Consider the following 56,895-nt stretch of genomic DNA (forward strand, 5'->3'; position numbering starts at 1 on the left):
GGAACCATAAGCGGCCGTTACCTAAATAACGGATATGTACTCAAACAAGATCAAGCATTCCCCGCCAACCTCAACCGAGCCGCCTGAGTAAAATCCAACATCCGCTTCAGCGGTCTAACCGCCTGCGGAATCACCGAAGGCTCAACAAAAATCTCATTACTCCCCTCACGCAAGCACTGCAGCGTGCGCTCCAGGGTATTCATCGCCATCCACGGGCAATGCGCACAACTGCGACACGCCGCCCCATTCCCCGCCGTCGGCGCCTCGACAAACACCTTGTCCGGGCACAGCTGCTGCATCTTGTAGAAAATGCCGCGGTCGGTGGCCACGATAAACGTCTTGTTCGGCAACCGCTGCGCCGCCGCAATCAACTGGCTGGTAGACCCCACCGCATCCGCCAACTCGATCACCGACGTCGGCGACTCCGGGTGCACCAGAATCGCCGCGTCCGGGTACAACGCCTTCATGTCCTCCAACTGCTTGGACTTGAACTCCTCGTGCACGATGCACGCACCATCCCACAGCAACATGTCTGCACCCGTCTGACGCTGGATATAGGTGCCCAGGTGCTTGTCCGGCCCCCAGATAATCGTCTCGCCGTTATCCATCAGGCTTTCGACAATCTCCAGCGCACAACTGGAAGTCACCACCCAATCAGCACGGGCTTTCACCGCCGCCGACGTGTTGGCATAAACCACCACGGTGCGCTCAGGGTGCTGATCACAGAATGCCGAGAACTCATCCACCGGGCAGCCAAGGTCCAGAGAGCACGTGGCTTCCAGTGTCGGCATCAGGATGCGTTTTTCAGGCGTGAGGATCTTGGCCGTCTCCCCCATGAATCGCACGCCCGCCACCAATACGGTCTTGGCCGGGTGCGCCGCGCCGAAGCGGGCCATTTCCAGGGAGTCGGAGACACAGCCACCGGTTTCTTCGGCCAGGGCCTGAATCACCGGGTCGCAGTAGAAGTGTGCCACCAGCACCGCGTCCTGAGCCTTGAGCTCGGCGGCGATGGCGGCGCGGTAGCCCGCCTCTTCTTCGGCGCTCAGCACCTTGGGCTGCTTGGCGTCGAGGTGGGCTTGGACCAGAAGGCGTTCGGAAATTTGCGTCATGTTCGCAAGACCTGCAGGCGCAGTTGCGCGAAAGTCGAGTGTACCACCGGCTCTGGAGCCTTTCGGGCGCCGCCGGACGAAGTGATTGTGTTCATCAAGCACGGTGAAGCTGCGCAAGGCTACAGAATATCGAATGGTTTCAAAAGCCTAATCTGGGATTCGGCCAGGCATGAAAAAGGGAAACCCGGCCAGGGGTTTCCCTTTTTTACAACGACCGGTTTAACCGGGCAAAGCGGACGGATCGCCTTGCAGCAACGCCCACTGATGCATGTTCGCCAGGGCATCCTTCAGGATGGTTTCATCGGCGCCCTTGGCACTCTTGCCTTCCCGCGCCGCATATTCCAGCAGTACCAGGTAGTCGCGATGGCTGGTGGCCTCGTTCGGTACCACGCTGTCTTTAACCAGTCGAGCCATCTCGTATCGCTGGGTGCGGGTGTTCTGGCTGGCGCTTTGGTCCACGGAGGCGTTGGTCAGGAAGCCATCCTTGTAGGTGATGTTCGCCGCACTGCTGGCCTTGTCGTCGACCTGCACATAGAGGTAGTTCTGCGACTCGCGCCTGGTATCGAAAGCCGGCGGCTTCCCGCCATCCAGGCCCTGATGGAAACTGGCCTTGAGGCTTGATCGCTGGACCTGATCGATCGTGCGATTGGAGAGGTCATTGCCGCCGATGCGCGTTTTCTTGGAAATCCCATAGGCAAACGTATCGGTTTCTCCTGGGCGCGCCGGGTTGGGGGAGCTGGCCGCCTGGGTGATGGAGGCCTTGAAATCCGCCAGACCCGTCAGCAGACCTTGATCTGCCGCGCTGCGGGTCAGCGGCGCAGGCGCTTTGGCGCCCTGCGGGTAGTTGCTGTTCATGGCGGTAAACGCATCCTTGAACATCGCCATCAGGTCAGCATCGGCCTTGCCCCGCGCCTGGGCCTTGTCGAACTGGGCCAGGTAGCTTTTCAGCGCGATTGCCTGTTGCTTGGCGTTGCCGAGGATGCCGGCGTTCTTCAGATCGACCGAGAGATTCACTTCCCCCGACGGGCTACTCATGCGCGTGGTGCGGCCCTGGCTGTCCGCATGGAATGCAAGCGTGAGGTCGTCAGCATTGCTCACTTTCAATTTGCCGCTGAGGTCCACCGCAGCCAATACGCTGGAATCAAACTGCGTCAGCTTGCTCAGCTCGAGCTTCGGCGGCTGGGCGGCCAGGCCGTCGATCGCGTCCTGGAAGGCTTCGCCCAACTTGGCGACTTCCTTGAGTTCGGCGGCGCTGAGGGCGCCACCGTCCACCTTCGCCTGCGCGGCCAGGCCTGCGGACTGGCTGGCCAGGCTGAAGGTGACGGTCTTGCCGCTGGCCGTCTTGACGGTCAGGCTGACCAGGTTGTCGGCCTTGCTGTGCAGCAGCGCCTGTTGAACCTTGAGTTCGGCGGGGCTTTGGGTCCTGGAAGAGCTGGTGCTCAGCGCCGACTGGGAAATGTCGGTACCGCTCTTCGCAAATTGCTCGATCAGGGTAGCGCCCAGGCCGCTGAAGCCTGTGCCTCTGGGCAGTGCAGGGAAATTCGTGCTGATCGCTTTGGTGACCGCATCGTCGCTGTCACTTTCCCAGGCATTGATCGGCCCATGGCCGGGCAATTGGCCGTTGCGGGAATACGTCTCGGCTTGAACGTCTACCGTGACATTGCCAAGGCTGACCACCGAGGAAGGTCGCACGGCAGCGGCGTCCGTTTCTGGCGCCTGCGTAGCTGGCGGGTTAACGGCGGGTCGATTGGTAAGGGCGATGGCGGAGCTGATCGGCGAAAGCGTAGTCATGACGATCCCTGTCTTGAACTGGATTGCAGCCAATTTAACCAAGACAGGGAAGGTTTGGTAGCACGATTGATACAATTGCTAGCAAAGAGCCATGTCAGAAAACTGACTCTTTGCCCTCTTCCGGTGCATCAGAAGCGGTAAGTCACCGAACCGCCGAAACCGTTGGCGCTGTTTTCATACTTGGCGTCGTAGGTCAGCGCCAGTTGCGGATTATTGTCGCGGACCTTGATCGGCTCTTCTTTCAGGTAGGAATAAGCGACGTCGAAGGTCAGGTTATCCACTGGCGTCCAGCCGGCGCCCAGGCTGAACACCGTGCGATCGCCCGTAGGAATACGTACGGACCGGTCGGTGTTGTTGGTGGGCGTCTGGTCCACCGAAAAGCCGGTACGCAGCACCAGTTGCTTGTTCAACTGGTACGACAGGCCGATGGCGTGAGACCAGGTGTCATGCCAGTGCTGTTCTTCGGTGATGGAGTTCAGGCCGGCCAGTTCGGTGGCGAGGTCAGAGACGCCACTGTTGTTGATCGTAATCTTCTTCAACTGGCTCCAGCGGGTGTAGGTGCTGCCGACGTACAGGGTCCAGTCATCGTTGAGTTTATGGGTGACCGAGAAGTCCACGGACGACGGCGTGGTGACATCCAGCTTGGCGTCATACCGCTGCGGGCCGCCATCCACCAGGTCGGTGAGCACCCCCGAGGCGTTGGTTTTGCCCGACAGGTGATACACAACCTGCGAGTGGTAGGTCACACCAATGCGCGTGCTTTCAATCGGCTGCACCAGGATACCGGCGTTGAAACCGGTGGCGGTGTCGTCGCCCTTGACCTTCACGTTTTCCGTGCCGAGGCCAAATGCCGGGACCTTGGAGTCCAGTTCGCCACTGATACGGTTGAAGGTCGGACCGAAGCCCACCGAAACCTTGTCGTTGAAGGCATAGCTGACGGTTGGCTGCACGGTGATGACTTGAACCTTGCTTTTGTTGCCAAAGCCATTGCCCTGGAAGCTGTGTTCATAGTCGGTCACGAGGCCGAACGGCGCGTAGATTCCCAGGCCAAACGCCCAGTGTTCATCAATCGGCGTCACCAGGTAGCCCATCGGTACGGCGATGCCGGGGACCATATCGCCTTTGTTGGTGCCGGGGTTGTCCACGCCACCTTGGCTGGAACTGGCGTCCTTGATGTTCGACTTGGCATCCAGGTAGGTCGCCCCGATGCTCACTTCATTCTGCTTGAGGCGAGACATGCCCGCCGGGTTGCCGAACACCGTGCTGGCGTCATCCGCGGAGGAGGAACGCCCGGCGTAACCGGTCCCCATTGAACTGATGCTTTGTTCGTTGAGGGCGAAACCACCGGCAAACAAGGAAGTGGAGGCAAGGGAAATCGACAGCGCCAAAGCGCTCTTGAAGAGTTTTTTATTCATTATTAGAACTCGAATTATTGGGCAGCGAGAGGAAGCTACCAATCTTCGAGCGGGCAAATTATGAAGAGTTTTTCATGCGCAAAATTGTCCGACAATCCTATTTCTTTCAAAGACTTCGACGGTTTTTCCAGCACTTATTCAGACCCCGGAACCTGAATATGACTGACGGGTTTTAATCTCGCCGTCACGCTTGCAGCAGGCCGGATTGCCTGCCATCGAATAAGCGTGAAGGCGCTGGTGATATAAGTGTCGCAATGACATGATGACGGCCATTTAACACGCGTGGCAGCACTCAAATGAATAGCACTATCGGGACGGGTCCTGAGACAAACAGCCCACCTGAATCTGGCGAGAGTGATTTGTCCGCCGCGGGCCTCAACCACAGCGAAGCCTTCACCGAACGCGTGCTTGCCAGCATCAACGATTGCATCAAGGTGCTGGACCTCGACGCCCGCCTGACCTTCATGAGCGAAGGCGGCAAGCAGATCATGGAAGTCAGCGACTTCAATGCGATCCGCGGCTGCCCCTGGCCCGACTTCTGGCACGACCAGGGCAATCTCGATGCCAAGGCCGCCGTTGAGGCCGCCAAGGCCGGTCGCAATGCCAGCTTTGTCGGCGCTGCCCACACCCTGGCCGGCAACCTTAAATGGTGGCACGTGAACGTCAGCCCGATCATGGGCAGTGACGGCCTGCCGGAGAAAATCCTCTGCGTGTCCCGGGACATCACGCCCCTGCGCGAAGCCGAAGAGTCCCTGCGCAAACTCAACGAGTCCCTGGAACAGCGGGTGGTCGAACGCACTCGCGATCGCGACCGTATCTGGCGCCTGTCGCCGGACCTGATGCTGGTGGCACAACTCGACGGTGTGATCTCCGCCGTGAACCCGGCCTGGACACGCATGCTCGGCCACGCCGAAAACGACCTGGTGGGCAGCCAGTTGCTGGCCCTGGTTCACCCCGACGACCTGGCCGTCTCATCCTCGGCGGTCAGCCGTTTGGGCGATGGCAAGAACTTCCCCAATTTCAAGAACCGTTACCGCCACCAGGACGGCAGCTACCGCATGATCGCCTGGACGGCCGTGCCCGACAGCGACTACATCCACGCCGTGGGCCGCGACATCCAGGCTGAGGAAGAAGCCAAGGAAGCCCTGCGACTGTCGGAAGACGCCCTGCGTCAGTCACAGAAACTGGAAGCCATCGGCCAGCTCACTGGCGGTGTCGCACATGATTTCAATAACCTGCTGACGGTGATCAAGTCCTGTGCCGACTTGCTCAAGCCACCTGCCCTGAGCGAAGCACGCCGCGTGAAATACGTGGAAGCCATCGCCAGCACGGTCGATCGCGCGGCCCGCCTGACGGCCCAGTTGCTCACATTCGCCCGCCGCCAGGCTTTGCGACCCGAGGTGTTCAACGTCGGCGAAAGTGTAAAGCGGGTGGGCGAGATGATGGACAGCCTGACCGGCTCGCGGGTCAAGGTAAGCATCCAGGTGCCTGACGACGCCTGCTTTATCAACGCCGACGAAAGCCAGTTCGATACCGCGCTGGTCAACATGGTGGTGAACGCCAGGGATGCCATGGCCGGCAACGGGCATTTGACCATCACCGTTTCGACGGCAACCTGGCTACCCTCGGTTCGCGCTCACCCGGTACGTGTCGCCGATTACGTGACCATCGAACTGGCGGACACCGGCTCGGGTATCCCGCCGGAAAAACTCGACGCGATCTTTGAGCCCTTCTACACCACCAAGGGTATCGGCCAGGGCACCGGCCTGGGCTTGTCCCAGGTGTACGGCTTCGCCAAGCAATCAGGCGGGGAAATCCTGGTACAGAGCGAGTGCGGCAGGGGTAGCCAATTTACGCTGTACCTGCCCAAGGTCGAGCCAAGTGCCATGCCGGTACCTCAAGACACCAGCGCTTCGCCCATCATCTCAGGCTTGTGCGTGCTGATGGTCGAGGACAACGCCGATGTGGGCCTGTACACCTCGCAAACCCTGGAACAGATGGGCTTTCACGTGCTGTGGGTGCCGGATGCGAACAGCGCGCTGGAAGCCCTGGCCCCCAACCCGGAAAGCTTCCAGGTGGTGTTCTCCGATATCTCCATGCCCGGCATGAGTGGCCTGGAGTTGCTGGACGCAATCGAAGCCTTGTACCCATGGCTGCCGGTGGTGCTCACCACCGGCTACAACGACGAATACGCGCGTATCGCCCAGGAAGAAGCCAGCCGTTTTGTCTTGCTGCAAAAGCCGTATTCCACCGAGGTGCTGGCCCTGCTGCTGCAAAAAGTCGTCAAGAGCCGCCTGCCCCTGGTCGCACAAGGCTAGACCGCAGGCCGGGTCGTGTCCGGAACATTCCCCATCTCCAGGGCCAGATCCAGCCAGGCCCGCGCCGCCGGTGGCAAGTGCGCCTGTCGCCGCCAAGCCAGGGCGATGTGCCAATCAGTCTGGGGCTCGTCCAGCTGGATCAGGGCGATGCCGGCGTGCAGGTGTTTGTAAGCCAGCATGCTCGGTAGAAACGCGACACCCAGGCCTGCGGCAACCAGGTCGACGATAAAGTCGATCTGGGCACTGCGGGCGGTGATACGCGGGACTACGCCTCTGCGCTCGCAGGCTGTGAGAATGATCCGGTTAAGCGCAAACCCGGCCTCGAACAGAATAAAGGGCGAGTCAGCCAGGTCGGAAAAATCGACGCTTTTACGCCCGGCCAAAGGATGGTCGATCGGCATCACCACCATCAGTGGCTCGACGCGCACATCCTGATATTCAAATTCTCCCGCCACCGGTACCAGCAACGCGGCCAGGTCCACCTCCCCGGCCTCCAGGCATTCGCCCAACTTCTTGCTGCCATGCTCGATCAGCTCGATCTCGATTTCCGGATAACGCTGTCGATACAAGGCAAACATCGCCGCAAACAGCACCCCACTGCCCACCGGCGGCAAGCCGATGCGCAATACACCGCGCTTGAGCCCCAGCAAGTCGTTGATCTCGGCCACCAGGTCACTGCGCTCCGCCAGCAACACCAGCGCTCGGCGGTAGGCAATTTCGCCGGCGGCCGTGAGCTCGCTCTTGTGGCCGATGCGATTGAACAGCGGCGTGCCCAATTCATCTTCCAGAGTCTTGACCGCCTTGCTGACGGTAGACTGGGTGAGCGAAACCACCTCGGCTGCTTGTGAGAAGCTGCCCTGGCGAACTACTTCGACAAAGGCCAGCAACGTACGAAGGTTCATGAGTATTCCGTTTGCGACTTGATTCAAGTTGGAAAAGTTGTTTTTACCATGAAAGGCGTTTGTCTATCCTCACCCCACCGTTTTCTTCACTCGGGGCATCACTGTTCATGATCATTTCGTCTGCATCGGATTACCGCGAAGCCGCCCGCCGCAAACTGCCGCGTTTCCTGTTCGACTACATCGACGGCGGCGCCTACGCCGAACACACCCTCAGGGCCAACAGCTCCGACCTGTCGGATATCAGCCTGCGCCAGCGCATCCTGCGCAACGTCGAAAGCCTGAGCCTTGAAACCACGTTGTTCGACCAGCCATTGGCGATGCCGGTGGTCCTCAGCCCGGTGGGCCTGACCGGCATGTTTGCCCGGCGTGGTGAAGTCCAGGCGGCGAAGGCGGCAGCGAACAAGGGCATTCCGTTTTGCCTGTCGACCGTTTCCGTGTGCCCGATCGAGGAAGTGGCGTCCCAGAGCCCGCAATCGATCTGGTTTCAGCTGTATGTGCTGAAAGACCGCGGCTTCATGAAAAACGCCCTGGAGCGCGCCCAGGCCGCCGGGGTGAAAAACCTCGTGTTCACGGTCGACATGCCCACCCCCGGCGCGCGTTATCGCGACGCCCATTCGGGTATGTCCGGTGCCTACGGGCCGCAACGCCAAATCCTGCAGGCCATGACCAAACCGGCCTGGGCCTTCGATGTGGGCCTGCTGGGTCGCCCCCACGACCTGGGCAACATCTCCAAGTACCTGGGCAAGCCCACCCAACTGAAGGACTACATCGGCTGGCTGGCCAACAACTTCGACCCTTCCATCAGTTGGAAAGACCTGGAGTGGATCCGCGAATTCTGGAAAGGCCCGATGATCATCAAAGGCATCCTCGACCCACAAGATGCCAAGGACGCGGTGAGCTTTGGTGCCGACGGCATCGTCGTATCCAACCACGGCGGGCGCCAGTTGGATGGCGTGCTGTCCACAGCCAAGGCACTGGCGCCTATCGTACAAGCCGTGGGCAGCGATCTGACGGTGCTGGTGGACTCCGGCGTACGCTCGGGGCTGGACGTGGTGCGCATGCTCGCGCTGGGCGCCAAGGGCGTTCTGCTGGGCCGTGCACAGGCTTACGCACTGGCCGCCGACGGGCAGCGTGGCGTGGAGAACCTGCTGGATATCTTCGCCAAGGAAATGCGCGTGGCCATGACGTTGACCGGAGTCACGTCGATCGCCCAGATCGATGAGTCGATCCTGGTGCGCAGCCAGGGTTGATCAGTGCAGCGACCTCGGAGCATCCCTTCCGGGGTCGCCCACAGATATTTCTAAATGTTTCTTCATAAAGCCAAACCGTCATTAAACAGACACATTTCAGGAATTAAATCGTCACGTCCCAGGCAGGTGGAGTCCTCCACCTGCCCCCTTCCTTTGAGGTGTCGTCGTGATGTTGCTGACCAAAAAGAGTCTGTCAGTGTTGTTCACTGCCCTGTGCCTGAGTGGTGTCGCTCACGCCACTGACGTCACGGGCGCAGGCTCCAGTTTCGTCTACCCGGTGCTGTCCAAGTGGTCCCAGGAATACAGCAAAAGCTCCAGTGACCGGATCAACTACCAGTCCATCGGCTCCGGTGGTGGTATCGCCCAGATCAAGGCGGCTACCGTGGACTTCGGTGCGTCCGACGCGCCGCTGTCGGCGGATGAACTGAAGGCCGGCGGCCTCGGCCAATTCCCAAGCGTGATTGGCGGCATCGTGCCGGTGATGAACGTCGAGGGCGTTGCAGCTGGCCAGCTGAAACTCGATGGTGATGTGCTGGCGAAGATCTTCCTCGGTGACATCAAGGCCTGGAACGACCCGGCGATTGCCGCCCTCAACCCCGGCTTGAAACTGCCGGGCGCGAATATCACCGTGGTCCACCGCTCGGACGGCTCGGGCACCTCGTACAACTTCACCAACTACCTCTCCAAGGTCAGTGATGGCTGGAAAACCAAAATCGGTTTCGGCACCACCGTGCCGTGGCCGGTCGGTGTGGGCGGCAAGGGTAACGAAGGTGTTTCGGCCTACGTGAAGCAGATCAAGAACTCCATCGGCTTTGTTGAATACGCCTACGCCCTGCAAAACAAGATGACCTACGCCTCACTGAAGAACGCGTCCGGCAAATTCGTCGAGCCCAACGCCAAGGGCTTCCAGGCAGCGGCTGATACTGCCGATTGGGCCAACGCCCATGACTTCAACCTGATCATGACCAACGCACCGGGCGAGAACGCGTGGCCGATCACGGCGACCACCTGGATCATCATGTACAAGCAGGCAAAAAACGCCGAGCAAAGCCAGGCCGCTTTCAACTTCTTCAAATGGTCGTTGGAGAAAGGTCAGCAGCAGGCTGCGGCATTGGACTACGTAGCGTTGCCCGATTCCCTCGTGACCCGGATCGAAGGTTACTGGAAGTCTGACTTCGCCCACTGATCCGCCTCTATAGCCCCCTTCCTCAAGCATGTGCATGCTTGATGGAGGCGGGTGAGCACTTCTGATATGAACGACACCGTGCAATCCCTGGTTATGACTACTCACGCAAGCGACGTGTCGGGTGATAGCCGCGCCGCTCGCGATCAGCGCCACGATCTGTGGTTCAAACGCTCGATGTTCGGGGCCGCGATGCTGGTGCTGCTGCTCTTGGCAAGCATCGCCGCCTCCACCCTGTGGGGCGGTGGCCTGGCGTTCAAGACCTTCGGTTTCGGTTTCATCACCAGCACCGAGTGGGATGCGGTCAACAACCACTTTGGCGCCCTGGTACCGATCTACGGCACCTTGGTCACCTCGTTGCTGGCGTTGCTGATTGCGGTGCCGGTGAGTTTCGGCATCGCGATTTTCCTCACCGAAGTGGCGCCGCCCTGGCTCAGAATGCCGGTCGCCTCCGCCGTTGAATTGCTCGCGGGCATTCCCTCGATTATCTATGGCATGTGGGGCCTGTTTGTTTTCGGGCCCTTTATGGCTGAACACTTGTCACCCTGGATCAATGACTACCTGGGTGCGCTTCCGTTTATTGGATCGCTGTTCCAGGGGCCACCGCTGGGCATCGGGATGCTGACCGCCGGCATCGTGCTGGCGATCATGATCACGCCGTTCATCACGTCGGTGATGCATGAGGTTTTCCGCAGTGTGCCGACTCAATTGAAGGAGTCGGCCTACGCACTGGGCAGTACTACCTGGGAAGTGGTGTGGGACATCGTCCTGCCCTACACCCGTTCGGCAGTGATCGGCGGGATCTTTCTCGGCCTCGGTCGCGCCCTGGGTGAAACCATGGCCGTCACCTTCGTGCTGGGCAACGCGCAACAGTTCTCCGCCTCGTTGCTGATGCCCAGCAGTTCCATCGCGTCCGTCATCGCCAACGAGTTCAGCGAGGCGTACACCGACCTGCATCGTTCGGCGCTGATCGCCCTGGGCTTCCTGCTGTTTATCGTGACATTCGTGGTGCTGGCACTGGCGCGGCTGATGCTCATGCGCCTGTCCCGCAAGGAGGGCCTATGAGCAGCAACGAACGCCTGTACCGCAAGCGTGCCTTGAAGAACCGGGTGGCCATGCTGCTCAGTTGTGGCGCGACAGTCTTTGGCCTGCTGTGGCTGGCGTGGATTCTGCTGACCACCATCATCAACGGCTTTCAGGCGCTCAACCTGCGCCTGTTTACCGAGATGACGCCGCCACCCGGAACAGACGGCGGCCTGGCCAACGCGTTTTATGGCAGCGCCCTGATGTCCGGGATTGCGCTGCTGATTGGCACGCCCATCGGACTGATGGCCGGTATCTGGCTGGCGGAATTCGCACGGCACTCGCGCCTGGGTACCACGGTGCGTTTCATCAACGACATCCTGCTGTCCGCGCCGTCGATCGTGCTGGGCCTGTTCATCTACACCGGGGTGATCCTGCCGCTGAACCTGCTGACCAATCACCAGGTAGGTTTCTCCGCCATTGCCGGTGCCCTGGCGCTGGCCTTGCTGGTGATTCCGGTGGTGGTGCGCACGACCGACGAGATGCTCCAACTGCAACCTTCCACCATGCGCGAGGCGGCCCTGGCCCTGGGCGTACCCCAGTGGAAACTGACGTTGCAGATCGTGTTGAGAGCGGCCAAGGCCGGCGTGGTGACCGGCATCCTGCTGGCGCTGGCGCGGATTACCGGGGAAACCGCGCCGCTGCTGTTCACCGCCTTCGGCAACCAGTTCTGGAGCAGCAACCTGCTCAAGCCGATTGCCAGCGTGCCGGTGGTTATTTTCCAGTACGCCATGAGCCCCTTCGATGACTGGCACTCCCTCGCATGGGCAGGCGCCTTGGTACTGACGATGTTCGTGCTGGTGCTGAGCTTGCTGTCTCGCCTGATTCTTTTGCGCAATAGGTCCCACTGATGCAATCGACCCGCCTTGATCCTGAAAAAACCAAAATCCGTGTCCGTGGGTTGGAGTTTTTCTACAACAACCAACGTTCGCTGAAATCCATCGACATCGACATTCCGGAAAAACGCATCACCGCGATCATCGGCCCATCGGGCTGCGGCAAGTCGACCTTGCTGCGGGTGTTCAACCGTATCTACTCGATGTACCCGAAGCAGGAAGCCCGCGGTGAAGTGCTGCTCAATGGCGAAAACATCCTCGCCCCCGGCTATTCGATGAACCGCCTGCGCAGCCACGTCGGAATGGTCTTCCAGAAGCCGGTACCGTTCCCGATGTCGATCTACGACAACATCGCCTATGCCGTGCGTCACCACGAAAAGCTGTCGCGCCGGGAAATGGATGATCGAGTCGAGCAAGCCTTGCGCGGCGGCGCGCTGTGGGATGAGGTGAAGGACAAACTCAAACAAAGCGCCCAGAGTCTTTCCGGCGGACAACAGCAACGCCTGTGCATCGCCCGCACCATTGCGCTGCGCCCACAGGTATTGCTGCTGGATGAACCGACCTCGGCGCTCGACCCGATTTCCACCGGGCGCATCGAGCAGTTGATCACCGAGCTGAAAGAGCAATACACGGTGATCATCGTGACCCACAACATGCAGCAGGCCGCCCGGGTGTCGGACAGCACGGCGTTCATGTTCATGGGCGAACTGATTGAGCATGGCAATACGGATGAGATCTTCACCAAGCCGAAGATGAAACAGACCGAGGACTACATCACCGGGCGGTTTGGCTAGCTTTAACAAAAAAGCCGATCACTCTCTGTCGCGAGAGTGATCGGCTTTTTACTGGGCAAAAAAAAACCCGGAAATCCTCACTTGCGTGGGCCTTCCGGATTTTCTAAACCGCCAAAAATGGTGGGTCGTGTGGGATTCGAACCTACGACCAATTGGTTAAAAGCCAACTGCTCTACCAACTGAGCTAACGACCCGCTGTGTGGTGGCGCGTATAATACTGATTTCTAAGGATTATTCAACACCTTATTTAAAATAAATCAGAAATAACGCGTTGGGTCAGTAATTCCGGCCGCTTGAAAGCCCTCTGCACGCAGTCTGCAGCTGTCGCATTTCCCACAAGCGCGACCATCAGTGTCTGCCTGATAGCAGGAAACAGTCAGCGAGTAATCGACGCCAAGTCCTACGCCTGCCTTCACGATATCGGCCTTGCTACGGTTCTGCAGTGGCGCCAGGATGCGAAAGCCCTGCCCTTCTACACCGGCCTTGGTCGCCAGGTTGGCCATGCGCTCGAACGACTCGATGTACTCGGGGCGGCAGTCCGGGTATCCGGCGTAGTCCAGGGCGTTGACGCCGATGAAGATGTCGCGGGCATTGAGCACCTCGGCCCAGCCGAGGGCCAGGGACAGGAAGACCGTGTTGCGTGCCGGCACGTAGGTCACCGGAATGCCTTCGCTGGGGCCTTGCGGCACGTCTATGGAGCTGTCGGTCAGCGCCGAGCCACCCATGCCGTCGAGATTCAGGCCGATCACCTTGTGCTCAACCGCGCCCAGGTCTCGGGCGACACGGGCGGCAGCGTTCAGTTCGGCACGGTGACGCTGGCCGTAGTCGAAGCTCATGGTGTAGCAGCTGTAGCCTTCTGCACGGGCCATGGCGACCACGGTCGCGGAGTCGAGGCCGCCGGACAGCAGGATCACCGCACGTTTTTGATCAGTCATCTCAGCGCCCCGGCTCATCGTTCCACAGGTACTTGTGCAGCTGCAGTTGCAGACGCACCGGAAGGTTGTCTGCAACGACCCAGTCGGCCAGGTCGCGAGCATTCAGGTCATGATGGCTGGGGGAAAACAGCACTTCGCCGGCCCGGCGGTCCAGGCCATACTGGATCAGCTTGGAGGTCGCCCAGTCGTAGTCTTCACGGGAACAGATGACGAACTTGACCTGGTCGTTGGCCGTCAGCAGCTCAATGTTCTCGTAGCGGTTGCGGTGCACTTCCTTGGAGCCTGGGGTCTTGAGGTCGACGACTCGGCTGACCCGAGGGTCGACTGCAGAGATATCGAGGGCGCCGCTGGTTTCCAGGGACACCTCGTAACCGGCATCGCACAACTGCTTGAGCAAGGGAATGGCATTGGGCTGTGCCAGGGGCTCGCCCCCCGTGACGCAGACATAACGCGGCCGGTAACCGGCCACCTGCTCAAGGATGTCTTCAAGGGTGCGCACGGTGCCGCCGCTGAAGGCGTAGGCGCTGTCGCAGTACTGGCAACGCAGCGGGCAACCGGTGAGGCGCACAAATACAGTGGGCAGCCCGGCAGTGCGCGTTTCACCCTGCAACGAGTAAAAAACTTCGGTGATACGTAATGTGTCTTGCATAGTCGCCACGGGCGTAACAGCTAAACAGGCTGTCCGCCTCCGTCAGGCACTTCGAGGAATTCCGCCAACGCGTAAACCCCAGGAAGCGTGTTTCATAAAAGGGCGTGGATTCTAACGAAAAAACCCGCGCAGAGCGCGGGTTTCTTCTGAACGGGTTGCGACGCTTACATGCGTTGCAGATCCCGCTGAGCCAACTGGGCCGCAGAGGTACCGGGATATTGGGCCACCACCTGCTGCAGAATGCCTTTGACCTTGTCGGTATGACCCAGGCGGCGTTCTACGTCAGCCAGTTTGTACAGCGAATCCGGCACCTTGGCGTGCTTGGGGTACAGCTGGCTGACCTTGGCAAATGCCTGGCCTGCGCCCTGCAGATCACCCTTGGCCAGGTTCACCTCACCCAACCAGTACTGGGCGTTGCCCGCGTACTGGCTGTTCGGGTATTTGCGCAGGAATGCGGTAAAAGCCTGGCTGGCCTTATCGAAATCCTTGGCTTTGATCAGGTCGAAGGCTGCATCGTAATACAGCTTTTCCTTCGCCGGATCACCCGGTTCGCTGCTGGCGGCAGGGGCTTGGCTCGCAGCCGCGGCCCCTGCCGCTGCACCACCGGCGGCGCTTGCGGCGCCACCGGCAGAAGAATTATCAGGAGTGGCGGCTGGTGTAACGCCGGCTCCAATGCGTCGATCAAGATCCTGGTAACGCTCCAGGCCTTCTTGCTTCAGCTGGTTCACTTGATTCTGCAGAACCTCAATCGTGCCTTGTTGCTGCGACAATTGATCCTGCATGCGTTGCAGCTGGTTGAACAGTTCGCCCTGTGCCGAAGGCGCGGCAGTTGCCGCGCCCCCGGCATAGGCGCCGTTCGTGCCATAACCCGCTGGCGGATAACTGCTCCCGCTATTGTTATAGCCAGAGTTGCTATCTTCCACAGGAACCGCAGCCCACACCGCAAGCGGTGCCAGGCTGAGAGCCAATACAGTTAGAGCACGACGGCACGTTCGCATGACGAATTACTTACGCAGTTCGACGCGACGGTTTTGAGCCCAGGACTGCTCGTCGTGGCCAGTAGCAACTGGACGCTCTTTACCGTAGGAAACCAGTTCCAGTTGGCCTGGAGCAACACCTTGCAGAACCAGGTAGCGCTGAACGGCTTTCGCACGACGCTCGCCCAGTGCCATGTTGTACTCACGAGTACCACGTTCGTCGGTGTTACCTTCCAGAACAACGCGAGCGCCGTTAGCTTTCAGGTCCTTCGCGTGAACGTCCAGAGCGCGCATGGCTTCTGGTTTCAGGTCCGAACTGTCGTATTCGAAGTAGAAAGTGGTGATAGCGCGCAGAGCAGCTTCTTCGCTCAGGGAGCCGTCAACTGCACCAGTGTTAGCGCCGTAACCAGCGTTTGGATCAACAGCTGCGCCTTCACCGGCATTGTCGCCGCCTTTAGACGAGCAACCAACGGCTACGGACAGAGCCAGAGCCAGAGCAGCAAACTTACCAAACTTCAGCATTTCCATCGTGAAACTCCTAATGAACCCCAGTGTGTTAAGTACTTCTTTTTGTAGCGCCGCGTCAGTTCAGGTAAGGGGACCAGGACGGTTCTCTGACTTCGCCTTGAGCGGTAGGAAGCGGGAGCCTTACGCGTCCATTAATGGACACGAGCATCAAGACTCCCCGGCCCTGCTGGCGGGTGGCGTAGATTACCATGGTGCCGTTGGGCGCAACAGTAGCTGACTCATCAAGGTTGGTATCTGTAAGGATTTTTACGGTTCCACGCTGCAAATCCTGGGCCGCAACCCGGAAATTAGTGAAACCATCCTGACGGTGAATCATCACCAACGTCTTTTCATCAGCCGAAAGCTTAGGTGCAGCGTTGTAGTTACCAATAAAGGTCACTCGTTCGGCGCCGCCGCCGTTGACGCTGGTTTTGTAGACTTGCGGCTTGCCGCCACGGTCGGAGGTGAAGTAGATGGTCGAGCCATCCTTGCCCCAGAACGGTTCGGTGTTGATGCCCGGGCCGCTGGTAACACGGCTCAGTTGGCGCGAAGCCATGTTCATCACGTAGATGTCCGGGTTGCCATCTTTGGACAGCACGAATGCCAGGCGTGAACCATCCGGCGACCAGGCTGGCGCGCCATTCAGGCCTTCGAAGTTGGTGATCTGCTCACGGCGACCGGTATCGATGTGCTGGACGAAGATCCGTGGACGCTTCTGTTCAAAGGACACGTAGGCGATACGCTTGCCATCTGGCGCGAAACGCGGCGACAGGATCGGCTCACGGGATTGCAGCAGCGTCACTGCACGCGCGCCGTCATAGTCGGAACGCTGCAAAGTGTAACGAGTGTTGTCTACCGAAAAACGCTCGGCCGTTACATAGAGCAAGCGCGTGGAGAAGGCACCCTTGATCCCGGTCAGTTTTTCAAACGACTGGTCGGAGATGTAGTGCGCCATGTCCCGCAGCTGATCCGTGGTGCCCGACACGCTGCCGGTCAGCACTTGCTGCTCGGTCGCGACGTTGAACAGGGTGTACTGGATCTGCAGGCGACCGCCGGCGGGCGTGATGCTGCCCACCATCAGGTACTGGGCGTTCAGCGCTTTCCAGTCACGGAAGATGACTTCGCTGGCCTGGGTCGGCTGGCTGATCATGTTGCCTTTGTCGATCGGTGCGTAGTAGCCGGAGTTGCGCAGGTCATCGCTGATGATCTGCGACATGTCGTCCGGCAGCACGCTGCCGCCCTGCCAGCCAAACGGCACAACGGCGATCGGGGTGGCCCGATCGCTACCGCTGGTGACCAGGATGTTCTTTTCATCCGCCGCCGCTATCCCTGCCATGCAGCAAATAACGACAAGCATTCCTCGAAGAAGGTTTCTCACAAGGCTAGATCCTCAGGTGTGAATGTCATCTTGAATGAACGGTAGGGAGCGAAGTCGCTTGGTTTCATTCCCTGCATCTCGGTCAACCGGCCAATGTTCTTGACCGCTGCTACCGCCGAACTGTCGAACGAACCGTCGCCACTGGACTTGGCCACGCTGACCGAAGTCACCGTACCGTCCGGCAACATGCCGATCTGCAGCACTACTGTCATGCCTTTACGTGCCGAAGGAGGACGGGTCCACCCTTCCGCTGCCCGTGAACGAATCAGGTCGTCGAAACTGCCCGCGACTTCATCACCACGTTCATCGGCCAAGGCTTGCTGGCGCTGCGGCGTGTCGGAAAGCAAATCGGCCAAGGCCTGGGCCTTTTTGTCTTCGGTCGATTTACGCGCTGCTTCCTGGGCCTTTTTCTTGGAGGCATCGGCAGCAGCTTTCTTCTTCGCATCGTCGGCGATCTTCTTCTTCGCCTCGTCAGCTTCAGCTTTCTTCTTGGCGTCGTCCGCGGCTTTCTTCTTCGCGTCTTCGACTATCTTTTTCTTCGCGTCTTCAGCGGCCTTTTTCTTGGCCTCTTCTTCGGCAGCCTTCTTGGCTTCTTCTTCAGATTTCTTCTTGGCTATATCAGCCAATTGTTTCTCTTCAGCCTTCTTGGCTTCGGCAGCTTTATCGGCTTTCTTGGCTTCATCAGCCTTTTGCGCCTCTGCAGCTTTCTTCGCCTCGTCAGCCTTTTTCGATTCCTCGGCCTTTTGAGCCGCCTCTTCTTTCTTTTGTTCCGCAGCAGCCTTCACCGCTTCCTGCTCGACCTTCTTCTGTTCCATCTGCTCGACTTCAGTCTGGCGCGCAGCCGACTTCTGGGCCTCACCCGCAATCTTCTGATTGGTCTGGGTGGTGGCCTGGCTTTTCGATTTCAGCTGATACAGGGTCGCCTGCACGATCGGCTTGGCTGGCGGCAGGTCCGGGGTCATGGCAAAGCTGACGAACAGCATGCCAAACACCAGGACGTGCAGGGCAATTGCCCAGACGCTAGGCCAGAAGTAGCTTTCCGAGGCGGACGGCTCTCGCTGTTGGTGCATCAGGGCGCCTCGGTAATCAAGCCAACATTACCGACCCCGGCCTTCTGCAGCCCGCCCATGGCGCCCATGACGGAGCCGTAGTCGACGACCTTGTCGCCGCGAATGAACACCTGGGTGTGCTTGCCACCTTCGTTGCCGGCGCGAATGATCTTGGTCACGGCATCAGTCATCTGCGGCAAGGTCATGGCCTTGTCCTGCTGTTTCTGAGTGTCGACTTCGCTGCCAAGGTTCCAGTAATAGGTCTTGTCAGCCTTGATCGAAATGGTCAGGACCTGGGTGTTGTTGTCCTGCGGCAAGGCTTCGCTGGAAACCTTGGGCAGATCAACCTTCACGCCCTGATTGAGCATCGGCGCGGTCACCATGAAGATAACCAGCAGCACCAGCATCACGTCGATGTAAGGCACTACGTTCATCTCGGCGACCGGCTTGCGCTTTTTGCGAGCTCGAGCGATTAAAGCCATTGGGAATTACCTGCTTATTCTTCGCTGGTGTGCACTTTACGGTGCAGGATCGCCTGGAATTCATCGGCGAAGGTGTAGTAACGGCTGATCAAGGTTTCGCCACGAGCGGCAAAACGGTTGTAGGCGATTACTGCGGGAATAGCTGCGAACAGACCGATGGCGGTGGCGATCAGCGCTTCGGCGATACCCGGGGCCACGGTGGCCAGGGTCGCTTGCTGGGCCTGGGCCAGGCCGCGGAAGGAGTTCATGATCCCCCATACGGTACCGAACAGGCCGATATACGGGCTGACGGAACCTACGGTGGCGAGGAACGGCAGGCTTTGCTCAAGCTTTTCTTCTTCGCGGGAGATGGCGACGCGCATGGCACGGGCCACGCCTTCCATGACCGCTTCCGGGTCAACGCCTGGCTGCTGGCGCAGACGGGAGAATTCCTTGAAGCCGGCGCGGAAGATCTGCTCGACGCCCGAATCCGGGTCCGGGTTGCTGCCCGCCTGGCGGTACAGCTTGGACAGGTCGATACCCGACCAGAAGCGCTCTTCGAAGCTCTCCAGGGCACGTCGACCAGCACGCAGCAGGTTGCTGCGCTGAAAAATCATGACCCAAGAGGTAACCGATGCGGCTACCAGGACCAGCATCACCAGTTGAACCACGACACTGGCATTGCTGACCAGGCTCCACATGGAGGAATGGTCGACGACGGTAGGTTCCACGCTAAATCTCCTGCTCTGAATGTTTACCCGCGCCGCTCACGCCGGCAAAGGCCGCGCGTAGAGTTTCGGGAATGGCCCGGGGTTTCAAACTATTGGTGCGAACACAGGCCACCAGGAACTGCCCCTCACAGAGCAGCGTTGCATCCGTAGCCCGCCTGACCTGCTGTTTAAAGCGCAGGCTGGCACGGTTCAATTCGGTTATTTCTGCGCTAACCAGCAGTTCATCGTCCAGTCGCGCCGGCGCGTGGTAACGCGCCTCGCTGGAATGCACGACAAACAACAGGTCCTCCCCTGCCAGCTGGGATTGGGCAAAGCCCAGCTCCCGTAGCCGCTCGGTTCGAGCCCGCTCCATGAACTTTAGGTAATTGACGTAATAAACGATGCCGCCAGCATCGGTGTCCTCGTAATAAACGCGACAGCGATGTGCGAACGACTGATCCCCGTTTTGCGCGCGCATACTCTAGTGCTTACTCCTCAGGTTGCCAATCCGGCCAGGCAACTGTTTTTCATTCTGTGGCACATTTCTAACGAAAGAATGACGACGCCAGCCACTAGGACAGCACAAACTCCGAATAAATCGAATCGCCAAGCGTTTTTAATCGTCTACTGCATCGAGGAATTCGTCTACTACGGGCATCTCGCCCAATCGTGACGGAATGTTTAACCCAAAGTGCAGATACGCATGCCGGGTGACCACACGCCCCCTTGGCGTGCGCATGATGTAGCCCTGCTGAATCAGATACGGCTCCAGTACATCCTCAATCGTATGCCGCTCTTCGCTGATGGCGGCGGCGAGGCTGTCCACGCCCACCGGGCCGCCGTCGAACTTCTCGATCATGGTCAACAGCAGGCGCCGGTCCTGGTGATCAAAGCCATGCTCATCCACATCCAGCAGGTTCAGCGCCAGGTCTGCCACGGGCTTGGTGATATGCCCCTTGGCCCGTACTTCGGCAAAGTCGCGCACCCGGCGCAGCAGACGGTTGGCAATCCGCGGGGTACCACGGGCGCGGCGGGCGATTTCAAAGGCGCCTTCCGGGTCCAGGGGCAAGCCAAGGATGCTCGCCGAACGGCTGACGATGGTGGCCAGATCCGCCGTGCTATAGAACTCTAGACGTTGAACAATCCCGAAACGGTCTCGCAGCGGGTTGGTCAGCATGCCCGCACGGGTGGTCGCACCCACCAGCGTGAACGGTGGCAGGTCGAGCTTGATCGAGCGCGCCGCCGGGCCTTCACCGATCATGATGTCCAGCTGGAAGTCTTCCATGGCCGGGTACAGTACTTCCTCGACGATGGGCGAAAGCCGGTGGATCTCGTCGATAAACAGTACGTCGTGGGGCTCCAGGTTGGTCAGCAGCGCCGCCAGGTCGCCCGGGCGCTCCAGCACGGGGCCGGAGGTGGACTTGATCGACACGCCCATTTCCTGGGCGATGATGTTGGCCAGGGTGGTCTTGCCGAGCCCGGGCGGGCCGAAGATCAACGTGTGGTCCAGGGACTCGCTGCGCCCGCGCGCGGCCTGGATGAACAGCTCCATCTGCTCGCGCACGGTGGGCTGGCCGATGTATTCGGCAAGGCTCAGGGGGCGAATCGCCCGGTCCTGGATTTCTTCACGATCACGAGGCCCGGTGGCCGCGATCAGACGATCAGCTTCAATCACTTAAATCATTCCCTTCAGGGCGCGGCGGATCATGTCTTCGCTGCTCAGGTTCTTGTCCTTGATGGCTGACACGGCCTTGCTCGCCTCTTGCGGCTTGTAGCCCAGGGAGATCAGCGCGCTGACCGCATCGCTTTCAGCGCTGGCCACCGGCACACCCGGCGCATCAGGCTGGTTGGGCACCAGGGCAAACATGCTCGGCACAACCTCCCAGGCCTTGAAGCGGTCTTTGAGCTCCACCAGCAGGCGCTCGGCGGTTTTCTTGCCAACGCCCGGCACCTTGGTCAGCGCGGACGTGTCCTGGGCCGACACACAGCGCACCAATTCATCCACTTCCAGGCTCGACATCAGCGCCAGCGCCAGCTTCGGCCCCACGCCGTTGAGGCGGATCAGCTCACGGAAAAAATCCCGGTCACGCTTGCCAACGAACCCATAGAGCAATTGCGCGTCTTCGCGCACCACCAGGTGAGTGTGCAGGGTCAGCGGTTCACCGACCGACGGTAAGCGGTAGAGGGTGGTCATGGGCACTTCAAGCTCATAACCCAGCCCGTTTACATCCAGAATCAGGTGCGGTGACTGTTTCTCAGCCAGGGTGCCGCGCAAGCGTCCAATCACGTTCGAATCCTTAAGAATCGGCTCAAATCAAGGCCTGGCCGGTAATAACGCGGGCATGCCGGCCGACAGCACAGGCCGTTCATGCACCCCACGCAGAATGAATGCGCTGATGCTATCAGAGACGCAGCCGGCCGCCACGACTGCGTGCGGTCCCCAAGCCATGGGGCATCAGGCTGGAACGGGTATGGGCATGGCAAATGGCAATGGCCAGGGCGTCGGAGGCATCGATTTGCGGTTTGGCGGTGAGTTTGAGCATGTGCATGACCATCATCATCACCTGCTCTTTATTGGCAGCACCGGTACCGACCACGGCTTGCTTGACCTGGGTCGCGGTGTATTCAGCGATCTCCATGCCCTCCTCGGCTCCGGCCACAATGGCCGCACCGCGGGCCTGGCCGAGCTTCAGGGCGGAGTCGGCGTTTTTCGCCATGAACACTTTTTCGATGCCCATGGTCACCGGCCCATAGGTCTGGATCACTTCACGCACGCCGCGATACACGATCTGCAAGCGCTCGGCCAACTCGCCGGCGCCGGTACGGATACAGCCCGACGCCACGTACACGCAGCCTCGCGGGGTCTGTTGGACCACGCCAAAGCCGGTGATTCGCGAACCGGGGTCGATACCTAGGATTAGAGTCATAACGCCTGCAGTTGGATAAAAAATTCTTGATATAGCCAAGATCAAAATGTGGGAGCGGGCTTGCTCGCGAAGGCGGTGTATCAGTCACCGTATTGACTGACTGACACGCCGCCTTCGCGAGCAAGCCCGCTCCCACATTAGATCTGCATCATCCTTCAGCCTAGCTGTTCAGCCACCGATTCCGGAATATCGGCATTGGAATAGACGTTCTGCACGTCATCCAGGTCTTCAAGCATGTCGAGCATCTTGAGTACCTTCTGCGCCCCGTCCAGGTCCAGCTCGGCGCTGGTGGTCGGCAGCATCACGATTTCCGCGTCGGTGCCTTTGAAACCAGCCGCTTCCAGGGCGTTACGCACCGAATAGAAGCCCGCGAACGAGGTGAACACGTCGATGGAACCGTCTTCGTTGGTCACCACGTCGTCGGCATCGGCCTCCATTGCCGCCTCAATCAGCGCATCTTCATCCACGCCCGGCGCGAAGGAAATCTGCCCCTTGCGCTCAAACAGGTAGGCCACCGAACCGTCAGTGCCGAGGTTGCCGCCACATTTGCTGAACGCATGGCGCACGGCAGCCGCGGTACGGTTGCGGTTGTCGGTCATGCACTCGACCATCACCGCCACGCCACCCGGGCCGTAGCCTTCGTAGCTCAACTCGACCATGTCGTCGGTATCGGCCGCACCGGCACCACGGGCCACGGCGCGGTCGATGATGTCGCGGCTCATGTTGGCGCCGAGGGCTTTGTCCAGGGCCAGGCGCAGGCGCGGGTTGGAACCCGGGTCACCGCCACCCTGGCGCGCGGCAACGGTCAGCTCGCGAATCCACTTGGTGAAGATCTTGCCTTTCTTGGCATCCTGACGCTCTTTGCGGTGCTTGATGTTCGCCCACTTGGAATGGCCAGCCATAACACAACTCCGAAATTCTGTAGAAACCTGTCGATCCCGCCCCAGGCGGGACTTCCCTCTTTAACGTGCAGCCCTTGTAACGCAAAGGCGCATCCGAAGATGCGCCCTTAGCTGACAATGTAAAACCTTATCGCGCTTTCACGCTGCGGCCTTACTCAGCCTTTGGTGTCTCGCGCAGACGGATATGCAGCTCGCGCAGTGCCTTGGCATCCACCACACCCGGCGCTTGCGTCATGACGTCGGCAGCACTTTGGGTTTTCGGGAAGGCAATCACTTCACGGATCGACTGGGCACCGGTCATCAGCATCACCAGACGGTCCAGGCCGAAGGCCAGGCCGCCATGGGGTGGCGCGCCGTATTTCAGGGCGTCGAGCAGGAAGCCGAACTTCTCTTGCTGCTCATCTTCGTTGATGCCCAGCAGGCGGAAGACCGATTGCTGCATTTCCTTGCGGTGGATACGGATCGAACCGCCACCCAGCTCGGTGCCGTTGAGCACCATGTCGTAGGCACGGGACAGAGCGCCAGCCGGGTTGGCTTCCAGCTCTTGCGGCGTGCACTTCGGCGCGGTGAACGGGTGGTGCAGTGCGCTGAAGCTGCCGTCGTCGTTTTCTTCGAACATCGGGAAGTCGACAACCCACATCGGCGCCCACTGGCAGGTCAGCAGGTTCAGGTCGTTGCCGACCTTGATCCGCAGTGCACCCAGCGCTTCGCTGACGATCTTCGACTTGTCGGCACCGAAGAACACGATGTCGCCGTCAACTGCGCCAACACGATCCAGGATCACATTGAGGTTGGCTTCAGGGATGTTCTTGACGATTGGCGACTGCAGGCCTTCAACGCCCTTGGCGCGCTCGTTGACCTTGATGTACGCCAGGCCCTTGGCACCGTAGATGCCGACGAACTTGGTGTAGTCGTCGATCTGCTTGCGCGGCATGCTCGCAGCGCCAGGCACGCGCAGTGCGGCGATACGGCATTTCGGGTCGTTGGCCGGGCCGCTGAACACCTTGAAGTCGACATCTTTCAGTTGGTCTTCAACGTCAACCAGTTCCAGCGGGTTACGCAGGTCTGGCTTGTCGGAACCGTAACGACGCATGGCTTCTTCGAAGGTCATGTGCGGGAATTCGCCGAACTCCAGGTTCAGCACTTCCTTGAACAGGTTGCGGATCATCTGCTCGGTGATGCCCATGATCTCTTTTTCATCGAGGAAACTGGTCTCGATGTCGATCTGGGTGAATTCCGGCTGGCGGTCGGCCCGCAGGTCTTCGTCACGGAAGCACTTGGCGATCTGGTAGTAACGGTCGAAGCCGGCGACCATCAGCAGTTGCTTGAACAGCTGTGGCGATTGTGGCAAGGCGAAGAAGGAACCGGCGTGGGTACGGCTCGGCACCAGGTAGTCGCGGGCGCCTTCCGGGGTAGCACGGGTCAGGATCGGCGTCTCGACGTCGAGGAAGCCGTTCTCGTCGAGGAAGCGACGGATGCTGGTGGTCATGCGCGAACGCAGGCGCAGCTTCTCGGCCATTTCCGGGCGACGCAGGTCCAGGAAGCGATAACGCAGGCGGGTTTCTTCGCCAACGTCAGAGAACTCGTTCAGCGGGAACGGCGGAGTTTCCGACTCGTTCAGCACTTCCAGTTCGTAACCCAGCACTTCGATCATGCCCGACGCCATGTTGGCGTTGGTGGCACCGGCCGGACGCAGGCGAACCTTGCCGGTGATCTTCACGACGTACTCGCTGCGCACGCGATCGGCGGCGGCGAAGCTCTCGGCGCGGTCCGGATCGAACACCACCTGGGCCAGACCATCACGATCACGGATATCGAGGAAGATCACCCCGCCGTGGTCGCGGCGACGGTGAACCCATCCGCAAAGGGTGATTTCCTGACCTTCCAGGGTCTCGTTCAGTTGGCCGCAATAGTGGCTGCGCATCATGATAGTGGTTTCGCTTCTCGTAATTCGAAATTCGGTGGAGGCCCGCCTCATCACCGTACAGCTAAGTCAGGTGACGGATAATGCAGGAGCCTGCGCGTAGAGTTCAACTCAGTCTGCTTTGTCGCCGCCGGCCAGATTCTTCTTCGAACCGGTCTTGAAGTCGGTCTCGTACCAACCGTTGCCACTCAGGCGAAAGCCCGGCATGGACAACATCTTCTTGAGCTCCGGTGCCTGGCAGGCAGGGCAATCGACCAGCGGCGCTGCGCTGATCTTTTGAATGGCTTCCAACTGATGACCACAGGAAGCGCATTGATAGTCGTACATGGGCATGGAGATGTCTCGGCGATCAGATCATTACTGCGCCACGCCCTGCCCTGGCTCTATCCTGTGGGAAAGTCCCGGCATGCGCAGCAAAGCCCGGGATTATATCTGGTAAATCGAGGCTGTGCAGCCGTAGCGGCGCGCTGCTCTTTATATAGATGACTGCAGCAGGCTTCTGCCGGGCGCCCGAGCCGGGGCAATCCCGGGACGGGCGCCCGGCACAAGGTTCATGCAGGGTCCGGCTGGACACTGGGCGCGACAAGCCGCCCTTTCAATACATGCACCACGCAAACCACCCTGACCAGACCGCTGAAGTTCTTTACACCGCCATAACGCAAGTGCACTTCCCGGTCCACGTAAGACAGCAGCGCACTGACCGAACACGTATTGATCCTGGCGATCTCCGCGAGGATATTCCAATACACCTCTTCGAGCCGCAAACACGTCGAAAAACCATTAAGCCGAACCGATCGGGACAATGGCCTGGCCAAGTTCATATCGAACCCCTTGGCAAAGGGATCTACCTTTATCTTGTGCAATCCGCACGTTTCCATAACTCCATTACCTGCTCCGCGTGACATACACTTGACACTCCATTGCCTGACGGCCACTCATGTTCTCGTTGGCCGTTGAGCTATAAAACATCAAGACGACAAGTGCAGCCAGAAGACAGGGAGCCGATCACCGTAGGACAAGCCAACGCGCGTATCAGGAAGCTCGCGGAATCGCGGAAATCGCCGGAAAGCAGGCATGCGAGGGGCGTCAGCTCGACGCCCTCCCGCCACCGGTGTTATTTGTTTTCGAGCAGGGAACGCAACATCCATGCGGTCTTTTCATGCACTTGCATACGCTGGGTCAGCAAGTCCGCCGTCGGTTCATCACTGACTTTATCCAACAACGGGAAGATCCCCCGGGCTGTGCGAGTCACCGCTTCCTGGCCTTCGACCAGTTGCTTGATCATGTCTTCAGCGCTCGGCACACCCTCTTCTTCCTTGATCGAAGAAAGTCGCGCATACACCGAGTAGGCACCCGGTGCGGGAAAGCCCAGGGCACGAATACGCTCTGCGATTGAATCCACCGCCAGCGCCAGTTCGTTGTACTGCTCTTCAAACATCAAGTGCAGTGTACGAAACATGGGCCCCGTTACGTTCCAATGGAAGTTGTGGGTCTTCAGGTAAAGTACATAGGTATCGGAAAGCAGTCGCGAAAGTCCATCAACGATTGATTTACGGTCTTCTTCACTGATACCAATATCGATTGCCATGTGTTTCCCCTTCAATTGATAAAAATTCATTGATCAGGTGCAGGACCACTCTAGCAAGAGTGCCGGCCGTGCGCAGCCTGGCTGCCCCTTTCGAGGTGCGGCAAATCGCCCCTTGCAGAGCGGGCTTGCCCGACAGGCAAGGCTTCAACAGCTACCGGAAAAATTACCCAGCACCTACGAAAAAGCCTGCACCTGTCTAGGACAAGTGTTTGACGCAGAAATGCCGTGCCCCTTGTAACAGCCTGAAATGCTTGATTTGAGTAGGCACAGGCTTTGCTGTTAAATAGGCAGCGTGTCGCCGCCGATATTTTTCGCGGCAAGCGGCATAGGCTGATACCCGTGCACGTGCCCAACGCCTCCCATTGTTCAGAAGCGAACCGTGCCCGTCAGCTCTTCCTTGTGATCCGTCTTAACGTGAGTTAATCAAAATGTTGAAAATCGTCCACCTGCTAACGGGCGCTGCAGCTTTGCTGCTGTCCTTTATCCCCAGCCTGCGATCAGAGACCCTGCCTTACCTGCAGCAACCTGACGCTCTCTACCTGACCTTCTTTGGTCTTCTTAACCTGACACTGGCTCCAGTCATTCCATACTGGAACAAAGGCCCGCGTCATCAACTGCAAAACCTGGTCAGCGCCCTGCTGGTCCTGGCTGTTGTCGTGCAAACCCTCACCCTGCTGGCGCCTATGCCTGAAGTGGGTGGCCACCCGGCCGTCCTGCTCAGCCTGGCAATAGCACTGGTCGCCATCGTTCTTCATCTGGCCATCAGTTTTTACCGCTCCTCCCCGGCCGCTGCGTCGCAAAGCTACGACATGACCAACCGGGATACCGGGACCGTCAAGTGGTTCAACACCTCCAAGGGCTTCGGCTTTATTTCCCGGGATTCGGGCGACGATATCTTCGTCCACTTCCGGGCGATTCGCGGCGAAGGCCATCGCGTACTGGTGGAAGGCCAGCGCGTGGAGTTCTCCGTCATGAACCGTGACAAGGGCCTGCAAGCTGAAGATGTGATCGCCGCATTGCCGCGTCGCTGATTCCAGCACCCCGAAAAAAAGAAACCGCGATGCAGCCTGGCTGCATCGCGGTTTTTTTATGCCCGGGGGGTCAACCCCTGCCTTATTAATAATGAGGCGGCGGCGCCTCTTCCTCGGACGACTCGAACTGGCCGCCCATTTCTTCCTGGCGCTTGAGCAACGCAGTCATCTGCAACTGCAGGCGTTCCACGGCACGCTGCTGGGTGACCAGGATGTCATTCAGGGTCTCGATGGTGTCGTCCTGAAAGGCCAGGCGGCTTTCCAGGTCGGTCACGCGGGCTTGAAGATCCATGGCTCAAGCCTCCAGGAACGTGAAGTCGGCCGGCAGGATCTCGCGCAGGCGCGCACGAATTGCCACCACTTGCTCGTCACTGTAGGGCTTCGCCGGGTGCTTGCCCCAGACCGGCGCAGGCCAGGCCGCGTCGTCGCGCTTGCGTACGATCACATGCACGTGCAGTTGGCTGACCACATTACCCAAGGCACCGATATTCATTTTGTCGGCGCCGAACCCTTCGTTCAGCCACTGTGCCAATGCCGTGCTTTCCTGCCACACCCGCTGCTGGTCGGCGACATCCAGTTGAAACACTTCGCTGATACCGTCGATGCGCGGCACCAGGATGAACCAGGGGTAATTCGAGTCATTGGAAAGCAGCAGCCGACACAGGGGGAAATCCCCGATAGGCAAGGTGTCTTGTTGAAGGCGTGGATCTAAGGCGAACACAGCAGTCACTCCCGTTCGGCGGGTCAGGTTTCAGGCGCCCAGCATACCTGCGAATGCCGGTCGCTTCACGGCGAATGCGCGTGGCCGAATACGCGCCCAAACAGGACGCCACGAAAAAAAGCGCACCATTTCGAGACAGGCCAATATTTCAGCTACGCTAAATGACCAATGTATCCAATTCTGGTCAAAGTCGGGACGCAGAACATGCTTCAAGACCTTGAGCCAGACGGCTTTCAAAAGGCCAAGGGTGAACGGGAGCAGAAACGCAGTCAGTGAAGCACTGCACCAAAATGACCCATTTGTGCTTCAAAGGGATCCGCCAACTACCCACCGAACGGGGTGAACCGGTAACGTTTTGCTCTGGTACAGGTTTTATGCGCCACCAAACCGGAGTGCGGCAGGCGCGTCAAGGCCAAACCAAACGGCGTAAAAAGCCCGTGCTTATGCGGTTTTTACAGGCCGTTGACACTTTTCACGAAAAAATCACATTCGGTTACGGGTTTGTGCACGCTTGTTGCATTCACACCCATATCGTCGACAACGGCACCGGCGGGAAGCAGGTGTTTCGCGACGGAAAATAACAGCGGTTCAATGCCTGACAGGGATGAGTTGAAACTTTCAGGGGTGACTTTTCCACCCCGCTTCCAAGGTTTTAAAACAGCATTGAAGTTGTCAGTCCGGTTACAAGTGGACTGTGAATTTGCGACATGGAGCTAGCAATTTACGACAGGCCCGTAAAGAAGCTGAAAGGATAGATGTGCAAGTATCGTCAATAATGTCTGCGTGATATAACTTTGCGCCGACACAAAAAAGAAAGAGCCGCCCAGACAAAAATATAGGTGGGACGGCAGTACTCTTCCTAAAACCAAAGGAGCAAATCACGATGCGCGTGATGAAGTGGAGCATGATCGCCCTGGCTGTTTCAGCAGGCACCTCGCAGTTCGCAATGGCGTCCTCCCAGGACGATTCCAAGGGCTTTGTTGAAGACAGCACTTTCAGCATCAACACTCGCCTCCTGAACTTTAGCCGCGACTTCCGTAACAATGACACCGGCAAGAGCCGCGTCGACGAAACCGGTCTGGGCTTCAACGGCCTGTACCAGTCGGGCTTCACCCAAGGCACCATCGGTGTGGGTGTCGACGTCATCGGTCTGTTGGGCGTCAAACTGGACAGCGGCAAGGGTCGTTCCGGCACTGGCCTGTTTCCAACTGGCTCCGACGGTCGCGCTCAGGATGATTACTCCAAGGGCGGCGGCGCAGTTAAGTTCCGTATCTCCGATACGGTCCTGAAAATCGGCGACCAGTACACCACCGCGCCTGTATTCGCTTCCGATGACAGCCGTCTGCTTCCTGAATTGCCACAGGGTATCTCGCTGACCAGCAACGAGATCAAAGGCCTGAAACTTGAAGGCGGTCACTTCACTTCGAGCGTGGCACAAGCCCAGACCTACCGCGACAGCCTGGGCCTGACAAAAACCGACTTCATCGGTGGTGTCTACGCCCTGACTCCAGAAGTCAGCGCCAGCCTCTACTACGCGAAGACCGAAGACTACTGGAAAAAAACCTACGCCAACCTGAACTGGACCCATGCGCTCAGCAATGAGCAGTCCCTGGCGGTCGACTTCAACATCTACAGCACCAAAAGTGATGGCGCTGGCCTGCAACGGGCTGAGAAAGACGGCACCACCAAACTGGACAACCGTGCCTATAGCTTGCAAGGCGCGTACACCATCCAGGCTCACACCTTTACCCTGGCCTACCAGAAGGTCAGCGGTGACGGTGACTACGGCTACGGCGTAGACGGCGGCGGCACGATCTTCCTTGCCAACTCCATCGCTCGTTCCGACTTCAACGCTGAAGACGAGAAGTCGTTCCAGGCTCGCTACGACCTGAACATGGCGACTTTCGGCGTACCAGGCCTGAGCTTCATGACTCGCTACGTCAAAGGTACCGGCGCCAACACCGCCGACACCTCGAACGGCAAAGAGTGGGAACGTGACATCGAAGCCAAGTACGTGATCCAGAGCGGCCCGGCAAAAGACCTGAGCCTGCGCGTGCGTCAAGCCACTTATCGCTCCAGCGATGGTGTGTACTACGGTTCGGCGTCCATCGACGAACTGCGTCTGATCGCGCAATACCCGCTGAACATCTTGTAATTGGCAGTTTGATTACAACGATGACTTAGGGTTTCGGCCCTAACTAAAAAGCCGCTCACTTGTTCGCAAGTGAGCGGCTTTTTTATTGCAACTTAATCTCAACAACCGGATAACTAGCAAGCTAACTATCTAGTTTAATCCTGCGTAACAAACCTGACACATCGGCCAGGTTTAATCATCCAGTCACACTATTACTTCCCAGCACTTTCCTGCATGACGCGAATAACCCGTTGTGGAAACGGAATATCAATCCCCGCCGCTTTCAAACGGTCACGTGCCAGTTCATTGAACATGAACATCACATCCCAGTAATCCGAAGTCTTGGTCCAGACTCGCAGGGATACCGTGATCGAACTGTCGCCCAAGGTCGAAACTACCGCTGCCGGCGCAGGATCAGCCAATACACGTGGATCCTTGGCCAGTTCCAGCAGCACTTCACGTGCTTTCTGCAGGTCGGCTTCATAGTCGACCCCCACGTCAAACACCACCTTGCGGGTCGGCTGACGGTTGGTGTTGGTGATGAGGCCGTTGGACAGGCTGCCGTTCGGGATGATCACCGTCTTGTTGTCGCCGGTGCGCAACACGGTGTGGAAGATCTGGATGCTGTCGACGGTACCGGAAGTGCCCTGGGCTTCGATCCAGTCACCAATGCGGAACGGACGGAACAACAGAATCAGCACGCCGCCGGCGAAGTTCGCCAGGCTGCCTTGCAAGGCCAGGCCGATGGCCAGGGTGGCGGCGCCGATCGCGGCAACGAACGAGGTGGTTGCGACGCCGATCATCGAGGCCACGTTGACCACCAGCATGACCTTGAGCGCAATGTTCGCAAGGCTGGTAATGAAGTGTTGCAGCGCCAGGTCAGCATTACGCAATGCCAGCAAACGCCCTACCCGGTGGGTCAAGACGTTGATCAGCCACCAACCGATGGCCAGGGTGACCACTGCCAGCAAAAATCGGCTGCCGTATTCCATGATCATCGGTAACCACGACTCCGAGGTCTTGATCAAGTGATCCACTTCAGCGTTCAAGTCCATCTACATTCTCCTGTTTGCCGGATGTGCGGCCTTATCAATCCCCACATAACAAATGAGCCCCGAAGGGCTCAATCGTTTCTGCAGGTTCTGGGCGTGGGACGTCAAAAACGTCCACAGGTTCCCGAGGGGTCCACTCAGTCGCGGAAGTTATTGAACTGCAGCGGCATGTCGAAGGTCTTGGCGCGCAGGGCAGCAATGGCCTCCTGCAAATCGTCACGCTTCTTGCCGGTGATACGCACCTGCTCGCCCTGGATGGCGGCCTGGACCTTGAGCTTGGCGTCCTTGACGTGAGCGACGATTTTCTTCGCCAGCTCCTTGTCGATGCCTTCCTTGAGCACGGCTTCCTGCTTCATCAGCTTGCCGGACGCATAGGCATCCTTGATTTCAAGGCACTGTGCATCGATCTTGCGCTTGACCAGAGACAGCTTGAGGATCTCAATCATCGCTTCCAGCTGGAAGTCGGCTTCCGCGGTCAGGTTGACGGTCAGCTCCTTTTCCTTGAACTCGAAGCTGCCCTTGCCCTTCAAGTCATAGCGGCGATCCAGCTCCTTGACGGCGTTCTCGACGGCGTTGGTGACTTCATGTTTGTCCAGTTCGGATACCACGTCGAACGACGGCATGTAATTTCTCCAATAAAAAAGGGGCGCGGCTCAGTAGAGATGGAGCACGCCCGGGCTAAAATGCCCGGGCATTATAGCGGTTCTTTCGCCTCGTTCACTGCGGGCAGCCTTACGGAGTAAAAACTGATGTCGACCACCTGGCACGTCCTCGGCGCCGGCAGCCTCGGAACACTGTGGGCCGCCCGCCTGGCCCGCGCCGGGCTGCCCGTGCGCCTGATCCTGCGGGATCACAGGCGGTTGGCGAGTTATCAGACGGCCAATGGCCTGACCCTGGTCGAGCAAGGCGTGGCTCACACCTACCCGGTCGTCGGCGAAACCTCCGACAGCCCTGGGCCAATTCATCGCCTGCTGGTGGCATGCAAGGCTTACGACGCCCAGGAAGCCGTCGCACAGCTGGAACATCGACTGGTGCCAGACGCCGAACTGATCCTGCTGCAAAACGGCCTCGGCAGCCAGGACGCAGTCGCCGCCCAACTGCCCCAGGCACGCTGCATCTTCGCCTCCAGCACCGAAGGCGCGTTTCGCGAGAGTGACTGGCGAGTAGTGTTTGCCGGCCATGGCTACACCTGGCTGGGGGATGCTCGGCACCCTACTCCGCCGCTGTGGCTGGATGACCTGCAAGCCGCCGGCATTCCCCATGAGTGGAGCACCGACATCCTCACCCGCCTGTGGCGCAAACTGGCCCTGAACTGCGCCATCAACCCGCTGACCGTGCTTTACCAATGTCGCAATGGCGAGCTGCAAGCCCATCAGTGCGAAGTGGCCACCCTGTGCGCCGAACTCGCCGACCTGCTGGAATGCTGCGGCCAACCCGCTGCCGCAGAGGATTTGCACAGCGAAGTGGAACGGGTAATCCAGGCCACGGCGGCCAATTACTCCTCGATGTACCAGGACGTGGCCAGTGCCCGACGCACCGAAATCAGCTATTTGCTGGGCTATGCCTGCCAGGCGGCCGCCCGCCACCAACTGAGCTTGCCGCACCTGCAACAACTCCAGGCGCGCCTGGTACGGCAACTGTCTGCACGCGGATTGCCCAGCGACTGAAGCACGCGCTACCCTGCCTGCTTGTTCCTTTGCAGCGAAAACCTTGATGCCACTGCGCCAGCGTCTCGAAAATCTACCGGTTGGGCAGAAACTGCTGGCGGCCCTGCTGGTTTTGTTGACCACCGTCTTGCTAGTGGCCAACCTGACCTTTATCAGCGCCGCCTACTGGATCTCCCAGGAAAGCATGGCGCCCCAGGCCTTGCAGGCCATCGGTCGGCTGGTGTCCAACCCGTCGCTCGCCGCCGAGTCCCTGGACTCACCGCTCAAGGCGCAAACCCTGCTGGATGAACTGACCAGCTACTCGCCATTGCGGGCCGCGGCCTTATACGACGGAGACGGCACGCGCCTGGCCCAGCTGCAACATGCCAATCGCCTGCACCTGCCAGATAATTTCCGGGACATTGAAACCTGGCGTACCACCGAATTTCGCAGCAACCAGGTGATCACCCTGCCCCGTGCCGGCAAACCGTCCGGGCACTTGCTGCTGGTGGCCAGCAGCGAACTGCCGGTGGCTTTCTATACCGGGACCTTCACCGCCAGCCTGGGTATCCTGATCTTCAGCGTGCTGCTGTGGCTGGTGATCGCCCGGCAGATCAAGCGCCTGATTACCCGGCCGATCCACGAACTGGAAGAATTGTCGCGCCAGGTCACCCGGGAAGAGAACTACGCCCTGCGCGCCGGTCGCGGCAACCATGATGAAATCGGCAGCCTAGCCGAAGCTTTCAACACCATGCTTTCGCGCATTGAAGCCCGTGAGCAGCAACTCAAGCGCGCGCGGGACGATTCCCAGGCCGCCTACGATCAAGCCCAGGGCCTGGCGGAAGAAACCCGCCACACCAACCGCAAGCTGGAACTGGAAGTCCAGGTGCGCAGCAAGATCGAGAAAAAGCTCACCGGCTTCCAGAACTACCTCAACAGCATCATCGACTCGATGCCCTCGGCGCTGATCGCCCTCGACGAACAACTCTACGTCACCCAGTGGAACCAGGAAGCCAGCGCACTTTCCGGGACCCGCCTGGACGAGGCGCTGAACCAGCCGATTTTCCTCGCCTTCCAGCCGCTCAAGCCGTTCCTGCCGCAGATCAAGGCCACGGTAGAGCAACACACCGTGGAGCGGATCGAGCGCGTTACCTGGGTCAAGGATGACGAACCCAAGCACTACGCCCTGACCTTCTACCCGTTGATGGGCGGTGCCGGGCGCGGCGTGGTGATCCGGATCGACGACATCACCCAGCGCCTGTCCCTGGAAGAAATGATGGTGCAGTCAGAGAAAATGCTCTCGGTCGGTGGCCTGGCCGCCGGCATGGCGCACGAAATCAACAACCCGTTGGGAGCGATCCTGCATAACGTGCAGAACATTCGCCGCCGGTTGTCCAACGAACTGCCGAAAAACCTCGAGCACGCCGAACAGGCGGGCATCGACCTGGACTCGGTCAACCGCTACCTGCAAAGCCGCGAAGTGCCACAGTTGCTCGACGGCATCCAGCAGGCTGGCGCCCGGGCGGCGAAAATCGTCACCCACATGCTCAGCTTCAGCCGCCGCAGCAACCGGCAGATGGCGCCGTGCGACTTGCCGGCCTTGATCGACCAGGCCGTGGAAATTGCCGGCAACGACTTCGACCTCACCGTCGGCTTCGACTTCAAGGGCCAGGCGATCATCCGCCAGTTCGACCCGCAACTGGGCCCGGTACCCGGCACCGCCAACGAACTGGAGCAAGTACTGCTCAACCTGCTGAAAAACGCCGCCCAGGCCATTCATCAGCGCGAAGACGGCAGCGAGCCCGGCCGGATCATCCTGCGCACCCGGCTCAACCCGCCGTGGGCAGAAATCCAGGTGGAAGACAACGGCATCGGTATGAGCGAGAACGTGCGCAAACGCACGTTTGAGCCGTTCTTCACCACCAAGGAAATCGGCCAGGGCACCGGGCTTGGGTTGTCGGTTTCGTATTTCATCATCACCAACAATCACAAGGGGCAGATGGAAGTGCATTCGACCCTTGGCCAGGGTACCTGCTTCACCTTGCGCCTGCCCCTGGCGGGCAGCCAATTGCCACCCAACGAACTCACTCAACTGGAGCGCTAACCATGGGCTTTCGCCTGTCGAAAATTTACACCCGTACCGGCGACAAGGGCGAAACCGGCCTGGGCGACGGCCGCCGCGTGCCCAAGGACCATCCACGGGTGGAGGCGATTGGCGAGGTGGATGCGCTGAACAGCCAGTTGGGTTTGTTGCTGGCGGGATTGGAGGAACAAAGCGGGCAGCATCCAGCGTTGAAGGATGTGATCGAGGTGCTGACACCTTGCCAGCATCGTCTGTTTGACCTGGGCGGCGAATTGGCGATGCCGGTGTACAAGGCGCTGAACGCGGCGGAAGTCGACCGCCTTGAGGCGGCGATCGATCGCTGGAATGAAGAGGTCGGGCCGCTGGAGAACTTCATTCTGCCGGGTGGTTCGGCGTTGATTGCCCAGGCCCATGTATGCCGAAGCCTGGCTCGCAGTGCGGAGCGCCGGTGTCAGCACCTGAATGCAGAGGAACCGCTGGAAGGCGTCGGGTTGGCGTACATCAACCGGCTGTCGGACTTGCTCTTTGTGGCAGCCAGGGTGATTGCCAAGCGCCAGGGCGTTGCAGAGATCTTGTGGCAGGCGGCGGCAAAGCCGCACTGACGCTTACTGACCGATTGCAACCTGTGGCGAGGGAGCTTGCTCCCGCTGGGCTGCGTAGCAGACCCAAAATATTGGGAGCGCTGCGCACTCCAGCGGGAGCAAGCTCCCTCGCCACAACAGCTCCCCTGGCCACTCGCCAGGGTTATGCCTAAACCTCAGGCCAGAACGCCCGAATCCCCGCCACACCTTGAGCACCAGCCTCCCAGGCCTTTTCCCGCTCAGCAGGACCCACCCCACCGAGCAAGAACACCGGCTTGCTGAACCCACTGATCAACTGCTGTGCCTGCTCCCAGCCCAACGGCTCGGCATCAGGATGAGTCTGGGTCGGCTGCACCGGCGACAAGGTGACGAAATCCACGTCCATCAACTCCGCCAAGGCTAATTCCTCAGCATTGTGGCAAGACGCCGCCAACCAGCGATCCTTCGGCAAAGGACGTCCCTTGCTGGCGTACTTGCGCAGTTGCGCCGAGGTCATATGCCAGCCGGCCGCGGGAAAATCCCCCAGCCATTCAAACGGCCCCTTGAGCATCAGTTGCGCCTTGCCCGCACACAGGCCCACGGCGTCCACCGCCAGGTCACGGTACTTGGGGTCGTAACCGTTGGGGGCACGCAGCTGAACCAGTTTGATGCCACCAGCGATGGCTTTTTGAATACCGCGCAGCAGGACGGGTGTCTCCAGCTCGCCCGGAGTGATCAAGTAGTCAGCCGGTAAACGCGCCGCCGCAACGATCGGCGCATTGGCTGCCGGAAACTCATAGTTCGGCAGGTCCCGCTGGGCCACCCACTCAAGGGGTTGGCCTTCGGCACCGTGGGGCTCGCCGGTAAAGGCCGAGACTTCCCAGACATCCAGCAACACCTGTTTGTCCGGGTAATCATGCTGCACCTTGATCAACGGGCGAGCCGCCGTGACCTGGATGCCCAGCTCCTCCTGCAATTCACGGGACAGCGCGGTAGCGACCGACTCATCGGCCTCCACCTTGCCACCGGGAAACTCCCAGAGGCCGCCCTGATGCTGGGTATCGGCGCGGCGCGCCAGCAGAATCCTGCCGTCGACACCCCGGATGACCGCTGCTGCTACATGAACTCGTTTCACCGCACTATTTCCTCTGAATCGGTTTGAAGACCTGCCTGGTATCAGGTGCGGTATTCCGCGTTGATCTTCACGTACTCGTGGGACAGGTCAGTGGTCCAGATGGTTTCGCTGCACTCACCGCGACCCAATTCGATACGGATGGTGATTTCTTCCTGCTGCATCACCGCCGAACCCTGGGCTTCGGTGTACGTCTCGGCCCGGGCGCCACGGCTGGCGATGCACACTTCGCCGAGGAACACGTCGATCTTGCTCACGTCCAGGTTCGGCACGCCGGCACGGCCCACAGCGGCCAGGATACGGCCCCAGTTCGGGTCGGAGGCAAACAGCGCGGTCTTGATCAGCGGCGAGTGAGCCACGGTGTAACCGACATCCAGGCATTCCTGGTGGTTACCGCCGCCGTTGACTTCAACCGTCACAAACTTGGTGGCGCCTTCGCCGTCGCGCACGATGGCCTGGGCCACGTCCATGCACACTTCGAACACCGCCTGCTTCAACGCGGCGAAATACGCGCCGTTGGACGAGGTGATTTCCGGCAGGTCAGCCTGGCCGGTGGCGATCAACATGCAGCAATCGTTGGTCGAGGTGTCGCCGTCGATGGTGATGCGGTTGAAGGACTTGTTGGCGCCGTCGAGCATCAGGTTTTGCAGCACGTCACGGGAGACTTTGGCGTCGGTGGCGATATAGCCCAGCATGGTCGCCATGTTCGGGCGAATCATGCCGGCGCCTTTGCTGATGCCCGTGACGGTAACGGTCACGCCTTCGTGCACAAACTGACGGCTGGCGCCTTTTGGCAGAGTATCGGTGGTCATGATCCCGGTAGCCGCAGCCGCCCAGTTATCCACCGACAGGTCATCCAGCGCTGCTTGCAACGCGCCTTCGATTTTCTCTACCGGCAGCGGCTCACCGATCACACCGGTGGAGTACGGCAGCACCTGGCTGGCGTCTACGCCGGTCAGCTCCGCCAGCTTGGCGCAGGTGCGGGCAGCGGCGGCCAGGCCAGGCTCGCCGGTCCCGGCGTTGGCATTGCCGGTGTTGGTCAACAGGTAACGCACCGGGCCTTCGACACGCTGTTTGGCCAGAATCACGGGCGCGGCGCAAAACGCGTTCAGGGTGAACACACCCGCGACGGTCGAGCCTTCGGCACAGCGCATCACCACCACATCCTTGCGCCCCGGGCGCTTGATGCCCGCCGAAGCGATACCGAGTTCAAAACCGGCAACCGGGTGCAACGTGGGCAAAGGACCAAGACCAACAGCCATGAATGCGCTCCTAAAAATAGTGGGTGTGTACCCCGTCGCTATCGACGGTGACGAAATGGCAAAACGCCGCGACGGCTGATGCCGGTCGCGGCGCGGGGGTGTTGCAGCGTCAGGCGAAAATCTTAGTTGATTTCGCCGTGGCAGTGTTTGAACTTCTTGCCCGAACCGCACCAGCACAGTTCGTTGCGGCCCAGCTTCTGTTCGTTGCGCACCGGAGCCTGGGCCAGGGCCACATCGACCTCTTCGCCCAATACTTCCGGAGCCTCAAGACCAGGCGCTTCGTCGTGCTGGAACTGCATGCGCGCAGCCAGTGCCTCGGCTTCCTGACGCAGGCGGGCTTCTTCCTCGATCGGGTCTTCGCGACGCACCTGAACGTGGGACAGCACACGAATCGAATCGCGCTTGATCGAATCCAGCAGTTCGGAGAACAGCGTGAACGACTCGCGCTTGTACTCCTGCTTCGGGTTCTTCTGGGCGTAGCCACGCAAGTGGATGCCGTGACGCAGGTGGTCCATGGTCGACAGGTGGTCTTTCCACAGGTCGTCCAGCACACGCAGTACGATTTGCTTCTCGAAGGTGCGCAGTGCTTCGGCACTCGCCTGCTCTTCTTTCTCGTTGTACGCGGCCAGCAGCTCGGTCATGAGCTTCTCGCGCAGGGTTTCTTCGTACAGGTGGTCGTCTTCGTCGAGCCATTGCTGGACCGGCAAGTCGACACCGAAGTCGCTCTTCAACGCAGCTTCCAGGCCGGCAACATCCCACTGCTCAGGCAGGGACTGTGGCGGGATATGGGCGCTGACGGTGGCGTTGAGCACGTCCTGGCGGAAATCGGCAATGGTCTCGCCGATGTTGGTGGCGGCCAACAAACTGTTACGCATGTGATAAATCACTTTACGCTGTTCGTTGTTGACGTCATCGAACTCGAGCAGTTGCTTACGAATGTCGAAGTTACGGCCTTCTACCTTGCGCTGGGCCTTCTCGATGGCGTTGGTCACCATGCGGTGTTCAATCGCCTCACCGGACTGCATGCCCAGGGCTTTCATGAAGTTCTTCACCCGATCCGAGGCGAAGATGCGCATCAGGCTGTCTTCCAGGGACAGGTAGAAACGGCTGGAACCGGCGTCACCCTGACGACCGGCACGACCACGCAACTGGTTGTCGATACGGCGCGATTCGTGACGCTCGGACGCGATCACCTGCAAGCCGCCGGACTCCAGCACTTGCTGGTGGCGCTTCTGCCAGTCGGCCTTGATCTGCGCGATCTGCTCAGGGGTCGGGTTGTCCAGGGACGCAACTTCCACTTCCCAGTTACCGCCCAACAGGATGTCGGTACCACGACCGGCCATGTTGGTGGCGATGGTCAGTGCGCCCGGGCGACCGGCCTGGGCAATGATCTCGGCTTCTTTTTCGTGGAACTTGGCGTTGAGGACCTTGTGCTCGATGCCTTCCTTGGCCAGCAAGCTGGACATGTGCTCGGAAGTTTCGATGGTGGCAGTACCCACCAGCACTGGACGGCCCTGGGCCATGCATTCCTTGATGTCGGCGACGATTGCAGCGTATTTCTCGTCGGCGGTCAGGAACACCAGGTCGTTGAAGTCTTTACGCGCCAGCGGCTTGTTCGGCGGGATAACCATCACCGACAGACCGTAGATCTGGTGGAATTCGAACGCTTCGGTGTCGGCTGTACCGGTCATGCCGGACAGTTTGTTGTACAGACGGAAGTAGTTCTGGAAGGTGGTCGAGGCCAGGGTCTGGCTTTCAGCCTGGATGTTCAGGACTTCCTTGGCTTCGATCGCCTGGTGCAGGCCTTCCGACAAACGGCGACCCGGCATGGTACGACCGGTGTGTTCGTCGACCAGTACGACCTGGCCGTCCTGCACGATGTATTCAACGTTGCGATGGAACAGCTTGTGGGCGCGCAGGCCGGCATACACGTGGGTCAACAGGCCCAGGTTGTGCGCCGAGTACAGGCTCTCGCCTTCGGCCAACAGGCCGATCTGGGTCAGCATGTCTTCGACGAACTGGTGACCGGCTTCGTTGAGTTCGACCTGGCGGGTCTTCTCGTCGATGGTGAAGTGACCTTCTTTGGTCACCACGCCTTCCACTTCCTCGATGTGTTGCTCAAGGCGCGGGATCAGCTTGTTGATCTCGGTGTACAGGCGCGAGCTGTCCTCGGCCTGACCGGAGATGATCAGCGGGGTACGGGCTTCGTCGATCAGGATGGAGTCGACTTCGTCGATCACGGCAAAATTGAGTTCGCGCTGGAATTTTTCTTCCATGCTGAACGCCATGTTGTCGCGCAGGTAGTCGAAACCGAATTCGTTGTTGGTACCGTAGGTGATGTCGGCAGCGTAGGCGGCGCGCTTCTCTTCCGGCGGCTGGAACGGCGTGACAACGCCGACCGTCAGGCCGAGGAATTCGTACAGCGGACGCATCCAGTTGGCATCCCGGCGGGCGAGGTAGTCGTTCACCGTCACAACGTGCACGCCCTTGCCGGACAATGCGTTGAGGTAAACGCCCAGGGTAGCTACCAGGGTCTTGCCTTCACCGGTACGCATTTCGGCAATCATGCCTTCATGCAAGGTCATGCCGCCGATCAACTGGACGTCGAAGTGGCGCATGCCCATGACACGCTTACCGGCTTCGCGGGCGACCGCAAAGGCTTCGGGAAGCAGCTTGTCGAGGGTTTCACCTTTGGCTATGCGGGCCTTGAACTCTTCGGTCTTGGCGCGCAATTGCTCGTCCGAAAGGGCAACCATCTGCTCTTCGAAGGCATTGACCAGCTGCACCGTCTTGAGCATGCGTTTGACTTCGCGCTCATTCTTGCTTCCAAAAAGTTTCTTTAACAAAGGCGCAAACATATCGGCAGGTTCTTCCACACATAGGGATGGAGGGCGCCCCGTGAGTCGCCCGAGCAGCCCTCACGGCCGCATGCGAACGAGCATTCTACCCGGAAACGTGGGTGAGGAAAGTGGCGTTATTCCACGATGCTGGCACGGCGCTCTTGGAGGGCTTGTTTAAAATAAGGGCTTTTTGCTGAACTTCAACCCATTCGGGCAATAAGTTACTCGTTGATTTAATGGATAAACTGCCGGTAATGCAATGGCGGCGGTGTCGCAGACGCTTTCTGCTACCATGGCCTCTCTGTTACTTAAGGTGTCTAGTCATGGCATTTCGCCCTCTTACGGCCCGAGCTCCCGCCGTGTTGCTTCGCGAAGCCAAGCCTTTAAAAGCCATCTTCGGCCATGCGCAACGCCTTGGTCATCTGCAACGCCTGGTAGAAAGCCAACTGCAGCCCGCCGCTCGCGAACACTGCCATGTGGCCTCGTGGCGCGAGGGCAATCTGCTGCTGATCGTCACTGACGGCCATTGGGCGACGCGCCTGCGCTACCAGCAGAAACGTTTGCAGCGCCAATTGATGGCCTTCGACGAATTCGCCAGCCTGACGCGCATCCAGTTCAAGGTGCAACCGCCGACCGTGCCGCAAGGCGCGGTGGGGCATACGATGGATTTGTCGGAAATCGCCGCCGAAACCATTCAGGCCACGGCAGACGGGATTACCGATCCGAACTTACGCGCTGCGCTGGAACGGCTGGCCGCTCACGCCAAACCCAAAACCTGAGACCGGCGTAGAACCAAGTGTGGGAGCGAGCTTGCTCGCGAAGGTGGCGTGTCAGTCACTGGATATATTGACTGATCCACCGCTTTCGCGAGCAAGCCCGCTCCCACATTTGATCCCATCGTTATTTACGTTTGCTGCCGCCTAACAAAGACCCCAGTAACCCGCGCACCAACTGCCGGCCCATCTGATTGGCCGCCTGTTGCATCGCCGATTTCAGTGCCTTGCCTGCCGTAGTACCGAGGAACGCACCGGCCTTGTCGGTAAAGCTTGGCTCTTCAGCGGCGGGCGTCGAATCCTCTTGCGGGCCCAAGTCCTTGCGCGCCATCAACACTTCGTACGCCGACTCACGATCAATCGGCTTGTCATAGCGCCCCTGCAATGGCGAACTGGCAATCAGTGCTGCCCGCTCAGCTTCGCTCAGTGGCCCGATCCGCGATTGCGGCGGTGCTACCAGTACGCGTTGGACTACTTCAGGCGTCCCCTTTTCCTGCAAGGTTCCCACCAATGCCTCACCTGTACCCAACTCGGTCAGCACCGCCAGCGCATCAAATGCCGGATTGGGCCGGAAACCATCGGCCACCGCCCGCAGGGACTTCTGCTCCTTGGTGGTGAACGCCCGCAGCCCGTGCTGGATGCGCAAGCCGAGTTGCGCCAGCACGGTGTCCGGCAAGTCCCCGGGAGACTGGGTGACGAAATACACACCGACGCCTTTCGAGCGAATCAGCCGCACCACTTGCTCCAGGCGATCCTGCAGGGCCTTGGGGGTGTCGGCAAACAACAGATGCGCCTCGTCGAAAAACAGCGCCAGCAGCGGCTTGTCGGCATCGCCACGTTCCGGCAGTTGCTCGAACAGCTCGGCCAACAGCCAAAGCAGGAAGGTCGCGTAGACCTTCGGCGCCTCATGCACCAGCCGGCTGGCGTCCAATAGATGAATACGCCCGCGGCCGTCACTGGCCGGTTGCAGGATGTCTTCGAGTTGCAGCGCCGGCTCGCCGAACAACGCTTCGGCACCCTGCTGCTCCAGCACCGCCAGGCGCCGCAACAGCGCCTGGCTGGAACCGGTGGTCATCAAGGCCGCGTCTTCCCCGAGCAACTCCGGGTGATAGCGCAAATGGTTCAGCAGCGCCTTGAGGTCCTTGAGGTCCAGCAACAACAGGCCTTCACGATCGGCCACCTTGAAGGCTGCGTAGAGGGCCGATTGCTGGCTGTCGGTGAGCTCCAACAGGCTGCCGAGCAACAGCGGGCCCATTTCACTCATGGTGGTGCGCAACGGATGACCGGACTGGCCGTGGATATCCCACAACGTCACCGGATACGCCTTGGGCGTGTAATTAAGGAAAGGCATGCCGGCTATGCGCTCGGCGACCTTGCCCTGAGGGTTGGCCGCAGCGCCCAGGCCACACAGGTCACCCTTGATATCGGCGGCAAATACCGCGACGCCGGCGTCGCTGAAGGCTTCCGCCAGGCGCTGCAAGGTCACGGTCTTGCCGGTGCCGGTGGCGCCTGCGATCAGGCCGTGGCGGTTGGCCAGGCGCATCGACTGGGCAATCGGCTGGCCTTGAAGATCTGCACCAATAATGAGTTGCGAGGAGTCAGGCATTTTGTCACCCATGGTTAATCTTTGGCGCTGAATGGTCGATACAGATAAAGCGAGAGACCCAAAAAGTCTTGGAAAAACAGGCCGGATAATTCCTGCAGGAGCAGATGGAAATATCACACTTTTTTTGACGCAGCCATTCCGCGCGCCCCAGAAGGACGTGCATCGGATATTAAGACCATAGCGGACCCCACAAGCCATGAATAAAAATCTGCGTTTCAGCCATAAAATCCTGCTTGCCGCCGCTCTTGTCGTCATTGCCGCCTTTGCGTTGTTTACCCTCTACAACGACTACTTGCAGCGTAATGCGATTCGCGACGACCTGAACAACTACCTGCATGAAATGGGCGATGTCACTGCCAGCAACATCCAGACCTGGCTTACCGGGCGCATAGTGCTGATAGAAAGCGCCGCACAGAACATCGCCATCAACCCGGATTCAACCAGCGTCGCCAGCCTTCTGGAACAGAAGGCCCTGACGTCCTCGTTCATGGCCACATACCTTGGCGACAGCAAGGGCGGCTTCGTCATCCGCCCCGATACCAAGATGCCCGACGGCTTCGACCCACGGGTACGCCCCTGGTACAAGGGCGCGCAGGGCAGCAACGGCTCAACCCTGACCGAACCCTACATTGACGCGGCCACCGGCCAGTTGATCATCTCCATCGCAACCCCCAGCAGCAAGGCCGGCCAGAGTGTCGGCGTGGTGGGCGGCGACCTGAGCCTGCAAACCCTGGTAGACAACATCGGTGCCCTGAACTTCGGCGGCATGGGTTATGCCTTCCTGGTCAGTGCCGACGGCAAAGTGCTGGTACACCCGGACAAGAGCCTGGTGATGAAAACCCTGGCCGACGTGTATCCGAACAACACCCCCCGAATCAGCAGCGACTTCAGTGAGGTCGAGGTAAACGGCAAGACACGTATCGTCACCTTTACCCCGATCAAGGGCCTGCCCTCGGTGAACTGGTACCTCGGCCTGTCGGTGGATAAAGATAAATCCTTCGCCATGCTCAGCGAATTCCGCACCTCGGCGATCATCGCCACGATCATCGCCGTGGTCATCATCATCGCCCTGCTGGGCATGCTGATTCGCATCCTCCTGCAGCCACTGCACGTCATGACCCGCGCCATGGAAGACATCGCCGACGGTGAAGGCGACCTGACCCGCCGCCTGACCATCCAGAACCACGACGAATTCGGCGTGCTTGGCAGCGCTTTCAATCGCTTCGTGGAGCGGATTCACACCTCGATTCGCGAAGTTTCCTCGGCCACCGAGCAGGTCAATGAAGTGGCCCTGCGGGTGGTCAGCGCCTCCAATTCCTCAATGGTCAATTCCGACGAGCAGGCCAACCGGACCAACAGCGTCGCGGCCGCGATCAACGAGCTGGGGGCCGCCGCCCAGGAAATCGCCCGCAACGCCGCACAAGCCTCCAACCAGGCCAGCGACGCCCGGCACTTGGCCGAAGACGGTCAGCAGGTGGTGGAACGCAATATCAAGGCGATGAACCAGTTGTCGCAGATGATCAGCGCCTCCAGCACCAATATCGAAGCGCTTAACAGCAAGACAGTGAACATCGGGCAGATTCTGGAAGTGATCACCAGCATTTCCCAGCAAACCAACCTGCTGGCCCTCAACGCGGCGATTGAAGCCGCACGGGCCGGGGAAGCCGGGCGCGGCTTTGCGGTGGTGGCCGATGAAGTGCGCAACCTGGCGCACCGCACCCAGGAGTCGGCGCAGCAGGTGCAGAAGATGATCGAGGAGCTGCAAGTCGGCGCCCGGGATTCGGTCAGCACCATGAGCGAAAGCCAGCGGCACAGCCAGGACAGTGTGGAAATCGCCAACCTGGCGGGCGAGCGCCTGAACAGCGTGACCCAGCGTATCGGCGAAATTGACGGGATGAACCAGTCGGTAGCCACCGCTACCGAGGAACAGACCTCGGTGGTGGAGTCAATCAACATGGACATCACCGAGATCAACACCCTCAATCAGGAAGGTGTGGAAAACCTGCAATCAACCTTGCGGGCCTGTTCCGACCTGGAACAGCAAGCGGCGCGCTTGAAACAACTGGTGGGTAGTTTCCGGATTTGATCCCGCCGGGTCAGCGGCTGCCTTGCACAGCCGCTGACGCCTTTTCTTCAGGCAATTCGGATGTGTCCTGCAATTGTTCCCACAACTCGGCGGCGCCTGGAAACTCGGTGCCGTCCTCACTGCTCAGGTCATCCGGGTCATATCGACTCAAACAACCCTCTCCCAGCGTCGCGGGGGCTTTGGAAGTCGCCTTGTCCAGTGGATCGCTCATGCTCCAGTCCTCACCCGCGCTCAAAAAAAGGGCCTGTAGCGATTTAACGCCCAGGCCCTTCATTCTTCAATCAAAACACTTCAATCAGAACACGACAGTCTTGTTGCCGTGCACCAGTACCCGGTCTTCCAGGTGATAGCGCAGGCCGCGAGCCAGCACCATCTTCTCGACGTCACGGCCAAAACGGACCATGTCTTCGATGCTGTCGCTATGGCTGACACGCACCACGTCCTGCTCGATGATGGGACCGGCGTCCAACTCTTCGGTGACGTAGTGGCACGTTGCACCGATCAGCTTCACGCCACGCAGGGATGCCTGGTGATACGGCTTGGCACCCACAAACGATGGCAGGAAACTGTGGTGAATATTGATCACCTTGCCCGCGTATTCACTGCACAACTCCGGCGGCAGAATCTGCATGTAGCGCGCCAGTACCACGACGTCCGCATCGTGCTGCTTGACCAGGCGCGAGACCTCGGCAAAGGCCGGCTCCTTGTCCTGCGGGTTGACCGGGACGTGGTAGTACGGAATGCCATGCCACTCGACCATGCTGCGCAGGTCGTCATGGTTGGAAATCACGCAGGAGATTTCGCAGTCCAGTTCATCGCTGTGCCAGCGGTGCAGCAGGTCTGCCAGGCAGTGGGACTCACGACTGGCCATCAGGACCACGCGTTTTTTCTGTTCCGTGTCGGTGATGCGCCAGGTCATCGAGAACTCTTCAGCGATCGGCGCAAATGCCTCGCGAAATGCCTCTAGACCAAAGGGCAGCGTATCGGCACGAATTTCGTGACGCATGAAAAACCAGCCGCTGAGATTGTCCGAGTGATGGCTCGCTTCGGTGATCCAGCCGTTGTGGGAAGCCAGAAAGTTACTGACCTTGGCAACGATGCCAACCCGGTCCGGGCAAGCAATCACCAGCCGAAAAGTGCGCATTAGGGGGAAACTCCAGAACTTCGCAAAGGCCGCCATTCTAGCGATTGCGCAGAAAAACTGCAGTATTCCTCAACGCTTATTCTGATCGGCTGCGTCAACCCTGCCCCTTAATAGCGTAAGGTTTTTCCCCATTATGTGTGCAAACGCGTGGACTCCGGCAGTAAGCCAAGACTTAACCAGAGTATCTTTAGGCCATCCCCCTTACTAATTAACTCAATTCCACGCTTTTGCCACAAACAACCAAAGTAAATTACATAAATGCGGCCTTAAATGTTTACTTGGGCAAACTGTCTGACTATTATTGAGCCACTATCCCCTTTCACCCAGCGCCCTGCATAAGGTAGTCCCCATGTCCCTGATCAACGAATATCGCGCCACCGAAGAAGCTATCAAAGAGCTGCAAGCCCGTTTGAAGAACCTGTCCCAAGACGACAAACTGCAAACCGAGCTGGAATTCGAAGGCAAATTGCGCACCCTGATGGGCGAATACTCCAAATCCCTGCGTGACATCATCGCGCTGCTGGATCCGGATTCGAAAGTTAAGGCTCCACGTGGCGCCGTAAAAGCTACCGGCACCAAGCGTGCACGCAAGGTTAAACAATACAAAAACCCGCACAACGGCGAAGTGATTGAAACCAAAGGTGGCAACCACAAGACTCTGAAAGAGTGGAAAGCCAAGTGGGGCGGCGACGTGGTTGAAGGCTGGGCTACCCTGCTGGGCTAAGCCTCGCCAGGACGCTGCGTGATACGCAACGCAATAAAAAACGCCAGCTTGCTGGCGTTTTTTATTGTCCGTATTTTACCGGGAAGCTGATTACAGACTCATTCGAGTCGCTAAGGCATCAACATACTCCTGCCATTCATCAAGCACCTGGCGCTGAAACGGTGTGGCACTAACAGCCAACTCAAGACACGCCTGCTTAAAACCCTCAAGGGTGTTTGGCGCGCCCCATTGAGGGTCTGACAAACGTTGCTGACAGAAAACTCTCCAGCGTTGTTGCTCTTCACTATTCAAGGTGTCTGGAAAGTTGCGTGCACGATAGCGAAATAATAATTCAGGCAAACGTTCATCATCGAAAGGCCATTGCTGGCGCGCTAGTTGCGCCGGCTCGGCGACTCTCACTTGCTCACATAAACGTCGATCACGATCTCCGATAAAACCATCGTATAGCTGCTGCTCGGGATCGGCGCTTGGCGCAAAATCTTCCTCGGCGTAAATCGCCGCCAGTTTATCGCGCCATAGTTCCTGTGCGTCGCTTAGCCGCAGGGCCCGCGCATCACACTCATCCATATCCAGCTGCAAACGCTCGCGGTCTTGCGGCCGAAGCACGCTCAACGGTGCGACCACCGGGCAACGATTGATGTGCAGCAACTTGAGCGGTACCGGCAATTCACCTTCGGCCAGTTCGTCGCGGCGGGTATATAAGCGCCGGCGCAAGGTATCGGCGTCCTCGTCCAACAGCCCTTGCGGATCGAGCCCCAGGTCGCAGACGATCAATGCATTGCGATTGCGCGGGTGCCACGCCAGCGGCAGCACCACCCCCAGGTAATGACGCTCGGCAGAAAAACGACCGGAAATATGCACCATCGGCTGCAACAACCGCACCTGGTCCATGACCCGTTGTTTGCTGCGCAGTTGAAACAGCCAGTCATAGAGCTTGGGTTGCTTCTCGCGGATCAACCGGGCCAGGGCGATGGTGGCGCGCACATCGGACAAGGCGTCGTGGGCCTGGCCGTGGTCGATGCCGTTGGCGGCCGTCAACCGCTCAAGCTTGAGGGTGACGCGCCCGTCCTGTTCCGGCCAGACGATCCCGTCAGGGCGCAGGGCGTAGGCAGTGCGCACCACGTCGATCAGGTCCCAGCGGCTGTTGCCGCCCTGCCATTCCCGGGCATAGGGATCGAAGAAATTGCGGTACAAGCTGTAGCGCGTCATCTCATCGTCAAAACGCAAGGTGTTGTAGCCGGCCCCGCAAGTGCCCGGGGTGGCCAGCTCGGCGTGCACCCGGGTCATGAAGTCGGCTTCGGCCAGGCCTTTTTCCGCCAGCACGCCGGGAGTGATGCCAGTGATCGCGCACGCTGCCGGATGCGGCAGGATATCGTCGCTGGGGTGGCAGTAGAGATTGACCGGCGGCCCGACCTCGTTAAGCTCGAGGTCGGTGCGAATACCGGCTACCTGCAGCGGGCGGTCGGTACGCGGATTGATGCCGGTGGTTTCATAGTCGTACCAGAAAATGGTGGTCACGGGCTATTCCTGTGCTGAAGACCGGCAAAGTCTAGGCGCTTGCAGGCATCGGGGGCCAGCGCTGTGTTCCCTGTACAAACATTCAGTAAATCGTTGAGTGGTTGCTTCCACCGTCGACACTGCTAGCATCGGTCTTTCCAACCCCGCCGCTGCCGCTCAGGCGCCAGCGCCGCACTGCCAAGGACCGCGATGCCACCTGCGCCACTGGATACCCGCTACCAGATCGAAACCCCGGAGGGTATCGACCTGCCCCTGCGCCCGGCCGGCCTGCTGGTACGCTCACTGGCCTTTGCCTTCGACCTGGGTTTGCGCGGCCTGATTCTCGGCATCCTGTTTATCGCATTGGCCTTTCTCGGCAACCTGGGCATTGGCCTGGGTTCGCTGCTGCTGTTCCTCGTCAGTTGGTGGTACATGGTGCTTTTCGAAGTACTCAACCAGGGCTGCTCGCCCGGCAAACAGGTCATGGGCCTGCGGGTAGTACAGGACGATGGCACGCCCATCGGCTGGTCCGCCTCGCTGATCCGTAACCTGCTGCGCTTTGTCGACATGCTGCCCTTCGGCTATTTCCTCGGCGCCATCAGTTGCCTGCAACACCCCAACTTCAAGCGCCTAGGCGACCTGGCGGCCGGGACCCTGGTGATCTACCGCGAACAACCGCTTTCCCGCCCGCAAGTGCCCCAGGCCCCGGCGCTGCGCCTGCCGTTCGCCCTCGAGCTGAACGAACAACGGGCGATTCTCAGCTTCGCCGAACGCCAGGGCGAACTGTCGGCCGAGCGAGTCAACGAACTGGCCGCTATCCTGGCCACGCCCCTGCAGGTCTCCCCTGCCCGCGCCGTGGCAGAACTCAACGGTGTGGCCCGCGGATTGTTGGGGCCAACATGAAACAGAGTCTTTTCGAAAGCCGTCATCAGCCACAATGGCAAGCCTTTGCCGACCAGTTGACGCAGTTGGAGAAAGGCAAAGCCAAAGGCGCCGACTTCGCCGACTTCCCTCATCAATACCGGCAGTTGTGCCAGCACCTGGCCCTGGCCCAGGAGCGCGGCTACAGCAGCTACCTGGTGGACCCGTTGCAGCAGCTTGCCTTGCGCGGCCATCAACAGTTGTATCGTCATCGCAGCCGGATGGGGGCAAACGTGCTGAGCTTCCTGCTGGCCGATTTCCCCAGGCTGGTTCGCGCGCAATGGCCATTTGTGCTGGCTGCCGGCCTGCTGTTCTTTGGCAGCCTGCTCGGCATTGCCTTGCTGGTGTACCTGTTTCCGGACTTGATCTACAGCATCGTCAGCCCTCGGCAGGTGGCCGAGATGCAGGCCATGTACAACCCCGATGCCAGCCGCCTGGGCCGGGCAGCCGAACGCGCTTCCAGCGAAGACTGGATGATGTTCGGCTACTACGTGATGCACAACATCGGTATCGCCTTCCAGACCTTTGCCGCCGGGCTGCTGTTCGGCCTGGGCAGCGTATTTTTCCTGTTCTTCAATGGCCTGATCATTGGCGCCGTTGCCGGGCACCTGACGCAAATCGGCTACGGGCAAACGTTCTGGTCATTTGTCATCGGCCATGGCGCCTTCGAGCTCAGCGCAATTGCCCTGGCTGGCGCGGCTGGCCTGCAACTGGGCTGGGCGCTGATTGCACCGGGGCCCCTCACCAGAGGCGAATCCCTGCGCCTGGCCGCGCGCAAAAGTGTGCAAATGATTTGTGGTGTGATGGTGTTCCTGCTGATCGCCGCGTTTATCGAGGCGTACTGGTCGTCCACCAATGCCGTGGCGCCGTGGGTCAAGTACCTGGTCGGCACCGCCCTGTGGTTGCTGATGGCGGCCTACCTGCTGTTTGCCGGACGGAATCGCCATGCGCCTGAGTGATGCCAGCGTCGTGATCCGCCCGCGTACCTCCTGGGAGGCCATGGACCTCGGCATCCTGCTGGCCCGGGAACATCGGCTGCTGTTGATGAGCAGTTGGGCCATCGTGACCTTGCCGGTCTTCGCCCTGTTCAGCGTGCTGCTGTGGAATCACCCCACCACCGCGCTGTTGCTGTTCTGGTGGTTGAAACCGGCATTCGACCGCCTGCCACTGTATATCCTGTCCAAGGCCCTGTTCGGCGAAACACCCAGCCTGAAACAAGCGCTGCGCCAATCGCCGCGGCTGCTCAAGGGCCAACTGCTGGCCAGCCTGACCTGGCGGCGCTTCAGCCTCAGCCGTAGCTTCGAGATACCGGTGGTCCAGCTCGAAGGGCTGCAAGGCCAGGCGCGCCAACAACGTCTCGGGGTGTTGCAGCAGCGCAACGCAGGCGCCGCGCGCTGGCTGACCCTGATCGGGGTGCACCTGGAAATCGCCCTGTGGTTCGGGTTGATGGCCGTGTTCTATTTCTTCCTGCCGCAAGAGGTCGAACGCGACTGGGATTGGCAGCAACTGGTGCTCACCGCCGGCCACGACTGGCGTTGGCTGGAGCACCTGACCAACATGTTCTACGCCTTGATCCTAGTGTTCTGGGAGCCGATCTATGTCGCCTGTGGCTTCAGCCTTTACCTGAACCGCCGCACGGTGCTGGAAGCCTGGGACCTGGAACTGGTGTTCCGCCGAATGCGCCAGCGCCTGAGCGGTGTGGCGTCGCTGCTGTTGCTGGTGGCCGGGCTGACGCTGATTCCGCCGATCCCATCGGCATGGGCTGATGAACCGGTTCCCCAAACGCCGCTGACTACACAATCGGCCAGTCACTCGATCAAGACGCTGTTGGAGCAGCCACCGTTCAAGAACCCGGAAACGCTCACTCGCTACCGCTTCGGCGAGGATAAAGCAGCCGACAAAAACAAAGCGGCAGGTGATGCCAAGCTGCCAGCCTGGCTGGAATCATTGCTGAAAAACCTCAACAGTGATTCGTTCAAGCACATCGCCAAGGGCCTTGAAGTACTGCTCTGGGGATTGCTGGCAGGTGGCCTGGCACTGGTGATCTGGCGCTACCGCGACTGGCTGCATGCCTTTGTCAGCCGCCGCAGCCCGCGCAAACCCAAGGCTGCCAAACCCGTGCCTTCGCAGCTGTTCGGCCTTGAACTGGGGGCTGACACCTTGCCCGAAGACATCGCAGACGCCGCCGAACAGCTGTGGGCAACACAGCCCCGGGAAGCCCTAGGCCTGCTCTACCGTGGGTTGCTCAGCCGCTTGCTGCACGACTTCAACCTGCCGCTGAAAAGTGCCGACACGGAAGGTGAAGTCCTGGAACGTATCCGCCAACTGCAACAACCGCAGCTGCTGGCATTCAGCGGTGAGCTGACCCGTTACTGGCAAAACCTTGCCTATGGCCATCGCCTGCCGCCTGCCTTGGCGCAACAACAGCTATGCAGCGATTGGCGAACCCTGTTCGGTTCGGGAGCGGCGCAATGAACCGGCCGTTGCTGTGGGTCGGGCTGCTGGTCGCGGGCTTGCTGGCAGCCGGCGGTTTTTATGCCTGGCACAAGGCGATTCCTTATCAGGAAGTGGTCGATCGCGGCCCTTCACCCGAAGCCCTGGCCAACCCCTACCTGGCAGCTGAACACTTTCTGCGCCAGCAGGGCCTGGTGGTGGAACATGCCAACAGCCTCGAACGGCTGGCCAGCCTTTCGCCCAAGGGCAACAGCCTGCTGTTGCTGGGCGAGCGCAGCAACATGAGCCCGCCCCAGGTTGATCAATTGCTGCAGTGGACCCGGGCTGGCGGCCATCTGCTGCTGGTAGCCGAAGCGCTGTGGGATGAGGACACCGGTGAAAGTGGCGACCTGTTGCTGGATCGTGTGCAGATACACCAATCCTTCAGTGAAGAATTCGACGCTCCGGCACCCGCGCGTAAAAAGAAAACGCCGGACCTGACCAAACTCTATGTGGACAACGAAACAGCGCCGGCCTATTTCAGCTTCGACACCGACTTCAACCTCACCGACCCCAGGCACCTGGCACAATTCTCGGCCAACAGCGCCCGGTCGACGCACCTGATGCAGGTCAACCTCGGGCAAGGGCGTGTGACCGTGGTCACCGACAGCGACCTGTGGAAAAACCCCGGCATCGGCCTGCACGATAACGCGTGGCTGCTCTGGTACCTGAGCCAGGGCACCCAGGTCACACTGCTGTTCAACACTGATGTCGAGGACCTGTTCAGCCTGTTGTTGCGCTACTTCCCCCAGGCACTGGTGGCACTTGCCGCGCTGATCGCCCTGGGCCTCTGGCACGCCAGCCTGCGCCAGGGTCCGATCCGGCAACCGGCGCCCAAGGCACGCCGGCAATTGCAGGAACACTTGAACGCCAGTGCCGACTTCCTGTTGCGCCGCAGCGGGCAAGACAGCTTGCTGCAAGCCTTGCAGCGCGACATCCAGCGCACCGCTCGGCGCCGTCATCCCGGGTTCGAACACCTCGATACAGCCGAACAATTGCGGGTGCTTGAACGCCTGACCCGCCAACCCTCCCTTGTTATCAGCCAGGCCCTTGGCCCACCTGCGACGAAACGGCTCTCCAGCGCCGATTTCAGCCGCCAGGTGGCCTGCCTGCAAACCCTCAGGAATGCCCTATGAGCGAATTTCCCGCCACTGACCCGATTCAGCGCGCCAGCCAACTGGCCCAGGCCTTGCGCGTCGAACTGCGCAAGGCGGTTATCGGTCAGGACCCGGTGATCGATGACGTGCTCACGGCGTTGATCGCGGGCGGCCATGTGTTGCTTGAAGGGGTTCCCGGCCTGGGCAAGACCTTGCTGGTACGCGCGCTGGCACGCTGTTTTGGAGGCGAGTTCGCGCGCATCCAGTTCACCCCGGACCTGATGCCCAGCGACGTGACCGGCCATGCCGTATACGACCTGCATACCGAACAGTTCAAGCTGCGCAAGGGACCGTTGTTCACCAACCTGCTGTTGGCTGACGAGATCAACCGTGCCCCGGCGAAAACCCAGGCAGCGTTGCTGGAAGCCATGCAGGAACGCCAGGTAACCCTTGAAGGCGAGGCGCTGCCCATCGGCCAGCCGTTCATGGTACTGGCCACCCAGAACCCCATCGAGCAGGAAGGTACTTACCCGTTGCCCGAAGCCGAACTGGACCGTTTCATGCTCAAGGTGCGCATGGACTATCCCGAGGCACAGCAGGAACTGGACATGGTGCGCGAAGTCACCCGCTCGTCCCGAGCCGACATGCTCGACGTACAGCCGCTGCGCACGGTGCTGCAAGCCGAAGACGTGCTGCTGTTGCAACAGATTGCCAGCGAGTTGGCGCTGGATGAGCAGGTGCTCGACTACGCCGTGCGCCTGGCCCGCACTACGCGCAGTTGGCCGGGCCTGACCATCGGCGCCGGGCCCCGGGCCTCCATCGCCCTGGTTCGCGGTGCACGGGCGCGGGCCTTGCTGCGCGGGGGCGAGTTCGTGACCCCGGACGACATCAAGGGCTGCGCCCTGGCAGTGTTGCGCCATCGGGTGCGTATTGCCCCGGAGCTGGATATCGACGGGTTGGAAGTCGACCAGGTGCTCCGGCAATTGCTGGACCAAGTCCCGGCGCCACGCCAATGAGACGCCCATGAGACCAACCCGCCTGCTGTTGACCTGGCTCGGTGTACTGCTGGGCCTGAGTATCCTGCTCGGCGCACTGGTGGCGCTACAGGTCAAGGTGCCAGACGCCCTGCACTCAGTGACGTGGGGCCTGCTGCTGGCCCTGTTGCTGCTGGCCCTGCTGGATGCCAGCCGCCTGCGCCGCCGGCCGTCCCCGCGCGTGCGACGGCAGATGCCCGGCAGCCTGGCACTGGGGCGCTGGGGGGAAGTGCGGGTAACCCTGGAGCACGATTATCCCCAGCCGTTGGCGGTCCAGGTATTCGATCATGTGCCTGACGGCCTGGCGGTGGAGGACCTGCCGCAATCCATCGAACTGCGGCCCGGCGAGCACAGTGAACTGGGTTATCGGCTAAGGCCCCAAAGGCGCGGGCATTTCAGCTTTACCCGCTGTGAAGTGCATCTGCCCAGCGCCCTGGGGCTATGGTCGGCCCGGCGCCTGATCGACGTCAGCGACGCCACCCGGGTCTACCCGGACTTCGCACGCCTGTATGGCGCGCAGTTGCTGGCGGTGGACAACTGGCTCAACCAGCTGGGCGTACGCCAGCGGCAACGGCGTGGGCTGGGCCTGGAGTTTCACCAGCTGCGTGAGTTTCGCGAAGGTGACAGCCTGCGCCAGATCGACTGGAAAGCCACCGCCCGGCAACGCACGCCCATTGCCAGGGAGTACCAGGACGAGCGCGACCAGCAGATCATGTTCATGCTCGATTGTGGCCGCCGTATGCGCAGCCAGGACGCCGAACTGTCGCACTTCGACCACGCGCTCAACGCCTGCCTGCTGCTCAGTTATGTAGCCTTGCGCCAGGGCGATGCCGTAGGGCTGTGCACCTTTGCCTGCGACCAGCCGCGCTACCTGGCGCCGGTCAAGGGCAGTGGCCAGCTCAACCTGTTGCTGAATGCGGTGTATGACCTGGACACGTCCCGGCGTACGGCCGATTACCAGGCGGCCGCCAGCCAACTGCTGGCCCGGCAGAAACGTCGCTCGCTGGTGATCGTAGTGACCAATTTGCGGGAGGAGGAAGATGAAGAGTTACTCAGCGCCGTAAAGCGCATCAGCCGCCAGCACCGGGTAATGGTCGCAAGCCTGCGGGAGGAGGTCCTTGACCAGTTACGCCAGGCTCCCGTGCAAACCCTGCCCGAAGCCCTGGCCTACTGCGGCACGATCAACTATCTCAATACCCGGGACGAACTCCACGACCGCTTGAACGCCCACGGGCTGTCGGTACTGGACACACTGCCTTCGGACCTGGGTGCCGCCCTGGTGACCCGCTACCTGGGCTGGAAAAAAGCCGGCGCGCTATGAACGCCGGATGCAGCACCTAGGCAGAGGCCTGCAACGGATCAAAGCTGAAGTAATCCAGCAGCGCGCTGATCACCTCCCCATATTCGGCAGGGGCCTGGGATATGCTGAACCCGGAATCGTAATGCTGGGGGTTTATATCCTCATGACACCACAGGCAGGTGGCCGTGAGGTCTACCGCCTGCACCTCACCCTCAGGCCCGGGGATCTTCAAGCGCAGCTCGAACTCCACATCGACCATCATGGGTAACTGGCTGATCAACATCAGGCCCTGCTCGGAAACATTGCCCAGATAGCCGATTGGCTTGTCCGTCAGGCGGTTGAACACTTGAAGGAAGCAAGGTAACTGATGCCGCTCGATCCGTCGGTGAGTAAACATGATGAGGTCGCCATCCAATGGCCATATATGTGGCCGCTCCAGTGATTCGAAACGAGCCTGAAGGCCCGCTCTCCCCGGATATCGGTGCGACAACCGCAAACGGGTTGCCACTTTTACAGCTGCCAAATCCGGGAACGCCATCCGTTTGAATAGAAACTTATACAAACTGACATTCAAAGATTAGCCCAAGACTGGCAACGAGCCAGCTATGGCATGACAAATATCATCACAACGACGCCGGCCGCGGCTGGGCAACGCTCGCGCCGGGGTAATGCCCCAGTTGCTGCAGGGTATCCAAACGGGCACGGGCACGGAATGCGTACTCGCTCGCCGGGTACTGGCTGATGATGAACTGATAGGTTTGCGCCGCATCGACAAACAGCTTCTCGCGCTCCAGGCACTGCCCGCGCAACATCGAGACTTCCGGTTGCACGTAGCGCCGGGAACGGCTTTCACGGTCGACCTGGGACAACTCAAGGGTGACCCGCTGGCAATCGCCCACACCGTAGGCGCGGTACGCATTGTTCAAATGATGGTCCATCGACCAACGGGTGCAGCCGACAACACTGACGGCCAGGGCAGCAATGATCACGATTCGCATGGGGGTTCTCCTGTCTTGTGCAGTGTATCGACCCTTCATCGAAAATCTTCAAGGTTGTTCATCTGTTCATGCA

General features: G+C 59.8%; 54 protein-coding genes, 1 tRNA gene and 1 pseudogene. 21 read left to right on the plus strand and 35 right to left on the minus strand.

Translation table 11 applies throughout. From position 1 onward, the window contains the following. Positions 1-50: 50 nt before the first annotated feature. From nadA to HX807_RS24830, 3 genes are all read right to left on the minus strand, one after another. A complete protein-coding gene (nadA, locus tag HX807_RS24820; RefSeq protein WP_003209852.1) occupies positions 51-1,109 on the minus strand; it encodes a quinolinate synthase NadA in 1,059 nt (352 codons plus the stop codon). A gap of 219 nt (positions 1,110-1,328) precedes the next feature. Continuing rightward, complete coding sequence (locus HX807_RS24825; protein ID WP_218174107.1) at positions 1,329-2,900, minus strand: lactate dehydrogenase; 1,572 nt, start codon at positions 2,898-2,900, stop codon at positions 1,329-1,331. A 128-nt stretch (positions 2,901-3,028) separates the two neighbouring features. Further along, positions 3,029-4,315 (minus strand): OmpP1/FadL family transporter, encoded by a 1,287-nt coding sequence (locus HX807_RS24830; RefSeq protein WP_003209847.1) that lies wholly within the window; start codon positions 4,313-4,315, stop codon positions 3,029-3,031. 359 nt (positions 4,316-4,674) lie between these two features. Here HX807_RS24830 and HX807_RS24835 point away from each other — a divergent pair, with 359 nt between their 5' ends. After that, positions 4,675-6,633: a PAS domain-containing sensor histidine kinase gene (locus tag HX807_RS24835; protein ID WP_177051400.1), complete on the plus strand. Its 1,959-nt coding sequence runs from the start codon at positions 4,675-4,677 to the stop codon at positions 6,631-6,633. On the opposite strand, the gene HX807_RS24840 is transcribed toward HX807_RS24835, so the two are convergent. Then, positions 6,630-7,535: a LysR family transcriptional regulator gene (locus tag HX807_RS24840; RefSeq protein ID WP_003209844.1), complete on the minus strand. Its 906-nt coding sequence runs from the start codon at positions 7,533-7,535 to the stop codon at positions 6,630-6,632. The genes HX807_RS24835 and HX807_RS24840 overlap by 4 nt on opposite strands. 107 nt (positions 7,536-7,642) lie before the next feature. Here HX807_RS24840 and lldD point away from each other — a divergent pair, with 107 nt between their 5' ends. The 5 genes from lldD (at position 7,643) to pstB (ending at position 12,681) form a co-directional block, all read left to right on the plus strand. Then, positions 7,643-8,785, plus strand: a complete 1,143-nt coding sequence (gene lldD / locus HX807_RS24845; protein WP_003209842.1) for an FMN-dependent L-lactate dehydrogenase LldD — start codon at positions 7,643-7,645, stop codon at positions 8,783-8,785. A 169-nt stretch (positions 8,786-8,954) separates the two neighbouring features. Further along, positions 8,955-9,971, plus strand: a complete 1,017-nt coding sequence (pstS, locus tag HX807_RS24850; protein WP_087692900.1) for a phosphate ABC transporter substrate-binding protein PstS — start codon at positions 8,955-8,957, stop codon at positions 9,969-9,971. A gap of 66 nt (positions 9,972-10,037) precedes the next feature. Beyond that, positions 10,038-11,033, plus strand: coding sequence for a phosphate ABC transporter permease subunit PstC (pstC, locus tag HX807_RS24855; protein WP_177021878.1), 996 nt, complete (start codon positions 10,038-10,040; stop codon positions 11,031-11,033). Next, positions 11,030-11,902: a phosphate ABC transporter permease PstA gene (pstA, locus tag HX807_RS24860; RefSeq protein WP_003209837.1), complete on the plus strand. Its 873-nt coding sequence runs from the start codon at positions 11,030-11,032 to the stop codon at positions 11,900-11,902. Before pstC ends, pstA begins: the two co-directional genes overlap by 4 nt. Beyond that, positions 11,902-12,681: a phosphate ABC transporter ATP-binding protein PstB gene (gene pstB, locus HX807_RS24865; protein WP_003209835.1), complete on the plus strand. Its 780-nt coding sequence runs from the start codon at positions 11,902-11,904 to the stop codon at positions 12,679-12,681. The genes pstA and pstB overlap by 1 nt, the downstream gene beginning before the upstream one ends. A 118-nt stretch (positions 12,682-12,799) precedes the next feature. On the opposite strand, the gene HX807_RS24870 is transcribed toward pstB, so the two are convergent. The 18 genes from HX807_RS24870 to HX807_RS24955 form a co-directional block, all read right to left on the minus strand. Then, positions 12,800-12,875: transfer RNA gene (locus HX807_RS24870), tRNA-Lys, on the minus strand. Positions 12,876-12,938: 63 nt separating this feature from the next. Beyond that, positions 12,939-13,616, minus strand: coding sequence for a 7-cyano-7-deazaguanine synthase QueC (queC, locus tag HX807_RS24875; RefSeq protein ID WP_043225928.1), 678 nt, complete (start codon positions 13,614-13,616; stop codon positions 12,939-12,941). 1 nt (position 13,617) lies between these two features. After that, positions 13,618-14,265 (minus strand): 7-carboxy-7-deazaguanine synthase QueE, encoded by a 648-nt coding sequence (queE, locus tag HX807_RS24880; protein WP_003209831.1) that lies wholly within the window; start codon positions 14,263-14,265, stop codon positions 13,618-13,620. A 164-nt stretch (positions 14,266-14,429) separates the two neighbouring features. After that, entirely contained in the window at positions 14,430-15,263 is an 834-nt protein-coding gene (ybgF, locus tag HX807_RS24885; RefSeq protein WP_023659229.1) for a tol-pal system protein YbgF, read from the minus strand. 6 nt (positions 15,264-15,269) lie between these two features. After that, complete coding sequence (gene pal / locus HX807_RS24890) at positions 15,270-15,770, minus strand: peptidoglycan-associated lipoprotein Pal (RefSeq protein WP_003209827.1); 501 nt, start codon at positions 15,768-15,770, stop codon at positions 15,270-15,272. A gap of 55 nt (positions 15,771-15,825) precedes the next feature. Then, positions 15,826-17,106 carry a Tol-Pal system beta propeller repeat protein TolB gene (gene tolB, locus HX807_RS24895; RefSeq protein WP_032868196.1) on the minus strand — a complete coding sequence of 427 codons (1,281 nt, stop codon included), beginning with the start codon at positions 17,104-17,106 and terminating at the stop codon, positions 15,826-15,828. Between the two features lie 17 nt (positions 17,107-17,123). Further along, a complete protein-coding gene (tolA, locus tag HX807_RS24900; protein ID WP_003209823.1) occupies positions 17,124-18,197 on the minus strand; it encodes a cell envelope integrity protein TolA in 1,074 nt (357 codons plus the stop codon). Next, the gene (gene tolR / locus HX807_RS24905; RefSeq protein WP_161635741.1) at positions 18,197-18,649 is read right to left on the minus strand and encodes a protein TolR; all 453 of its coding nucleotides are present in this window, start codon (positions 18,647-18,649) and stop codon (positions 18,197-18,199) included. Before tolR ends, tolA begins: the two co-directional genes overlap by 1 nt. A 23-nt stretch (positions 18,650-18,672) precedes the next feature. Beyond that, complete coding sequence (tolQ, locus tag HX807_RS24910) at positions 18,673-19,368, minus strand: protein TolQ (protein ID WP_003209819.1); 696 nt, start codon at positions 19,366-19,368, stop codon at positions 18,673-18,675. A gap of 1 nt (position 19,369) precedes the next feature. After that, positions 19,370-19,825: a tol-pal system-associated acyl-CoA thioesterase gene (gene ybgC, locus HX807_RS24915; protein ID WP_008432379.1), complete on the minus strand. Its 456-nt coding sequence runs from the start codon at positions 19,823-19,825 to the stop codon at positions 19,370-19,372. Between the two features lie 138 nt (positions 19,826-19,963). Next, entirely contained in the window at positions 19,964-21,022 is a 1,059-nt protein-coding gene (gene ruvB, locus HX807_RS24920; RefSeq protein WP_003209815.1) for a Holliday junction branch migration DNA helicase RuvB, read from the minus strand. Then, positions 21,023-21,634 (minus strand): Holliday junction branch migration protein RuvA, encoded by a 612-nt coding sequence (gene ruvA, locus HX807_RS24925; RefSeq protein ID WP_177051402.1) that lies wholly within the window; start codon positions 21,632-21,634, stop codon positions 21,023-21,025. It lies immediately after the preceding gene. A gap of 115 nt (positions 21,635-21,749) precedes the next feature. Continuing rightward, a complete protein-coding gene (ruvC, locus tag HX807_RS24930) occupies positions 21,750-22,274 on the minus strand; it encodes a crossover junction endodeoxyribonuclease RuvC (protein WP_003209812.1) in 525 nt (174 codons plus the stop codon). A 155-nt stretch (positions 22,275-22,429) separates the two neighbouring features. After that, the gene (locus tag HX807_RS24935; protein ID WP_003209810.1) at positions 22,430-23,176 is read right to left on the minus strand and encodes a YebC/PmpR family DNA-binding transcriptional regulator; all 747 of its coding nucleotides are present in this window, start codon (positions 23,174-23,176) and stop codon (positions 22,430-22,432) included. Positions 23,177-23,327: 151 nt separating this feature from the next. Next, on the minus strand, positions 23,328-25,103 hold the full coding sequence (gene aspS / locus HX807_RS24940; RefSeq protein ID WP_003209808.1) for an aspartate--tRNA ligase: 1,776 nt from the start codon (positions 25,101-25,103) through the stop codon (positions 23,328-23,330). 108 nt (positions 25,104-25,211) lie between these two features. Next, on the minus strand, positions 25,212-25,433 hold the full coding sequence (locus HX807_RS24945) for an FmdB family zinc ribbon protein (RefSeq protein ID WP_003209804.1): 222 nt from the start codon (positions 25,431-25,433) through the stop codon (positions 25,212-25,214). Between the two features lie 218 nt (positions 25,434-25,651). Beyond that, on the minus strand, positions 25,652-26,005 hold the full coding sequence (locus HX807_RS24950) for a ribbon-helix-helix domain-containing protein (RefSeq protein ID WP_043225921.1): 354 nt from the start codon (positions 26,003-26,005) through the stop codon (positions 25,652-25,654). A 209-nt stretch (positions 26,006-26,214) separates the two neighbouring features. Next, a complete protein-coding gene (locus tag HX807_RS24955; RefSeq protein ID WP_003209800.1) occupies positions 26,215-26,688 on the minus strand; it encodes a Dps family protein in 474 nt (157 codons plus the stop codon). Positions 26,689-27,116: 428 nt separating this feature from the next. Here HX807_RS24955 and HX807_RS31840 point away from each other — a divergent pair, with 428 nt between their 5' ends. Beyond that, positions 27,117-27,719 carry a cold-shock protein gene (locus tag HX807_RS31840; RefSeq protein WP_003209798.1) on the plus strand — a complete coding sequence of 201 codons (603 nt, stop codon included), beginning with the start codon at positions 27,117-27,119 and terminating at the stop codon, positions 27,717-27,719. A gap of 85 nt (positions 27,720-27,804) precedes the next feature. Here HX807_RS31840 and HX807_RS24965 read toward each other — a convergent pair whose 3' ends face one another. Together HX807_RS24965 and HX807_RS24970 are read right to left on the minus strand one after the other, a co-directional pair. Beyond that, positions 27,805-28,011: a SlyX family protein gene (locus HX807_RS24965; RefSeq protein ID WP_003209796.1), complete on the minus strand. Its 207-nt coding sequence runs from the start codon at positions 28,009-28,011 to the stop codon at positions 27,805-27,807. A 3-nt stretch (positions 28,012-28,014) separates the two neighbouring features. Continuing rightward, complete coding sequence (locus HX807_RS24970) at positions 28,015-28,440, minus strand: HIT domain-containing protein (protein WP_003209794.1); 426 nt, start codon at positions 28,438-28,440, stop codon at positions 28,015-28,017. Between the two features lie 883 nt (positions 28,441-29,323). On the opposite strand from HX807_RS24970, the gene HX807_RS24975 reads away from it, so the two are divergent. Beyond that, the gene (locus tag HX807_RS24975; RefSeq protein WP_003209790.1) at positions 29,324-30,595 is read left to right on the plus strand and encodes an OprD family porin; all 1,272 of its coding nucleotides are present in this window, start codon (positions 29,324-29,326) and stop codon (positions 30,593-30,595) included. A gap of 191 nt (positions 30,596-30,786) precedes the next feature. Here the strand turns inward: HX807_RS24975 and HX807_RS24980 are convergent, their stop codons facing one another. Further along, entirely contained in the window at positions 30,787-31,629 is an 843-nt protein-coding gene (locus HX807_RS24980; RefSeq protein WP_003209787.1) for a mechanosensitive ion channel family protein, read from the minus strand. A gap of 134 nt (positions 31,630-31,763) precedes the next feature. Beyond that, positions 31,764-32,249, minus strand: coding sequence for a YajQ family cyclic di-GMP-binding protein (locus HX807_RS24985; protein WP_003209785.1), 486 nt, complete (start codon positions 32,247-32,249; stop codon positions 31,764-31,766). A 126-nt stretch (positions 32,250-32,375) separates the two neighbouring features. Between HX807_RS24985 and HX807_RS24990 the strand changes: the two genes are divergently transcribed. Genes HX807_RS24990 through HX807_RS25000 form a run of 3 tightly spaced genes read left to right on the plus strand, consistent with a single transcriptional unit; the run spans position 32,376 to position 35,957 of the window. Then, positions 32,376-33,293: a putative 2-dehydropantoate 2-reductase gene (locus tag HX807_RS24990; RefSeq protein WP_177051405.1), complete on the plus strand. Its 918-nt coding sequence runs from the start codon at positions 32,376-32,378 to the stop codon at positions 33,291-33,293. Between the two features lie 46 nt (positions 33,294-33,339). Further along, positions 33,340-35,376 carry an ATP-binding protein gene (locus tag HX807_RS24995; RefSeq protein WP_003209782.1) on the plus strand — a complete coding sequence of 679 codons (2,037 nt, stop codon included), beginning with the start codon at positions 33,340-33,342 and terminating at the stop codon, positions 35,374-35,376. A gap of 2 nt (positions 35,377-35,378) precedes the next feature. Then, positions 35,379-35,957: a cob(I)yrinic acid a,c-diamide adenosyltransferase gene (locus HX807_RS25000; protein WP_008432363.1), complete on the plus strand. Its 579-nt coding sequence runs from the start codon at positions 35,379-35,381 to the stop codon at positions 35,955-35,957. A gap of 148 nt (positions 35,958-36,105) precedes the next feature. Here HX807_RS25000 and HX807_RS25005 read toward each other — a convergent pair whose 3' ends face one another. The 3 genes from HX807_RS25005 to secA form a co-directional block, all read right to left on the minus strand. Next, complete coding sequence (locus tag HX807_RS25005; RefSeq protein ID WP_102369787.1) at positions 36,106-37,050, minus strand: Nudix family hydrolase; 945 nt, start codon at positions 37,048-37,050, stop codon at positions 36,106-36,108. Positions 37,051-37,091: 41 nt separating this feature from the next. Further along, positions 37,092-38,309: a bifunctional glutamate N-acetyltransferase/amino-acid acetyltransferase ArgJ gene (gene argJ / locus HX807_RS25010; protein WP_003209777.1), complete on the minus strand. Its 1,218-nt coding sequence runs from the start codon at positions 38,307-38,309 to the stop codon at positions 37,092-37,094. A 122-nt stretch (positions 38,310-38,431) separates the two neighbouring features. Then, positions 38,432-41,167 carry a preprotein translocase subunit SecA gene (secA, locus tag HX807_RS25015; RefSeq protein ID WP_087693541.1) on the minus strand — a complete coding sequence of 912 codons (2,736 nt, stop codon included), beginning with the start codon at positions 41,165-41,167 and terminating at the stop codon, positions 38,432-38,434. 305 nt (positions 41,168-41,472) lie between these two features. Here secA and HX807_RS25020 point away from each other — a divergent pair, with 305 nt between their 5' ends. Then, positions 41,473-41,928, plus strand: a complete 456-nt coding sequence (locus tag HX807_RS25020) for a DUF721 domain-containing protein (RefSeq protein ID WP_008432358.1) — start codon at positions 41,473-41,475, stop codon at positions 41,926-41,928. 121 nt (positions 41,929-42,049) lie between these two features. Here the strand turns inward: HX807_RS25020 and HX807_RS25025 are convergent, their stop codons facing one another. After that, positions 42,050-43,528: a helicase HerA-like domain-containing protein gene (locus tag HX807_RS25025; RefSeq protein ID WP_008432355.1), complete on the minus strand. Its 1,479-nt coding sequence runs from the start codon at positions 43,526-43,528 to the stop codon at positions 42,050-42,052. A gap of 196 nt (positions 43,529-43,724) precedes the next feature. On the opposite strand from HX807_RS25025, the pseudogene HX807_RS32045 reads away from it, so the two are divergent. Together HX807_RS32045 and HX807_RS32050 are read left to right on the plus strand one after the other, a co-directional pair. After that, a pseudogene (locus HX807_RS32045) lies at positions 43,725-44,756 on the plus strand (cache domain-containing protein); the annotation flags it as partial. A gap of 93 nt (positions 44,757-44,849) precedes the next feature. Then, positions 44,850-45,614 carry a methyl-accepting chemotaxis protein gene (locus HX807_RS32050; protein ID WP_371132408.1) on the plus strand — a complete coding sequence of 255 codons (765 nt, stop codon included), beginning with the start codon at positions 44,850-44,852 and terminating at the stop codon, positions 45,612-45,614. Between the two features lie 10 nt (positions 45,615-45,624). On the opposite strand, the gene HX807_RS25035 is transcribed toward HX807_RS32050, so the two are convergent. After that, positions 45,625-45,825, minus strand: coding sequence for a hypothetical protein (locus HX807_RS25035; protein WP_023659227.1), 201 nt, complete (start codon positions 45,823-45,825; stop codon positions 45,625-45,627). A gap of 84 nt (positions 45,826-45,909) precedes the next feature. Continuing rightward, the gene (purU, locus tag HX807_RS25040) at positions 45,910-46,758 is read right to left on the minus strand and encodes a formyltetrahydrofolate deformylase (RefSeq protein ID WP_003209762.1); all 849 of its coding nucleotides are present in this window, start codon (positions 46,756-46,758) and stop codon (positions 45,910-45,912) included. A gap of 349 nt (positions 46,759-47,107) precedes the next feature. On the opposite strand from purU, the gene mvaT reads away from it, so the two are divergent. Then, entirely contained in the window at positions 47,108-47,482 is a 375-nt protein-coding gene (mvaT, locus tag HX807_RS25045) for a histone-like nucleoid-structuring protein MvaT (protein WP_003209760.1), read from the plus strand. Positions 47,483-47,572: 90 nt separating this feature from the next. Here mvaT and sbcB read toward each other — a convergent pair whose 3' ends face one another. Further along, entirely contained in the window at positions 47,573-49,000 is a 1,428-nt protein-coding gene (gene sbcB, locus HX807_RS25050) for an exodeoxyribonuclease I (protein WP_003214166.1), read from the minus strand. Between the two features lie 189 nt (positions 49,001-49,189). On the opposite strand from sbcB, the gene HX807_RS25055 reads away from it, so the two are divergent. Genes HX807_RS25055 through HX807_RS25080 form a run of 6 tightly spaced genes read left to right on the plus strand, consistent with a single transcriptional unit; the run spans position 49,190 to position 55,845 of the window. Then, a complete protein-coding gene (locus tag HX807_RS25055) occupies positions 49,190-49,882 on the plus strand; it encodes an RDD family protein (protein ID WP_177051406.1) in 693 nt (230 codons plus the stop codon). After that, a complete protein-coding gene (locus HX807_RS25060) occupies positions 49,879-50,859 on the plus strand; it encodes a stage II sporulation protein M (protein WP_177051407.1) in 981 nt (326 codons plus the stop codon). The genes HX807_RS25055 and HX807_RS25060 overlap by 4 nt, the downstream gene beginning before the upstream one ends. Continuing rightward, entirely contained in the window at positions 50,846-52,375 is a 1,530-nt protein-coding gene (locus HX807_RS25065; RefSeq protein WP_177051409.1) for a DUF4129 domain-containing protein, read from the plus strand. Before HX807_RS25060 ends, HX807_RS25065 begins: the two co-directional genes overlap by 14 nt. Continuing rightward, positions 52,372-53,529 (plus strand): DUF4350 domain-containing protein, encoded by a 1,158-nt coding sequence (locus HX807_RS25070; RefSeq protein ID WP_102369791.1) that lies wholly within the window; start codon positions 52,372-52,374, stop codon positions 53,527-53,529. The genes HX807_RS25065 and HX807_RS25070 overlap by 4 nt, the downstream gene beginning before the upstream one ends. Beyond that, positions 53,526-54,506, plus strand: a complete 981-nt coding sequence (locus HX807_RS25075) for a MoxR family ATPase (RefSeq protein WP_008432346.1) — start codon at positions 53,526-53,528, stop codon at positions 54,504-54,506. The genes HX807_RS25070 and HX807_RS25075 overlap by 4 nt, the downstream gene beginning before the upstream one ends. Positions 54,507-54,513: 7 nt before the next feature. Beyond that, a complete protein-coding gene (locus tag HX807_RS25080) occupies positions 54,514-55,845 on the plus strand; it encodes a DUF58 domain-containing protein (RefSeq protein ID WP_177051411.1) in 1,332 nt (443 codons plus the stop codon). Between the two features lie 16 nt (positions 55,846-55,861). On the opposite strand, the gene HX807_RS25085 is transcribed toward HX807_RS25080, so the two are convergent. Then, positions 55,862-56,221 (minus strand): PilZ domain-containing protein, encoded by a 360-nt coding sequence (locus HX807_RS25085; RefSeq protein ID WP_008432342.1) that lies wholly within the window; start codon positions 56,219-56,221, stop codon positions 55,862-55,864. Between the two features lie 226 nt (positions 56,222-56,447). Continuing rightward, positions 56,448-56,822 (minus strand): tol-pal system YbgF family protein, encoded by a 375-nt coding sequence (locus tag HX807_RS25090; RefSeq protein WP_003214151.1) that lies wholly within the window; start codon positions 56,820-56,822, stop codon positions 56,448-56,450. Positions 56,823-56,895 lie beyond the last annotated feature (73 nt).

Origin of the sequence: Pseudomonas sp. D8002, assembly GCF_013385695.1 — a bacterium.
Lineage (GTDB): Bacteria > Pseudomonadota > Gammaproteobacteria > Pseudomonadales > Pseudomonadaceae > Aquipseudomonas.

Bases quoted from the DNA above. Each gene is read 5' to 3' on its own strand.
- nadA (WP_003209852.1), bottom strand. From the start codon at position 1,109: ATGACGCAAATTTCCGAACGCCTTCTGGTCCAAGCCCACCTCGACGCC.
- HX807_RS24825 (WP_218174107.1), bottom strand. From the start codon at position 2,900: ATGACTACGCTTTCGCCGATCAGCTCCGCCATCGCCCTTACCAATCGA.
- HX807_RS24830 (WP_003209847.1), bottom strand. From the start codon at position 4,315: ATGAATAAAAAACTCTTCAAGAGCGCTTTGGCGCTGTCGATTTCCCTT.
- HX807_RS24840 (WP_003209844.1), bottom strand. From the start codon at position 7,535: ATGAACCTTCGTACGTTGCTGGCCTTTGTCGAAGTAGTTCGCCAGGGC.
- lldD (WP_003209842.1), top strand. From the start codon at position 7,643: ATGATCATTTCGTCTGCATCGGATTACCGCGAAGCCGCCCGCCGCAAA.
- pstS (WP_087692900.1), top strand. From the start codon at position 8,955: ATGTTGCTGACCAAAAAGAGTCTGTCAGTGTTGTTCACTGCCCTGTGC.
- pstC (WP_177021878.1), top strand. From the start codon at position 10,038: ATGAACGACACCGTGCAATCCCTGGTTATGACTACTCACGCAAGCGAC.
- pstA (WP_003209837.1), top strand. From the start codon at position 11,030: ATGAGCAGCAACGAACGCCTGTACCGCAAGCGTGCCTTGAAGAACCGG.
- pstB (WP_003209835.1), top strand. From the start codon at position 11,902: ATGCAATCGACCCGCCTTGATCCTGAAAAAACCAAAATCCGTGTCCGT.
- queC (WP_043225928.1), bottom strand. From the start codon at position 13,616: ATGACTGATCAAAAACGTGCGGTGATCCTGCTGTCCGGCGGCCTCGAC.
- queE (WP_003209831.1), bottom strand. From the start codon at position 14,265: ATGCAAGACACATTACGTATCACCGAAGTTTTTTACTCGTTGCAGGGT.
- ybgF (WP_023659229.1), bottom strand. From the start codon at position 15,263: ATGCGAACGTGCCGTCGTGCTCTAACTGTATTGGCTCTCAGCCTGGCA.
- pal (WP_003209827.1), bottom strand. From the start codon at position 15,770: ATGGAAATGCTGAAGTTTGGTAAGTTTGCTGCTCTGGCTCTGGCTCTG.
- tolB (WP_032868196.1), bottom strand. From the start codon at position 17,106: ATGCTTGTCGTTATTTGCTGCATGGCAGGGATAGCGGCGGCGGATGAA.
- tolA (WP_003209823.1), bottom strand. From the start codon at position 18,197: ATGCACCAACAGCGAGAGCCGTCCGCCTCGGAAAGCTACTTCTGGCCT.
- ybgC (WP_008432379.1), bottom strand. From the start codon at position 19,825: ATGCGCGCGCAAAACGGGGATCAGTCGTTCGCACATCGCTGTCGCGTT.
- ruvC (WP_003209812.1), bottom strand. From the start codon at position 22,274: ATGACTCTAATCCTAGGTATCGACCCCGGTTCGCGAATCACCGGCTTT.
- HX807_RS24935 (WP_003209810.1), bottom strand. From the start codon at position 23,176: ATGGCTGGCCATTCCAAGTGGGCGAACATCAAGCACCGCAAAGAGCGT.
- aspS (WP_003209808.1), bottom strand. From the start codon at position 25,103: ATGATGCGCAGCCACTATTGCGGCCAACTGAACGAGACCCTGGAAGGT.
- HX807_RS24945 (WP_003209804.1), bottom strand. From the start codon at position 25,433: ATGCCCATGTACGACTATCAATGCGCTTCCTGTGGTCATCAGTTGGAA.
- HX807_RS24950 (WP_043225921.1), bottom strand. From the start codon at position 26,005: ATGTCACGCGGAGCAGGTAATGGAGTTATGGAAACGTGCGGATTGCAC.
- HX807_RS24955 (WP_003209800.1), bottom strand. From the start codon at position 26,688: ATGGCAATCGATATTGGTATCAGTGAAGAAGACCGTAAATCAATCGTT.
- HX807_RS31840 (WP_003209798.1), top strand. From the start codon at position 27,117: ATGTTGAAAATCGTCCACCTGCTAACGGGCGCTGCAGCTTTGCTGCTG.
- HX807_RS24965 (WP_003209796.1), bottom strand. From the start codon at position 28,011: ATGGATCTTCAAGCCCGCGTGACCGACCTGGAAAGCCGCCTGGCCTTT.
- HX807_RS24975 (WP_003209790.1), top strand. From the start codon at position 29,324: ATGCGCGTGATGAAGTGGAGCATGATCGCCCTGGCTGTTTCAGCAGGC.
- HX807_RS24980 (WP_003209787.1), bottom strand. From the start codon at position 31,629: ATGGACTTGAACGCTGAAGTGGATCACTTGATCAAGACCTCGGAGTCG.
- HX807_RS24985 (WP_003209785.1), bottom strand. From the start codon at position 32,249: ATGCCGTCGTTCGACGTGGTATCCGAACTGGACAAACATGAAGTCACC.
- HX807_RS24990 (WP_177051405.1), top strand. From the start codon at position 32,376: ATGTCGACCACCTGGCACGTCCTCGGCGCCGGCAGCCTCGGAACACTG.
- HX807_RS24995 (WP_003209782.1), top strand. From the start codon at position 33,340: ATGCCACTGCGCCAGCGTCTCGAAAATCTACCGGTTGGGCAGAAACTG.
- HX807_RS25000 (WP_008432363.1), top strand. From the start codon at position 35,379: ATGGGCTTTCGCCTGTCGAAAATTTACACCCGTACCGGCGACAAGGGC.
- argJ (WP_003209777.1), bottom strand. From the start codon at position 38,309: ATGGCTGTTGGTCTTGGTCCTTTGCCCACGTTGCACCCGGTTGCCGGT.
- secA (WP_087693541.1), bottom strand. From the start codon at position 41,167: ATGTTTGCGCCTTTGTTAAAGAAACTTTTTGGAAGCAAGAATGAGCGC.
- HX807_RS25020 (WP_008432358.1), top strand. From the start codon at position 41,473: ATGGCATTTCGCCCTCTTACGGCCCGAGCTCCCGCCGTGTTGCTTCGC.
- HX807_RS25025 (WP_008432355.1), bottom strand. From the start codon at position 43,528: ATGCCTGACTCCTCGCAACTCATTATTGGTGCAGATCTTCAAGGCCAG.
- HX807_RS32050 (WP_371132408.1), top strand. From the start codon at position 44,850: ATGGTCAATTCCGACGAGCAGGCCAACCGGACCAACAGCGTCGCGGCC.
- HX807_RS25035 (WP_023659227.1), bottom strand. From the start codon at position 45,825: ATGAGCGATCCACTGGACAAGGCGACTTCCAAAGCCCCCGCGACGCTG.
- purU (WP_003209762.1), bottom strand. From the start codon at position 46,758: ATGCGCACTTTTCGGCTGGTGATTGCTTGCCCGGACCGGGTTGGCATC.
- mvaT (WP_003209760.1), top strand. From the start codon at position 47,108: ATGTCCCTGATCAACGAATATCGCGCCACCGAAGAAGCTATCAAAGAG.
- HX807_RS25055 (WP_177051406.1), top strand. From the start codon at position 49,190: ATGCCACCTGCGCCACTGGATACCCGCTACCAGATCGAAACCCCGGAG.
- HX807_RS25060 (WP_177051407.1), top strand. From the start codon at position 49,879: ATGAAACAGAGTCTTTTCGAAAGCCGTCATCAGCCACAATGGCAAGCC.
- HX807_RS25065 (WP_177051409.1), top strand. From the start codon at position 50,846: ATGCGCCTGAGTGATGCCAGCGTCGTGATCCGCCCGCGTACCTCCTGG.
- HX807_RS25070 (WP_102369791.1), top strand. From the start codon at position 52,372: ATGAACCGGCCGTTGCTGTGGGTCGGGCTGCTGGTCGCGGGCTTGCTG.
- HX807_RS25075 (WP_008432346.1), top strand. From the start codon at position 53,526: ATGAGCGAATTTCCCGCCACTGACCCGATTCAGCGCGCCAGCCAACTG.
- HX807_RS25080 (WP_177051411.1), top strand. From the start codon at position 54,514: ATGAGACCAACCCGCCTGCTGTTGACCTGGCTCGGTGTACTGCTGGGC.
- HX807_RS25085 (WP_008432342.1), bottom strand. From the start codon at position 56,221: ATGTTTACTCACCGACGGATCGAGCGGCATCAGTTACCTTGCTTCCTT.
- HX807_RS25090 (WP_003214151.1), bottom strand. From the start codon at position 56,822: ATGCGAATCGTGATCATTGCTGCCCTGGCCGTCAGTGTTGTCGGCTGC.